The organism is Propionicimonas sp., from assembly GCF_049840635.1.
Classification (GTDB): Bacteria; Actinomycetota; Actinomycetes; order Propionibacteriales; family Propionibacteriaceae; genus Propionicimonas.
Genome location: NZ_JASGKL010000005.1, coordinates 57672 through 114405, shown reverse-complemented (window position 1 = coordinate 114405; position 56734 = coordinate 57672). Strand labels below are relative to the sequence as shown.

The following is a 56734-nucleotide window of genomic DNA, read 5'->3' as shown; positions in this document are numbered from 1 at the left end:
GTCCTGCTGGCCGAGCTGCGGCCCGCTTAGGAAAATCCCCGGCCGCGGGGATAAACTGGTCCCCGCGCGTGCGCCAGCAATGTGGCGCACACAACCAGAAAGTGGGCTAGCGCTCATGACCACTCGATGAGTACCTCGAAATGAGCACAAACAACTAACTGGTCCGCGCCTGCGCGGACCGCTGAAGGAGACTAGTGGCTGTCCGCGTCTACGAGCTCGCCAAGGAGCTCGGACTCGAGAGCAAGGAACTCTTGCAGACCCTCAAGGACATGGGGGAATTCGTACGCTCCGCCTCGTCGACCATCGAGGCGCCGGTCGTGCGCAAGGTGAAGGAAAAGGTGTCCACCCCGCCTGCAGCGGCCGCTCCGGCCCCCGCGGCGAAGCCGTCCGCACGTCCTGCGGCGACCCCTGCCGCGCCCGTGGCCAAGCCCGCGCCCAGTGCGCCGAGTGCACCCGCCGCCGAGGCGAGCGCCCCGCCCCCGGTGGCTGAGGCCCCGGCACCGCAGCAGGCGACCCCGCGTCCCCAGCCCGTCGCAGAGGCCCAGCCCGCGGCGGAGCCGGAGGCACGCGCCCCGCAGGTCGCTCCCGCGCCGCGCCCTGCCGCGCCCGGCCCGCGTCCGGCCGCCCCCCAGGCGAGGCCCCAGGCCACCCCGTCCCCGTCGGACGCGGCCCGGCCCCGGCCCGTGCCCCGTCCCGGCGGCACCGGCGGGCTGCCGGGTCAGGGTGCCCGCAAGCCCGGCGCCCCGCGCCCCGGCAACAACCCGTTCGCCTCCCGTCAGGGCATGGGCGTGCAGCGTCCCCGCCCCGAGGGCACCGGCGCTCCGCGTCCGGGCGGCGATCGTCCCTACGGTGACCGCGCCGGCGCTCCGCGTCCGGGTGGCGACCGGATGCCGCGTCCCGGCGGCGTGGCGGGCATGCCGCGTCCGAACCCGGCCATGATGCCGAAGACCGCTCCGGCCGGCCTCGGTGGCCCCAGCCGCGGTGGCGCGGGACGTCCCGGTGGCGTCGGTGCCGCGGGCCGTGGTCGTCCCGGCGGCGCTCCCGGCCGCGGTGGCATCGGTGGCGCTCCCGGCGCCGGTGGTCCTCCCGGTGGCGGCGGCCGTGGTGGCCGTGGTGGCCGTGGCGGCTCCGGCACGCAGGGCGCCTTCGGGCGTCCCGGCGGTCCGGCCAAGCGTGGTCGCAAGTCGAAGAAGCAGCGCAGGCAGGAATTCGACCAGATGGAGGCGCCGTCGATCGGTGGCGTGCGCGTCCGCCAGGGCGACGGCCAGACCGTCCGGCTGCGCCGCGGTGCGTCGCTGACCGACCTCGCGGAGAAGATCGGCGTCGAGCCGGCCGTGCTCGTGCAGGTGCTGTTCAACCTCGGCGAGATGGTCAACGCGACCCAGTCGGTGGCCGACGACACCCTCCAGGTGCTGGGTGCCGAGCTCAACTACAACATCGAGGTCGTCTCGCCCGAGGACGAGGACCGCGAGCTGCTGGAGAGCTTCGACATCGAGTTCGGCGAGAACGAGGGTGGCGAGGAGGACCTCGCCCCGCGTCCGCCGGCCGTCACCGTCATGGGCCACGTCGACCACGGCAAGACGAAGCTGCTGGACGCGCTGCGCCACTCCAACGTGGTGGCCGGCGAGGCCGGTGGCATCACGCAGGCGATCGGCGCCTACCAGGTCGCCACCGAGGTGGACGGCCAGGAGCGGAAGATCACCTTCATCGACACGCCGGGCCACGAGGCGTTCACCGCCATGCGTGCCCGCGGTGCGAAGTCGACCGACATCGCCGTCCTGGTGGTGGCTGCCGACGACGGCGTGATGCCGCAGACGATCGAGGCACTGAACCACGCGAAGGCGGCCGACGTGCCGATCGTGGTGGCGGTGAACAAGATCGACAAGGAGACCGCCGACCCGGTCAAGGTGCGTGGCCAGCTCACCGAGTACGGCCTCATCCCCGAGGAGTACGGCGGCGACACCATGTTCGTCGACGTGTCCGCGACCACCCACGTGGGTCTGGACCAGCTGCTGGAGGCGATCATCCTGACCGCCGACGCCGCTCTCGACCTGCGGGCGAACCCGGACATGCCGGCCCAGGGCGTGGCCATCGAGGCGCACCTGGACAAGGGCCGCGGTCCCGTGGCCACCGTCCTGGTGCACCGCGGCACGCTGCACACCGGCGACTCCATCGTCGCGGGTTCGGCCTACGGCCGCGTCCGCGCCCTGATCAACGACCAGGGCGAGAACGCGGACGCGGCTCCGCCGTCGATGCCGGTGCAGGTGCTCGGCCTGACCTCGGTGCCCGGTGCGGGTGACAACTTCTTGGTCGTCGAGGACGACCGGATGGCCCGCCAGATCGCCGAGAAGCGGGAGGCCCGGCAGCGGGCAGCCATGCTGGCCAAGACCACGCGGCGCAAGACGCTCGACCAGCTGTTCGAGCAGCTCGCGAAGGGCGAGACGCAGGAACTGCGGCTCATCCTCAAGGGCGACTCGGCCGGTGCGGTGGAGGCCCTGGAGGACTCGCTGCTGCAGATCGACGTCGGCGACGAGGTCGACCTGCGGGTCATCGATCGTGGTGTCGGTGCGATCACCGAGACCAACGTGTCGCTGGCCGCGGCGTCGGACGCCGTCATCATCGGCTTCAACGTCCGGGCGCAGGGCAAGGCCACCCAGCTGGCCGACGCCGAGGGTGTCGACATCCGGTACTACTCGGTGATCTACGCAGCGATCGACGATGTCGAGGCCGCTCTGAAGGGCATGCTGAAGCCGATCTACGAGGAGAAGGTGCTCGGCCAGGCGGAGATCCGCGAGATCTTCCGCTCGTCCAAGTTCGGCATCATCGCCGGCTGCATGGTGCTCGACGGGATCCTCCGCCGCAACGCCAAGGCCCGGCTGCTGCGCGACGGGGTGGTGGTCACCGAGACCTCCATCGCGTCCCTGCGCCGGGAGAAGGACGACGTCACCGAGGTCCGCGAGGGCTACGAGTGCGGCACCACGCTCGCCGGGTTCTCCGACATCCACGTCGGCGACATCATCGAGACCTTCGAGATGGTGGAGAAGCCGCGGGACTGAATCCCCGCTCACGACGCGGGTCCGGTTCCACCGGGCCCGCGTCGTCCGTCCCAGTGAGAGGAACGAATCCATGAGCAGCCCTCGTTACGCGAAGGTCGCGGAGCAGATCAAGGTGATCATCGCCCAGATGCTCGAACGCAGGATCAAGGATCCGCGGTTGGGTTTCGTGACGGTCACCGACGTGCGGATCACCGGCGACGGCAGGGAGGCGACCGTCTTCTACACGGTGCTCGGGGACGCGACCGCCCGCGCCGAGTCCGCGGCCGCGCTGGCCTCGGCGACCGGCCTGCTGCGCTCGACCGTGGGCAAGCAGCTCGGCCTGAAGTTCACCCCGACCCTGGAGTTCGTGCTGGACGCCGTCGAGGAGGACGCCGCGCAGATCGAGGACGCCCTCGCCCGCGCCAGGGCGCTGGACGCCGAGGTGGCGGCACGTGCTGTTGGTGCCAGCTACGCCGGGGACCCGGACCCCTACCGCAAGCCGGGCGAGGACGACGCCGACGGTGAGTGACGCGTCCGGCCTGGTCGTCGTCGACAAGCCGGCCGGCTGGACCTCGCACCAGGTCGTCGGGCGCTGCCGGCGCCTCTACGGCACCCGCAAGGTCGGGCACGCCGGCACGCTGGACCCGATGGCCACCGGCGTCCTGCTGGTGGGTGTCAACCGGGCCACCCGCCTGCTCGGCTTCCTCGCCGGGCACGACAAGACCTACACGGCCACGATCCGGCTCGGCGCGTCCACCGTGACCGACGACGCCGAGGGCGAGCCTGTGGAGTGGCCCGGCGCGGCCGGGATCACCGAGGCCGACGTCCGGGCCGCGCTGCCGACCTTCACCGGGGTGATCAGCCAGGTGCCGTCCGCGGTGTCGGCGATCAAGGTGGACGGAAAGCGGGCCTACGCGCGCGTCCGGGCCGGCGAGGAGGTCGAGCTGAAGCCGCGCGAGGTGACGGTGAGCCGCTTCGAGGTGACCGGCAGCCGGCCGGCGGCGGCGTTCGGCTGGATCGGCGGCGAGGCCGCACAAGGACCGCTGCTGGACGTGGACGTCGAGGTCGACTGCTCCTCGGGCACCTACATCAGGGCCCTGGCCAGGGACCTCGGGCGGATGCTCGGCTGCGGCGGACACTTGAGCGCGTTGCGTCGCACCAGGGTGGGCGCCTTCGACCTGTCCCTGGTCGCGCTGGACGCCGACAGCCTGGCCGGCGAGGCGGGGCCGCCGCTGCTCGGCCTCGCCGAGGTGGCCCGCCGCGCCTTCCCCGTGGTCGAGGTGGACGCCGCCGCGGCCCGCGACGTCGGATTCGGGCGTCCGCTCGCGATCCCCGTCCCCGCCGACCCCACCGCCGTCCTGCACGACGGCGAGCTCCTCGCGCTCTACCGCCCGACCGACGACGACGGCGACCCCGGACCCGACCACGACGGCGGCCCCGGACCCGACCACGGCGACGGCCCCGACCGGCCGCGCTCACGCCCCGTGGCCGTCCTGGCCTGACCCGGGCACAAACGCTCCCGAAACGCGCAGAAGCCACCGAAATTCCGGGAGCTTCTGCGAGTTTCGGGAGCGTTTGTGGACCGCCGCTTCCGACCCACCTGCCCAGCGAGGGGATCGCTGGCGAGTTGGTAGGGTGGTCGGCGGTCTGCCAAGGGTGGAGCGGAGAGGCGAGCGTGAGTGCAGCAACGGTGGTCATCGGCAACTTCGATGGCGTCCACCCGGGCCACAGGGAGGTGCTGGCCGAGGCAGCGCGCCGCCGGCCCGACCTGCCGCTGATCGTCGTCACGTTCTGGCCGCACCCGATGTCGGTGCTGCGACCGGAGACCGGCCCCATGCTCCTGACGTCGCTGGAGGCGCGGATCGAGCTGCTCACCGCCGCCGGTGCCGACCGGGTCGAGGTGATCGAGTTCACGCGCGAGTTCGCGTCGTGGTCGCCCTCGGACTTCGTCGAGCGCGTCCTCGTCCCGCTGGACCCGGCAGTGGTCGTGGTGGGGGAGAACTTCCGGTTCGGCCACCGGGCGTCCGGGACGGTCGCCACGCTCACCGAGCTCGCCGCGGGGCGCTTCGAGGTCGAGGCGCTGCCCCTGGTGCGGTTCGGCGACGAGGACACCTGCTCGACCCTGATCCGGCGCGCGCTCGCCGAAGGGGACGTGGCGCACGCCGCCCACCACCTCGGCCGACTGTTCAACTTCCGCGGGGTCGTCGCCCACGGCGACCGGCGCGGGCGGACGCTGGGCTTCCCGACCGCCAACCTCCCCGTCCCCGCGGACCTCGCCTGCCCGGAGGACGGCGTCTACGCGGGCTGGCTCACCCGCAGGGACGGCCTCGACGCGCACGGGGACGCCCTCCCTCCCGACGCGCCGCTGCCGCGCTGGCCCGCGGCGATCTCCGTCGGCACCAACCCGACCTTCGACGGTCTCACCCGGAGGGTCGAGTCCTACGTGCTCGACCGCGACGACCTCGAGCTGTACGACGCCCCGATCTCGGTCGAGTTCGTGGCGCGGATCCGAGGTCAGGTTCGCTTCACCGACATCGACGAACTGGTCGTGCAGATGGTCGACGACGTGGCCCGGTGCCGCGACTTGCTGGGGATCGGGCCCGCGGAGTAGGGCCGGCCCCGACTCACGGGATCTTCACAGCAAGGCCGCCGAAAGGCAGAATTGTGTCATGTTCGGGTTCGACGGGTGGCGGCGACGGTTCGCCCACGACCCCGGGCCGGCCAGGCGGAACGCGGCCGGCCTCGGCATCGCCGCGTCCGACATCGACGAGTTGACCGCGCTCGCCACGCAGGTGGCGTCCGAGTACGGGTTGTCCTCGCCCGTCGTGGTGTCGGCGACCCTGGCCCGCCTGCTGCGCCGCCAGGTGCCGGTGCGGGCCGTCCAACCTGCGCAGGGACGCTGCCTCGGCGGCCTGCAGTTCGCGGACGGCACCGTCGTGCTGGTCCGAGGACGCCATGCCGGCGACCTCGGCAAAGTGGCGGCGGGCGTCCACTTCGGCGTGGTGCGGCTGGCGGACTTCCACGCCGCGTCCGGCGCGGTCACCCTCGAACTGAGCTACGGCACCCACCGCGACGAACTGTGCGCGCTGGGCATCACCCAGCCGGTGTGAGCCCGCCGCTCGGCAGGACCCTGCCTCAGCGGGCCAGCAGCGACTTGCGGTAGATGGCGTCCCGCTGCTCGGTGGCGTTCACTTGGCCGGTCTCGTCCACCCACTCGTAGGCGGTGAGCGCGTGGTCGCCGGTCGGGGAGTAGTCGAGCCCGATGTACATCGGGATGGCGGCCTCGTTCTCCGGGTCCACCTTGAGGAACACCTCGACGAAGCCGAGTTCGCCCGCCCGCTTCTCGAGGAAGGTGGTCAGGGCCCGGGCGGCGCCGTGGCGGCGGAACTCCGGGTACACCCACAGGTTCTTCAGTTCGGGGCGCAGGCTGTTGTCGGCGCGGCAGTCCAGGACGCTCGTGCCCACGGGTTCGTCCTCGCGGAGCGCGATGGCGTAGAAGTAGTCGCCGCCGGTCTGCCGGTCGAAGTGTTTCTGGGCGAGCCGAGCCGAGGGGTGGGCCTCGCGGGCGTGCAGCGCGGGAAGGTCCTCGACGGTGCACAGGCGCACGGTGATCGACTCGTCAAGCATGCATCCTCCGGGTTCGGCGCAGGGGACTCCAGTGTTGCCGTTGGGGCACGACCAGATCTACCCGTCTTGCCTGCCGGGCGAACCCCGACGGGGTGGTCCCGCCGAGGGTTCGCCCGTGCCGGGGTCAGCCCAGCGCCTTGATGATGTCCTCGACGCGCTGCTTGGCGTCGCCGAAGAGCATCTGGGTGTTCTCCTTGAAGAACAGGGGGTTCTGGACGCCGGCGTAGCCGGTCGCCATCGAGCGCTTGAACACGATCACGTTCGCCGCGTGCCACACCTCCAGCACGGGCATCCCTGCGATGGGGGAGTTCGGGTCGTCCAGCGCCGCGGGGTTCACCGTGTCGTTCGCGCCGATCACCAGCACCACGTCGGTGTCGGCGAAGTCGTCGTTGATCTCGTCCATCTCGAGGACGATGTCGTAGGGGACGTGGGCCTCGGCCAGCAGCACGTTCATGTGCCCGGGCAGGCGTCCGGCGACCGGGTGGACGCCGAAGCGGACGTTCACCCCGTGCGCGCGGAGCTTCGCCGTGAGGTCGGCGACCGGGTACTGGGCCTTCGCCACCGCCATCCCGTAGCCGGGGGTGATGATCACCGAGCGGGCGTTCCACAGCATCTCGGCCGCGCCGGCCGCGTCGATCTCGCGGTGCTCGCCCTCGACCTCCGCGGACGCCGCGACGGTGCCGCCGTCGGAGCCGAAGCCGCCGAGGATGACCGAGATGAACGAGCGGTTCATGGCCCGGCACATGATGTAGCTCAGGATCGCACCGGAGGAGCCGACCAGCGAGCCGGTGATGATCAGCAGGTTGTTGTTCAGCATGAAGCCCGCCGCCGCGGCCGCCCAGCCGGAGTACGAGTTCAGCATCGACACCACGACCGGCATGTCGCCGCCGCCGATCGCCGCGACCATGTGGAAGCCCAGCGCGAAGCCGATGATCGCGATCACGATGATCAGCACCCACCCCAGCAGCGGGTTGGTGTCGCCGACCGCGACGAACCAGACCATCAGCGCGAGGAACACCACGAACGCACCCAGGTTGAGCAGGTTGCGTCCGGGCAGCGTGAGCGGCTTGGAGCTCATCTTCGCCGACAGCTTCAGGTAGGCGATCACCGAGCCGGTGAACGTGTACGCGCCGATCAGGACGCCGAGCGCGACCTCGACGAGGTGGACGGTGCCTCCGGTGCCCTCGGGGGCGGCGAAGGAGTTGAAGCCGACCAGCACGGCGGCCATGCCGACGAACGAGTGGAAGGCCGCGATCAGCTCGGGCATCTGGGTCATCTCGACCTTGCGGGCGACCGGGGTGCCGATCGCCGCGCCGATGGCGAGGACCGCGATGATCAGGACGAGCGTGACGACCACGGACAGGCGGTTGTCCTCCGTGGCCGACATGTACAGCGAATGGATGATCGTGGCGACCAGGGCGAGGCCCATGCCGACCATGCCGGCGATGTTGCCCATCCGGGCGGTGGTCTGCTTGGACAGACCCGCCAGCGAAAGGATGAACAGGACGCCGGCGACGATGTAGAGCCCCTGGACGAAGTACAGCAGCATGTCAGGCCTCCTTCCTGAACATGCCGAGCATTCGGTAGGAGACCAGGAAGCCGCCGAAGATGTTGATCGACGCGATCGTCGCTGCGATGAACGACATCACCAGGACAGCGACGTTGGTCGAGCCGAGCTGGAGCAGTGCGCCGACCAGGATGATCCCGGAGATCGCGTTGGTCTGCGCCATCAGCGGTGTGTGCAGCGAGTGCGAGACGCCGCTGACCACGTAGAAGCCGACCACGACCGCGAGCGCGAACACCGTGAACGCCCCGACGAAGCTGGCGGGGGAGAACGTGACCGCGAGGACCACGAGGGCGGCGGCGACCGCCGACCACACCAGCCGGTTCCGGGTTCGCGTCTTCGCCGCAGCCGCCTCCCTGGCAGCCTTCACCGCGGGGTCCTCGACGGGGACGGGGGCAGCGGCGGGAGCGGCCGCCGACACCTGTACCGGTGGTGGCGGCCACAGCAGCTCGCCGTCCTTCTCCACGGTCATGCCGCGCAGCACCACGTCGTCGAGGTCGAGGACGACCTCGCCGTCCTTGCCGGGCGTCAGCAGCTTGAACAGGTTCACCACGTTGGTGCCGTACAGCTGGGACGCCTGCGTGGGGAGCCGGCCGGCGAGGTCGGTGTAGCCGATGATCCTGACGCCGTTGGCGGTGGTGACCAGCTCGTCCGCCACGGAGCCCTCGACGTTGCCGCCGTTGGACGCGGCCATGTCGACGATCACCGAGCCCGGCTTCATCGTCGCCACCATCTCGGCCGTGATCAGCCGCGGCGCCGCACGCCCGGGGATCAGCGCGGTCGTGATGATGATGTCGACCTCCTTGCACTGTTCGGCGTACATCCGGGCCGCGGCGTCGGCGTAGTCGGCGGACGCCTCCTTGGCGTAGCCGTCGGAGGAGGTCTGCTGCTCGGCTTTGACGGCCACGAACTCGCCGCCCATGGACGCGACCTGCTCGGCGACCTCGGCGCGCAGGTCGGTGGCGCGCACGATCGCGCCGAGCGACTTCGCCGTGCCGATCGCCGCCAGCCCGGCCACACCGGCGCCGGAGACGAACACCGTGGCCGGGGGCACCTTGCCTGCCGCGGTGACCTGGCCGGTGAACAGCGAGCCGAACGCGTTGGCGGCCTCGATCACCGCGCGGTAGCCGGCGATGTTGGCCATCGAGCTGAGCACGTCGAGGGCCTGCGCGCGGGAGATGCGGGGGACGGCGTCCATCGCGAGCACCGTGAGGTTGCGCTTCGTCAGCTTCTCCAGCAGCTCGGGGCTGCGTCCCGGCGCGATCAGGGAGATCAGGATGCCGCCGTCCGGCAGCTGCGCGATCTCCTCGTCGTCGGGCGCGTTGATCTTCGCGACCACGGGGGAGGACCAGGTCGTGGCGCGGTCGGCGACCGTCGCACCGGCCGCCGCGTACTCGGCGTCCGGGTAGGACGAGAGCGCACCGGCCCCGGCCTCGACCACGACGCTGTGACCGAGCTTGACCAGTTGCCCCACCGTCTTCGGCGTGGCCGCCACCCTGGTCTCGCCCTTGAGCGTCTCCAGGGGAATACCTATCTGCATATCCCTCATGCCTTCCGTGTGGTCACGGCTGTGGAACCGACGTCGGTAGCGTAGTGCCAAGAAGTACTACTGGACGGCCACTTGGGCGCGGTCCCGTGCCTGATCAGAGGCCGATTCGCCGCAGCTGCTCCCGAGCCGGTAGAGTGGAACCGCCGTCACGACGGCCGCGGACGCCCAAGAGCTCCCGACGATCCTGCAACACCACGAATCGTGCCGCCTGGCAGGGGAGCGCCGCGCAACGGGAAACCGAGAGGAGAGCAGCCGATGGACGCTGACACCAAGAAGAAGATCATCGAGGAGTACGCGGTCACCCCGGGTGACACCGGTTCGCCGGACGTCCAGATCGCGCTGCTCACCAAGCGGATCGCCCACCTGACCGAGCACCTCAAGGAGCACAAGGGCGACCACCACAGCCGTCGTGGCCTGATGCTCCTGGTCGGCCAGAGGCGCCGCCTGCTCAACTACGTCGCCAAGCAGGACATCGAGCACTACCGTTCCCTGATCGCGCGCCTCGGCCTGCGTCGGTGACATCACACTTCTGACCAGCCGGTGACGGAGACCCCGTCACCGGCTGGTCGTGCGTACAACTCCAGATGAGCCCCACACCACCTGGTTTGGTCCTCGGTAGTGACTTTCGGGCAGCCGCACGGCGGCCTCCCGCGAGCCTCGATCGAAGACCGGGGCAGGCAGGGGCGGGGCTCCCACCCGAAAGGAACCCGAATGGAAGGTCCTGACCTTCGTTACACCGAGGCCGTGATCGACAACGGCCCGCTGGGCAAGCACGTCGTCCGGTTCGAGTCGGGGCTGCTGGCCAAGCAGGCCAACGGCTCCGCCGCCGTCTACCTCGACGGCGACACCATGCTGCTCTCGGCGACCACCGCGGCCAAGAACCCGCGCGACGCCGTCGACTTCTTCCCGCTGACCGTGGACGTGGAGGAGCGGATGTATGCCGCCGGTCGCATCCCCGGCTCGTTCTTCCGCCGTGAGGGCCGCCCGTCCGAGGGCGCGATCCTCGCCGCCCGCCTGACCGACCGTCCGCTGCGTCCCTGCTTCGTGAAGGGGCTGCGCAACGAGGTCCAGGTCGTCATCACCGTGATGGCGCTGAACCCGAACGTCCGCTACGACGTGCTGGCGATCAACGCCGGCTCGGCGTCCACCACGCTGGCCGGCCTGCCGTTCTCCGGCCCGGTCGGCGGCCTGCGGATCGCGCTGATCGGTGACCAGTGGGTGGGCTTCCCCACCGTCGAGCAGTCGGCGGACGCCACCTTCGAGATGGCCATCGCGGGCCGCGTCCTGCCGGACGGTGACGTCGCGATCATGATGGTCGAGGCCGAGTCCACCGAGGCCACCTGGGACCTGGTCCGCTCGGGCCGCACCGCTCCGACCGAGGAGGTCGTGGCGCAGGGCATCGAGGCGGCCAAGCCGTTCATCAAGGCGCTGTGCGACGCGCAGGCCGAGCTGTCGGCGATGCTGCCCAAGGCGGTGTCGCAGTTCCCGGTGTTCCTCGACTACCAGTCCGACGTGTTCGAGGCTGTCGAGCAGGCCGGCACGGAGCGGCTCCGTTCCGTGATGAGCATCGTGGGCAAGGCCGAGCGCGAGACCGCGACCGAGGAGTTGAAGGCCACGCTGCACGAGGAGCTCGACCACCTGTTCCCCGGGCGGGAGAAGGAGATCAGCGGGGCGTTCTACTCGCTGACCAAGAAGGTGGTGCGGCACAAGACGCTCACCGAGCAGGTGCGCATCGACGGCCGTGGCGTCCGCGACATCCGGACGCTGTCCGCAGAGGTTGGCGTGCTGCCGCGGGTGCACGGTTCGGCGCTGTTCCAGCGCGGCGAGACCCAGATCCTTGGCGTCTCCACGCTGAACATGCTGGACATGGAGCAGAAGCTGGACACGCTCTCCCCGGAGACGACCAAACGGTACATGCACAACTACAACTTCCCGCCGTACTCCACCGGTGAGACCGGCCGGGTCGGTTCGCCGAAGCGTCGGGAGATCGGCCACGGCGCGCTCGCAGAGCGTGCGCTGGTGCCGGTGCTGCCGAAGCGGGACGAGTTCCCGTACGCGATCCGTGAGGTGTCCGAGGCGCTGGGCTCCAACGGCTCGACGTCGATGGGTTCGGTGTGTGCGTCCACCCTCGCGTTGCTCAACGCGGGTGTGCCGCTGAAGGCTCCGGTTGCGGGCATCGCGATGGGCCTGATGAGCGAGGAGATCGACGGGGAGACCCGCTACGTCGCTCTCACCGACATCCTGGGTGCGGAGGACGCGCTGGGCGACATGGACTTCAAGGTCGCCGGCACGAAGGACTTCGTGACCGCGCTGCAGCTGGACACCAAGCTCAACGGCATCCCGTCCGAGGTGCTCGCGGGTGCGCTGCAGCAGGCCCGCGAGGCCCGGCACACGATCCTCGCCGTGATGGCCGAGGCCATCGAGGTTCCCGACGAGATGAGCCCGTACGCCCCGCGGATCATCACGGTCCGGATCCCGGTCGACAAGATCGGCGAGGTCATCGGCCCCAAGGGCAAGATGATCAACCAGATCCAGGACGACACCGGCGCGAACATCTCGATCGAGGACGACGGCACGATCTACATCGGTGCGGACAACGGCGAATCCGCCGAGGCGGCCCGGGCCCTGATCAACGCCATCGCCAACCCGACGATGCCGGAGAAGGGCGAGCGCTACCTGGGCACGGTCGTGAAGATCATGCCTTTCGGTGCGTTCATCTCGCTGCTGCCGGGCAAGGACGGCCTGCTGCACATCTCCAAGCTGCGTCCGCTCGCCGGCGGCCAGCGCGTGGAGAACGTGGAGGACGTCGTCAGCGTCGGCCAGAAGATCCAGGTCGAGATCTCCGACATCGACGAGAAGGGCAAGCTGTCCCTGATCCCCGTCGTGGAGGAGAAGGAGGCCGCTCCGGCCGAGGCCTGAGCGTCCCACTGATCGCCGGAACGGCGTCGCCCCCCGGGGCGGCGCCGTTCCGCGTTCCTGCCGCACGGGCGACCCGTCGGTCGGGGGAGGTGATGCACGCCGGACCTCGCCTTCCTGGACAGCCCCTGACCCGGTGGTCACGCGCGGAAACCGCGAGGTTCCCCGGGTTGTCGCACCGGTTACGGGGTCGTTCGGCGCGAACCGCGAGGTTTCCCGGCATATGGGGGCTCGCGGCTGCCTCGTATGCCGGGCAACTTCGCGGTCGGGCAGCGAGCGCCGTGACGGGTCCGCCACAAGCCGGGAAACGTCGCTGTCGGCCGCACCAGGAGCTGTTGCCCCGCCGTTCCTGACCGGACGCCGACGGCCCGGCCAGGGCGGCGGTTCCGGCCAGACCTGAGCTCCCCGCTGTGGAGGAGCGGCGTCGCCCCGGGGCGGCTCGGTTCTTCGCGTCCGGCTCCGGCCAGGGCAGGCCGCTCCGGCCTGACCTCAGCCCCCCGCTGTGTGGAGGAGCGGCGTCGCTCCGGGGCGGCTCGGTTCCACGCGTCCGGACCCGGCTCCGTCCTCAGGAGGTCGTGGGACCCGGGACGGACGGCGGAGCGACGTCGAGGTCGTAGGCCAGGACGATGGCGCGGGCGAGGACGACCTCCTGGGCCGCGGTCAGCACTCCGATGTCCCGTCCGAGCAGCCGGACCGGGATCGTGACCACGTTGTCCAGCGAGATCACTCCGGACCGGTCCAGCCCGTTCTCCGGACCGACCGGGACCTCGCTGCTGAGACCTTTGACGGTGGACGTGACCGGCGCGACGGTCACCTTGGTCATGGCGGCGCGCGCCGCCTCCCGCGTGAGGACCACCACCGGCCGCGTCTTGTCGAGCCGGGCCAGGCACACCTCCCGCACGTCAGTCCACCGCGTCGAGGTGGTGACCCGTCCATTCGACCAGTTCGTCGAGGTCGTCAGCCGGGCCCTGACGGCGCAGGATCGCGGCGTCCGTCACCGCGGCCTGGCGCCGGATCTCCCGCTCGAGAGCCGCCGTCACGAGCGCCGCCCTACTGCCGGCCCGTCCCTCGGCCACGCTCCGGTCGAGGAAGGCCACGATCTCGTCGGGAAGCCGGACGGCGATCTGGGTACTCACGAAGGCCATCGTACCCTCGTGCATCCCGAATCGGGATTCGTTCCTCGGCCGGGATTCCCCCCCGGGCCGGGGCCGTCGCCTCTGCCACCTCGCCTCCGCTGCCGCCTCGCCGCTCCGCGCTCTCCCCATCTCAGTCCCACCAGGCGCGGTACCACGCCCCCGTTCCGCCGTGGGCGGCGTCGACGGTCATCCACGCGTCGAGCTCGTGCGGGAACACCGTGGCGTCGTCGACGCCGAACTCCTCCCTCAGCCGGGCGTACAGCCGCTCGCACTCGCACCGGTCCAGCGCAGGGCCGTGAAGAGGGCACAACCGATACCACTCGTCCACCCGGAACAGAACCCCTTCGAGCGTGACCCGTTCGTCGCAGCGGGACGGCCCGATCACGTAACCGTGGGCGAGCACCTCCTCGGGGCGGGCGACGACAGCGCGCAGCACCGTGCCGATCGTGGGACCATCGTTCTGCCGCTCCCGGGAGAGGTAGTCCTCCGGCAGGATCGCCAGCAGCCGCGCGGCGATGTCTGCACCCACCACGGTGAGCCGGAAGTACGTGTCGTCCCCGAAGTTGTCGGTGAGCAGCGCGGGCGCGAGCGCGTCCACCACGCCCGCATCCAGCATCCAGCCGTGGCCCCGGCACCACGGCTCGTGCGACTCGCCGGGAGCCGGCGCCCGGTGGCGCTCCCTGCGCCACAGCGCGATCGGGTCCTCGCGCGAGCGCGGGCGTGGGCTGCGTGCGGTCATCGGTGGACTCCTGTCCGGTCGTCGTCACCGGTCATCTTCGGCAGCCGCGGCCAGCATCGCTCACACGATCCTCGCCCCTGTGGACAAACCCCCGGAGCCGTGGCCTTTGTCCACAACCCGCGGCCACTAGCATGGTCGGACCGACGAAAGGGAAGCAGCATGCGGGTCGCGGTCTTCGGGGCGAGGGGACGGATGGGGGCGGAGGTCTGCCGCGCGGTGGAGGCCGCCGACGACCTCGAGCTGGTGGCCGCCGTCGACGCGGGGGACGACCGCAGCGCCGTGGAATCGGCCGACGTCGTGGTCGACTTCACCGTCCCGGACGCCGTGATGGACAACATCGCCTGGTGCGTCGCCCGGGGCATCCATGTCGTCGTCGGTACGACCGGCTTCACGCCCGAGCGGCTCGACCGGGTGCGCGAACTCACGAAGGCGAAACCCGGGGTCGGCGTGATCGTCGCGTCCAACTTCTCCGTCGGCGCGGTCCTGATGATGCACTTCGCCGAGCAGGCCGCACGCTTCTTCGAGTCGGTGGAGATCGTCGAACTGCACCACCCGAACAAGGTCGATGCGCCGTCCGGGACGGCGCAGACCACGGCCGGACGGGTGGCCGCGGCGCGCAGCGCCGCCGGGCTCGGCCCCGTCCCGGACGCCACGGCCAGTGGGCTGCCCGGCGCGCGCGGCGCCGAGGTCGACGGGATCCACGTCCACGGCGTCCGGCTGCGCGGCCTGGTCGCGCACCAGGAGGTGCTGTTCGGCTCGGAGGGGGAGACCCTCACGATCCGCCACGACTCGCTCGACCGCAGCGGCTTCATGCCCGGCGTGCTCACCGCCGTGCGCGCGGTGGACGGGCTGCCCGGGCTCACCGTCGGCATCGACGGGCTGCTGGGGCTGTAGGTGCGCCGGCTGCTCACCGTCCTGCTGGTCCTGGCTGTCTTGGCCGGTGGGGCCCTGCTCGCCGACACCTGGGTACGGGGGCAGGCCGAACAGCGAGCGGCGGCCACCGTCCAGGCGCGGCTCGGGCTGGACAAGGCGCCCACGGTGTCCCTGGAGGGCTTCCCGTTCTCGCTCGCGTTCCTGACCACGAGTGTCCCGGGGGCGCACGCCAGCGCGTCCCGGGTGGCACTCGGCACCGGCACGAAGGCGGTGGTCGTCACCGACGTGCTCGTCGACGCGGACGCGATCAGCCTGGTCGGGAGCACCGTGCGGGTGTCCCGCGTCACCGGCACGGGCGTCCTCGACTACGGGTCGCTGTCGGACCTCGCCGGTGTTCCGGTGGTCTACGGCGGGGACGGACGGCTGAAGCTCACCTACACGACCACGATTGCAGGGCGGCAGCTCACCGCCGACGTCCTTGCGACTCCCGTCTTCGATTCCGGCACCGGGACGATCCGGCTGACCGACCTCGAGCTCGTCAGTGACGACACGTCGGCACTGCTGGGCAAAGCACGGGTGAAGGCGCTCGCACGGGCCATCCCGGTCTCGCTGCCCGACGGAGTGGAACTCACCGGGATCACGCCCGCCGAGGGCGGGGTGGCGGTCGCGGGCCTGGCCACCGGCCTGTCGTTCAGCGTGTCCTGAGCCGGTCCCGCAACGCGCGGGGTCCGAGAACCGTGATCTCGACGTCGGCCAGCCTGTCGATCAGCCCGCGGTCGGCCGTCGCGACGGTGACGTCGTGGCCCCCGCTCGCGAGCCGGCGGGCCTGCGCGACGATCTCGTCGTCACCCGAGCCCGGGGCATGCACCGTGGTGACCCGCTCCCGCCTGCCCTCGGCCACCCCGGCCCTGCCCCGTCCCTCCAGCACGAGGACGATGCTGTCGAAGGTCAGTTCGGCGGCGACGAGCCCCTCGTGCAGGCGGGCCGCGGCTCCGGCGCGGTCGGCCCACCAGCCGTCCGGCACGGCACCGACCACGTTCGCGCCGTCCACGACGAGGATCCTCACGCGACGATCATGCCCGGGAGGCCGGGGCTCGTGTGCGCATGATCGGGCCGGTCAGGCGATCGCGGTGTGCAGGCGGACGAGCTTGAGCCGGGGGCCGTTCTCGGCGAGGGCAACCTCGGTGTGGGCGCCGTCGGCGCCCCAACCCGCGTCGATGAGGAACTGGCGTAGTACGTCGTCAGACGCGCGGACCCACCAGGTCGCCCGGGTGAAGCCGTCGGCCCGAAGGGTGTCCACGCACGCGTGCAGCAGCCGGGAGCCGTGGCCGCGTCGCTGCGCGTCCGGATCGACCACGAACTCGGCGATCAGGCCGTCGACGCCCACCTCCGCGTCCGGGTCGTCGGACGGCCCGAGCGCGGCGAACCCCACCACGCCGTCGTCGCTCACGGCCACGAGCACGCGGAACTGGGCCAGCGGCGGACGCGTGATCGCCTGCACCCAGCTGGCCGTCATCTCCTCGAGCCCGACCGAACCGAGGACGTCGTCGGCCAGCCCTTCCGGCATCGACTGGCTCCAGCCGCGCCGTTGCAGCGCGGCGATGGCGCCGGCCTCCGAGGGCAGCGCGAGGCGTGCGGAGTCTGGGATCACGGCGCCACTGTACCCAGCCCGAGGTCCGACGATCCCGCCGCGGCGACTCCGCGGAAGCGTCACGGAGCCGGGTCGGTTAAGTTGGATGCCGTGCGAGAGAGCCTGAAGACACCGCCCAAGCTGGCCCGCGACACCCTCCGGATCACTCCGCTGGGTGGGTTGGGGGACATCGGCCGCAACATGACCTCCTTCGAGATGAACGGCGAGTTGCTGTTCGTCGACTGCGGCGTCCTGTTCCCGTCCGACGACCAGCCGGGCGTCGACCTGATCCTGCCCGGCCTCACGCTGGTCGACGACCGCCTCGACGAGGTGAAGGCACTGGTCCTCACCCACGGCCACGAGGACCACATCGGCGCCGTGCCCTACCTGCTCCGCCGGCGCAGCAACATCCCCGTGTTCGGGTCCCGGCTGACGCTGGCGCTCGTGCGGGAGAAGCTGCGCGAGCACCGCATCCGCGACGTCGACCTGCGCGAGGTCGCCGAGGGGGACCGGGTCGTGGTCGGGCAGTTCGACATGGAGTTCCTCGCCGTCAACCACTCCATCCCGGACGCGCTCGCGGTCACGCTGCGGACGAAGGCGGGCACCGTCCTGCACACCGGCGACTTCAAGATGGACCAGCTGCCCCTCGACGGCCGGCTCACCGACCTGCGCGGCTTCGCCCGCCTCGGCGAGGAGGGCCTGGACCTGTTCATGCCCGACTCGACCAACGCGGAGACCCCCGGCTTCACCACGCACGAGCGCGACATCGAGCCGGCGATGGAGCGGGTGTTCGCGAACGCGAAGCAGAAGCTGATCGTGGCCTGCTTCGCGTCCCACGTGCACCGCGTGCAGCAGGTCATGAACGCCGCCGTCCGGCACCACCGCAAGGTGGCCTACGTCGGACGCTCCATGCTGCGCAACATGACGGTGGCAAGGGAACTCGGCTACCTGCACGTGCCGGAGAACACCCTCATCGACATGAAGCAGATCGACAACTACCGCGACGACCAGGTGGTGATCATCTCCACCGGGTCGCAGGGCGAGCCGCTCAGCGCTCTGTCGCGGATCTCCAACCACGAGCATCCGGTCGTGACCGCGGGCCCCGGCGACGTCGTACTGCTCGCGTCCTCGCTCATCCCCGGCAACGAGAACTCGGTGTACCGGGTGATCAACGGCCTGTCCCGCAACGGCGTCACGGTGGTGCACAAGGGGAACGCGCTCGTGCACGTGTCCGGCCACGCCTCGGCGGGGGAGCTGCTCTACTGCTACAACCTGCTGAAGCCCCGCAACGTGCTGCCCGTCCACGGCGAGGTGCGGCACCTGATCGCGAACGCGCAGCTCGCCGTCGCCACCGGCGTCCCCGCCGACCGGGCGCTCGCCGTCGAGGACGGCGCGGTGATCGACCTCGCCAAGGGCAGGGCGAAGGTCGTCGGCCAGCTCGACTGCCCCTACATCTTCGTGGACGGGCTCACCGAGGGCGAGGTCAGCGATGCCGAGCTCACCGACCGCAAGATCCTCGGCGAGGAGGGGTTCATCTCGGTCGTCGCCGTGGTCAACTTCCACGCCAACAACCTGGTCAGCGGCCCGGACATCCACGCCCGAGGGTTCGCCGACGACGACTCGGTGTTCGACGAGATCCGTCCCGAGCTGGTCCGGGTGATCGAGCAGGCCCTCGCCGACGGGGTGGAGGACACCTTCCAGCTGCAGCAACTGGTGCGCCGCACGATCGGACGCTGGGTGAGCAACAACTTCCGCCGCCGGCCGATGATCCTTCCGATCGTCGTCGCGAGCTGACCGGCCGCCCCGGCGCCGATTGGCACCCGAACCGCTGGTTCAGGTATCGTAGGCAGGTCCCTGTCGTGGGGGCCGACGTTCACCTGCGCGCCTCGTCGTGCGGAATCGCTAGACAAACAAGGAGTACTCCGGTGGCTGCCGTCTGTGACATCTGCGCCAAGGGTCCCGGCTTCGGACACAACGTGCCGTGGTCGAAGAAGAAGACCAACCGGCGCTGGAACCCGAACATCCAGCGGGTGCGTGCGGTCGTCGACGGCACCCCCAAGCGGCTCAACGTGTGCACGTCCTGCCTGAAGGCGGGTCGCGTCACCCGCTGACGTCCCACGAGGAGACCCGCCGTCCGGCGGGTCTCTTTGCATGTCCGGAGGTTGTCGGTGGCGCCCCTTAGGCTGGGGCACCGTGGAGGCAGGGTTGAGCGGCTGGCGCACGGCGATGTACGCCGAGCTCAACGCGCCCCTGGCCACCGTGGTGGGGGAGCGGACCGCGAAGGAGTTCACCGGGCTGCGGATCGCCACCGTCGGTGACCTGCTGCGGCACATTCCGCGCCGCTACCTCTCCGGCACCGACCTCACCGACCTGTCCACGATCGTAGAGGGCGAACTCGTCGCCGTGGTGGCTCGCGTGGCCGAGATCCGCCGCCACGACAGCCACACCCTGCCCGGCCGGAAGGCGCGGCCCGGCCGCCTGGAGGTGTTGCTCAGCGACGGCCGTGGACGCCTGACCGCCACCTTCTTCGGCAAGGCCCACCTGCTGGACTGGTGGTCGAAGCAGCTCGGCCAAGGCGTGGCCGGGTTGTTCGTCGGCAAGGTGGGCAGCTTCCGCGACCAGCTCCAGATGAGCCACCCGACCTTCGCCATGATGGACGCGGGCGGCCACATCGTGTCCACGTCCGAGGAGAAGGAGCGGATCGCCGCCCTTTCCAGCGGTGGCCTCGTCGGGATGTACCCGGCGTCGGCGCGGCTGCCGACCTGGAAGGTCGCCGAGTGCGCCCGGCTCGCGCTGTCGGCGCTGTCCGGTGCGGACGACCCGTGGCCGGCCTGGCTGCGCGAGGAGGCCGGCGTGATGGACCTCGCGGACGCGTTCGCGGCCGTCCACCACCCCGCCAGCCTCGCCGAGGCTGCCCGGGGTGCCCACCGGCTCCGCTTCGACGAGGCCCTCGCCACCCAGCTCACGATGGCCTACCGCAGGGCCGACGCCGCCCACCACGCCGCGCGCCCGCGCGTCCGCGTCGCCGGGGGGCTGCTGGACGCGTTCGACGCGCGGCTGCCCTTCGCGCTGACCGCGGGGCAGGCCGAGGTGAGCGAGGCCATCCTCGGCGACCTCGGCAGGACGCACCCGATGCAGCGGCTGCTGCAGGGGGAGGTGGGCTCGGGCAAGACCGTGGTGGCGCTGCGGGCCATGCTCGCCGTCGTCGACGCGGGCGGCCAGGCCGCGCTGCTGGCGCCGACGGAGGTGCTCGCGTCGCAACACTTCCAGACGATCCGGTCCCTGTTGGGCGATCTGGGCGGCGGCCGGATGCTCGGCACCCCAGACGTCGCCACGGACGTCGTGCTGCTGACCGGCTCGATGCCCGCCGCGGCGAAGAAGTCGGCGCTGCTCCGCGCCGCGAGCGGGGAGGCCGGCATCGTGGTGGGCACCCACGCGCTGCTGGGCGACCGCGTCCAGTTCGCCGACCTCGGCCTGATCGTCGTGGACGAACAGCACCGGTTCGGCGTCGAGCAGCGGGCCGTCCTCGCCGACAAGGCGTCCGCGCGCCCGCACGTCCTCGTCCTCACCGCCACACCGATCCCTCGTTCGGTCGCGATGACGATCTTCGGCGACCTCGACGTCTCGACCCTCAGCGAACTGCCCGGCGGTCGCGCGGACGTCGCGACCGTCGTCGTCGACGCGTCCACCCGCCCGCAGTGGGTGGACCGCGCGTGGCAGCGCGTGCGCGAGGAGGTCGCGACGGGCAGGCAGGCCTTCATCGTCGTGCCGCGGATCAGCTCGTCGGCCGAGGGCACCGGTGTGGTCGAGCTCGCCGACGAGCTGCGCTCTGGTGCGCTGGCCGGGCTACGGGTCGGGGTGCTGCACGGGCAGCTGCCCTCCGACACCAAGGACGAGGTGATGGGCGCCTTCGCCGCCGGCGAGCTGGACGTCCTGGTCGCGACCACGGTGATCGAGGTCGGCGTCGACGTCCCCAACGCCTCGATGATGGTGGTCTGGGACGCGGACTCGTTCGGTATCTCGCAGCTCCACCAGTTGCGGGGACGGATCGGCCGCGGCGAGCACCCCGGTGTCTGCCTGCTGGTGACCAGGTCGCCGGCGGACGAGCCCGCCCGCGCGCGACTGGACGCGGTGGCTGCCACCAGGGACGGCTTCGAGCTGGCCGAACTCGACCTCGAGCAGCGCAGGGAGGGCGACGTCCTCGGTGCCAGCCAGGCCGGCAACAGGTCCAGCCTGCGGCTGCTGCGGGTGCTCGAGCACGCCGACCTGATCGCGCAGGCGCGCGAGCTGGCCGCCGAGTGCGTGGCGAGGGACCGCGACCTGGCCACCCCCGGTTTCGCCGACGCGATCCGCGCCACCGAGCTGCTCGCGTCCCCCGACTGGCTCGAGCGCAACTGACCCACGGGCGCGCCGTTTCGCCCACCGATTGATCGGCCCGCCCACCGGATGCTGGCCCGCCCATGTCGCCCGACCACAGACGCTCCCGAAACACGCAAACGCTCCCGAAATTCCGGTGGCTTCTGCGTGTTTCGGGAGCGTTTGTGCCGGCGTTGGGTCACCGAGGGCCTGCCTCGGTGGTCGAGGGCCTGTGTTCGCGTCGAGGGCTCGTGTCTGGACGCTGGCTCTCGACGGGAGGGGTGGCTCTCGGCGGGGAAGGGTGGCTCTCGACGGCGAGGGTGGCTCTCGGTGGGAGGGGCGCTGGCTTCGGCGCGTGAGCGGTGGCCCCGCAATCGTCGGTAGCCTGAGCCGGTGACCAGGATCATCGCGGGCAGCCGCAAGGGGCATCGCCTGCGCACTCCGGCACACGACGCCACGCGGCCGACCACCGATCGCGTCCGGGAGGCCGCCTTCTCGCTGGTCGCCGACTGGGCGGGCACCCTCGGCGAGCCCGCCGACAGCCAGCTCGCGGGGCTGGCGTTCCTCGACCTGTACGCCGGCTCGGGAGCGGTCGCACTCGAAGCAGCGAGCAGGGGGGCCGCCCCCGTGTGGGCGGTGGAGAGCGACGCCGGCACCGCCCGGATCGCCCGCGGCAACGCCACCGAGCTGCGCCTGCCGCTCACCGTCCGCGCCCAGACCGTGGAGGCCACCCTGGCCACCGAGCCTCCGCAGCGCTTCGACGTCGTGTGGGCCGATCCGCCGTACGCGCTCTCCGGCGAGAGGCTGGCGCCCGTCCTGGCCGCCGTTGCAGAGCGCTGGCTGGCCACGGACGGGCTGCTCGTCGTCGAAAGGTCCACTCGAGACCTCGCGCCCGTCTGGCCGTCCGAACTGTGCGAGCGCTGGGAACGGCGTTACGGTGAGACGACGTTGTACTTCGCCAGGAGGCCCACCGGATGATCGCCGATCTGCCCCGGGTCGTTCGACCCGGTGACCCACGGTCACCTCGACGTGATCGCGCGCGCCGCCGGCCTGTTCGACGAGGTCGTGGTCGCCGTCGGCCGCAACTCGGCCAAGAACTACCTGTTCCCGACCGAGGAACGCGTCGACCTGGTCCGGCAGACCACCAGCCACCTGGCCAACGTCAGCGTCGAGCCGTTGGACGGGCTGCTCGTCGACTTCGCGCGGGCCCACGGCGCCGGCGTACTGGTGAAGGGGATCCGGTTCGCCTCCGACTTCGACTTCGAACTCCAGATGGCCCACATCAACCAGGTCGTGGGCTCGGTGGAGACCGTCATGTTGCCCGCGTCGTCGGTTTGGTCCACGCTGTCGTCCACGATGGTTCGCGAGGTCGCCTCCTTCGGGGGCGACGTCTCGGCCTTCGTGCCGGAGGTGGTCGCGTCGGCGATCCGTCGCAGAACCGAGGGATGGGAGCAGCGCAATGGTTGAGCGGACGAGGGAGGTCCTCGCGCAACTCCGCCACCTCGTCGACGGCGCCAAGGCCGTCCCGATGTCGGCGTCCTGCATGGTCAACCGTGGCGAGGCGCTCGCCCTGATCGATGCGGCCGCGCGGGCGCTCGAGGAGGACGTCGGCGAGGCCCAGCGGGTCACGGCCACGTCGCTGGAGACGCTGGAACGCGCGCAGGACGAGGCCAAGCAGATCATCGCTTCCGCCGAGGAGAAGGCGCAGTTCCTGGCCGGCCAGACCCCGGTGATGGAGCAGGCCCGGAAGAAGGCCGCCCAGCTCGAGGCCAAGGCGCTGACGGACGCCGAGGCGCTGCGCCGCGAGGCCGACGCGTACGTGGACGCGCGGATCGCGTCCTTCGAGGCCGGCCTGCAGAAGACCATGTCGCAGGTGCGAACCATGCGCGACCGCCTCGCCAGCCGGTCCTCGCTGGACGACACGTCCACCCAGGCCCTGCCCCGCCTGAAGGCCTGATCGGCCGGCCGGAGACGGCGGTTTTGGTGACCGGCAGTCGCTCACGGTAGAGTTCTGCGTTGGTTATGACGCTGTCGAACCGTGTGCTGAAGGGATCCGTCGTGCCTCCCCGTCTGCCTGACCCTCGATCCGGGCTCGTCCTGGACACTCATGAACTGAGTCGCAGGGCCGGCGAGCAGGTGGAGGTCACCCGGGTCGCGGAGGCTCCCGCGGACCTCGGCATCGACGTAATCGGTGTGCCACCCGGCTCACCCGTCGACCTCGACCTCAGGTTGGAGTCGGTGGTGGAGGGGGTCCTGGTCACCGGTACCGCCGTGGTCCGGCTGCTGGGGAGCTGTGCGCGCTGCCTGGAGGAGGTCTCCGACACACAGGAGGTCGACATCCAGGAGCTGTTCTGCTACCCGGGCAAGGAACTCGACGACGCCGAGGCCAGGCACGTCGAGGGCGATCTGATCGACCTCGAACCCGTCCTGCGGGACGCGGTGGTGCTCGACCTGCCGTTCATGCCCTTGTGCCGTCCGGACTGCGCAGGGTTGTGCCCCGAGTGCGGGGCCAACCTCAACGCCGACCCGGAGCACGACCACGCTGATCCCGTCGATCCCCGATGGGCAAGTCTGGCGGGCTGGACGGAACCGAAGAACGAACCGAAGAACAAGGAGTAACGCCGTGGCCGTTCCCAAGCGGAGAATGTCCCGCGCCAACACGCGGGCCCGCCGTTCGCAGTGGAAGACCTCTGCGCCGACCCTCGTCACCTGCGCCAACGCGGCGTGCGGGGCGAAGCACCTTCCCCACACCGCGTGCCCGGAGTGCGGCCAGTACGGCCCGCGCGCCGCGCGGCGCCAGATCCTCGAGCCCTGACGCGCCAGGAGAACCGGGCCACGTCCGGATCCGGGGCGGCCGCCGCAGGCCGCACACCCGCACTGCTCGAGCAGCTGGGGATCGACCTCGATCCCCAGCTCTTCGAGCTTGCCCGCACGCACCGCTCGTACGCCTACGAGAACGGCGGACTGCCCCACAACGAGCGGCTCGAATTCCTGGGTGACGCCGTGCTGGGCGTGGTTGTCACCGAGTTCCTGTACCGCACCTACCCCGACCTCCCCGAGGGCAGGCTCGCGAAGCTGCGGGCCGCCGTCGTCAACTCGCACAGCCTCGCCGACGTCGCCCGCTCGCTGGACCTGGGCCAGCAGCTCCTGCTCGGCAAGGGCGAACTCAGCACCGGTGGCGAGGACAAGTCGTCGATCCTCGCCGACGCGCTCGAGGCCCTGCTCGGGGCCGTCCTGATCTCGTCGGGACGGGACGCGGCCGACCGCCTCGTCCACCACCTGTTCGACCCGCTGGTCGTCGAGGCTGCCGCGCTGGGCGCCGGCCTGGACTGGAAGACCAGCCTCCAGGAACTCGCCGCCGACGCAGAGCTCGGCACGCCGAGCTACCGGGTCGCCGAGTCCGGCCCCGACCACGACAAGCGGTTCGAGGCGGTCGCGATCGTCGCCAACCACGTGTTCGCCCCCGGCTTCGGCACCTCCAAGAAGCAGGCGGAGCAGGGCGCCGCGAAGAACGCCTTCACCGAGCTGTCCAGCGCACCGGATGCCTGAACTCCCGGAGGTCGAGGTCGTCCGCACCGGCCTCGCCGCCGCGGTCACGGGCCGCACGATCGCCGGGGCCACCGTGTTGCACCCCCGTCCCGTGCGCAGGCACGTCGGCGGTCCGGACGACTTCGCCGCCGGCCTCGTGGGACGCACGTTCGCCGAGCCCCGCCGCCGCGGGAAGTTCCTCTGGCTGCCCTTCACCGACGGGGACGCGCTGATGGCGCACCTGGGCATGAGCGGCCAGTTCCGGCTGGACGACGCGGACGCCCCGCCGCCCCCGCACTGCCGCGTCGAGCTCACCTTCACCGACGGTGGCCGCCAGCTGCGGTTCGCCGACCAGCGGATGTTCGGCGGGCTGTGGGTGAGCCCCGGCGGCGCCGAGCTCCCGGCCGAGGTCCGCCACATCGCGCGCGACCTGTTCGACCCCGAGCTCGACCTGCCCGCCCTGGTCGCCGACATCCGGCGGCGGCGCTCGGGGATCAAGCGCGTCCTGCTCAACCAGGAGATCGTCTCCGGGATCGGCAACATCTACGCCGACGAGTCGCTGTGGCGGGCCCGGCTCCACTACGACACGCCGTCCGACCGGCTCAGCAGGGCGCGGGTCACCGAACTCCTCGGCGCAGCCCGGGACGTGATGGCCGACGCCCTGGTCGCCGGCGGCACGTCCTTCGACGCGCTCTACGTGAACGTCAACGGCAGTTCCGGCTACTTCGGGCGGGACCTGGAGGTCTACGGACGCGAAGGGCTGCCGTGCAGCCGGTGTGGAAGCCCCATCCGGCGGGTCCCGTTCATGAACCGGTCATCGCACTTCTGCCCCGTCTGCCAGCCGGAGACGATGAGCCGGTGAGGCACGCCTGAAGGGCGCGTATCATGTGTTCAACCATATGATGAGCGAGGGGATGCGCGATGGCCATGACCAGTGTCGATCTGGACCCGCGGCTGATCGAACGGGCCCGGGCGTTGACCGGTGAGCGGTCGAACCGCGCCGTGATCGACCTCGCGCTGCGCCGCCTCATCGCGTCACGGCAGAAGGGCGCGATGATCAACGGCATCGCGGAACTGGTCGACCTGCCTGCCGGGCTGGACGCGCCCGTGGCGCCTCCGGGCGCGGCCGCTGCACAGATCCACGGCTCATGACCGACTACCTCGTCGACAACTCGGTGTGGGACAGGCTGGCCAGCGGCGACGTCGGTGTCACGGCCCGGCTCCGGCGTATCGAGCGCGCACCCGCGGATCTCTTCGTGACCTGTCCGCCACAGGTGCTCGAGTTCTGCCACAGCGCCCGGACGCCGCAGGAGCACCGTCGGTACAGGGAGCAGATCAGCCTCGGCTTCCCGCTGGAGCGCGCACCGGACGAGTCGCTGGTGCTCGACATCCAGGGCGCACTGTGGGACGCGGGTCTGGTCAGGTCCGCCGGCGCCGCTGACATCCTCATCGCCGGCTACGCCATCGTCAACGACGCGACGGTACTGACCGCCGACCACGACTTCGACCACATCGCGAAGGTCACAGACCTGCGACACGAGTACATCGCGCCGTCGTGATGGCGGGTGATCCTCGGATAGTCTTCACCGTTGTGACTGCACCCAGCCGGTTCGACCGCGTCCCCCAGGTGCTGCGCCAGTTCGTGAAGTTCGGACTGGTCGGCGGTGCCGGCGTCGTGGTGAACATGCTGGTGGCCGTCGTCATGAACAAGGCGCACGGCGGCACGGTGAACGCCCAGGACATCCTGTTCCCGATCCCCGGCACCCACTACAACTTCCGGTTCACCTCGCTGGTGTGGATCGTCGGGTTCCTGGTCGCCAACGTGTTCAACTTCCAGCTGAACCGCTCCTGGACCTTCCGGCACTCGGCGAAGGCGCCGTGGTTCCGCGAGTTCTGGCCGTTCCTCGCCGTCGGCAGCGCCGCCGCGTTCCTCGGGTTGTTCATCAAGATCGCGTTCACCAACCCCAAGTCGCCGGTCTACCTGCCCGAGCCGTGGTTCCACGAGAACGCCGGCCTGCAGTCCCGCGAGTACTGGGCGCAGCTGTTCACGATCCTGATCACCATGCCGGTGAACTTCGTCGTCAACAAGCTGTGGACCTTCAGCCACGTCCGCAGCAAGCACTCGGCCACCGTCGACGCCTGAGCCATGTACCTGAAGAGCCTCACGCTGCGCGGCTTCAAGTCGTTCGCATCGACGACCAACCTGGTCTTCGAGCCGGGCATCACGTGCGTGGTGGGGCCCAACGGTTCCGGCAAGTCCAACGTCGTCGACGCGCTGGCCTGGGTGATGGGCGAACAGGGCGCCAAGACCCTGCGCGGCGGCAAGATGGAGGACGTCATCTTCGCCGGCACGTCCGGACGCGCGCCGCTCGGCCGCGCGGAGGTCGTCCTGACCATCGACAACACCGACGGCGCGCTGCCGATCGACTACACCGAGGTCACGATCAGCCGCACGATGTTCCGCGCGGGTGGCTCGGAGTACGCGATCAACGGCTCGCCCGCCCGCCTGCTCGACGTGCAGGACCTGCTCAGCGACTCGGGCATCGGCAGGGAGATGCACGTCATCGTCGGCCAGGGCCAGCTGGACTCCATCCTCCAGGCCACCCCCGAGATCCGGCGTGGCTTCATCGAGGAGGCCGCGGGCGTCCTCAAGCACCGCAAGCGCAAGGAGAAGGCCCAGCGCAAGCTCGAGGCCACCGCCACCAACCTCAACCGGCTCAGCGACCTGCTCGGTGAGATCCGGCGCCAACTGAAGCCGCTGGGCCGGCAAGCGGAGGTCGCGCGCAAGGCCGCCGTCATCCAGGCCGACCTGAGGGACGCGAAGGCGCGGCTGCTGGCTGACGACCTGGTCACGCTGACCGCGGCCCACGAATCGGAACTGGCCGCCGAGGCGGAACTGAAGCAGCGCCGGCTGCGCCTGGAGGACGACCTCACGCAGGCCCGGCAGGCCGAGCAGGCCGCGGAGGCGGCGGCGAGGGACGCGCTCCCGCAGCTCACCGAAGCGCAGGAGACCTGGTACGCGCTGGCCGGACTCGCCGAACGGGTGGCCAGCACGGCCACCATTGCGGGCGAGCGGCTGCGGAACGCCCGCGACGTGGGGACGGAGGACCGTCCCGGCCGTGACCCGGAGGCGATCGAGCGCGAGGCCGCCGAGATGCGCAAGGCCGAGGCGGCGATCCAGGCCGAGGTCGCCCAGAAGGCCGAAGGGCTCGCCGCTGCCACTCAGGCCCGCACCGCGGCGGAGGCCGCGCAGGCCGACGCAGACAAGCGTTATTCGGCCCAGCAGCGCGCGATCGCCGACCGCAGGGAGGGGCTCGCCCGCCTGTCCGGCGAGGTGAACACGCTGCGCAGCAGGGCCGAGGCGGCCGGCGCAGAGATCGAGCGCCTGGCCGCTGCGCGCGCCGAGGCCGAGCAGCGGGCGGAGGCCGCCCGGCACCAGTACGCGACCGTGGAGACCCGGCTGGCAGGGCTCAGCGCCGGCGAGTCCGGGCTGGACGCGGCGTACGAGAGGGCCGAGGAGGACGCCGAAGCGGCGGCCACGGCCCTCTCCGACCTGCAGGACGCCGAGCGCGCCGCCGCGGCGGAGCGGGGGGCGGCCGCGGCCCGCGCCGAGGCGCTCGCCCTCGGCCTGGAGCGCAGGGACGGCTCCGCGGCGCTCCTGGCCGCCGGTGACCGGCTCGACGGGCTGCTCGGCTCGGTCGCCGCGCTGATCAGTGTGCCGGCCGGAGCGGAGGTGGCGATCGCCGCGGCCCTCGGCTCGGCGGCCGATGCCGTGGCCGTCACCGGGCTCGACGCGGCGGTGGCCGCCTTCGACCACCTCAAGGCTGAGGACCTCGGCCGCGCGGGCCTCCTGCTGGGCACCGACGCCGCACCCGACCGAGGTGCCTGGCCCGAACTGCCCGGCTCGGCGCGGTACGCCGCGGAACTGGTCACCTGCGAGGCGAGCCTGCGTCCATCGATCGACCGGCTGCTGTTCAAGGTGGCCGTGGTGGACGACCTCGACCACGGCCGTCGGCTCGTCGCCGCGCTCCCGGAGGTCACGGCCGTCACGACCGACGGCGACGTGCTCAGCGCCTGGTTCGCCGCCGGTGGCTCGTCGGCCAAGCCGTCGCTGCTGGAGGTCCAGGCAGCCTACGACGAGGCCAACGCGCGGCTGGCCGCCGCGCAGGGCGAGACCGAGCGGCTGCGGTTCCGGATCGCCGAGGCGCAGAACGTCCTCGCCGCCGCCCGCGAGGCGTCCGACGTCGCACTGGCGCGCCTGAACGAGTCCGACGCCGCCCACGCCGCGCTCGCGGAGGAGGCGGGCGAGCTCAACCAGGTCGTCCGCTCCGCCCAGGCCGAGGCCGGCCGGCTCGCCACCGCCGCACAGAGCGCGGCGGAGGCCAGGGAGCACGCGCTGGCGAACCTCGGGGAACTGGAAGCGCGGCTGGAACTCGCGTCCGCCCAGACCGAGGTGAGCGAGGCCGATCCCACCGAGCGGGACCGCAGCGCCGAGGCCGCCCGGACGGCGCGGTCCGCGGAGATGGACGCCCGGCTGGCGCTGCGCACGGTGGAGGAGCGCGCCCGCGCGCTCGCCGGGCGGGCGGAGAGCCTGACCAGGGCGGCCGAGGCCGAGCGGTCGGCACGCGCCAAGGCGGCCGCGCGGCGCGCGCAGCTGCGCAGGGAGGCCGAGGTGGCCGGGGCCGTGCAGGCCGCCGCCGACTGGCTGGCCGGGCGGATCGCCGCGTCGCGCGAGCAGGCCGAGGAGGAGCGGACGCGGGCCCAGCAGCGCCGCAGTGAGGCGGAGGCCGACCTCACCGCTGCCCGCCAGCGCGGACGCGAGCTCGCGAAGGCGTTCGAGAGCCTGGTCGACACCGTCCACGCCGACGAACTGGCCCGCGCGCAGCAGCAGATGAAGATCGACGCGCTCGCCGAGCGGGCGCTGGCGGAGCTCGGGCTGGAGGCCGAGGCGCTGGTGGCCGACTACGGCCCCGAGGTGCCGGTGCCGGTGCTCGTCGGGCCCGACGGGAGGCCGCTGACCGAGGACGACCCGCGTCCCGACCCCGTCCCGTACGTGCGCGGTGAGCAGGAGAAGCGGCTGCGGGCCGCCGAGCGCGACCTGGCCGTGCTGGGCAAGGTGAACCCGCTGGCGCTGGAGGAGTTCGACGCGCTGAGCGAGCGGCACACGTTCCTCGCCGAGCAGCTGGCCGACCTGCGCAAGACCCGGGACGACCTGAACGGGATCATCGCCGACGTGGACACCCGCGTCCAGGAGGTCTTCGCCGCGGCCTACGCCGACGTCGAGAAAGCGTTCGAGGAGTCGTTCTCGCGGCTGTTCCCGGGCGGCGAGGGCCGCCTCGTCCTGACCGAGCCGGGGGAGTGGCTGACCACGGGCGTCGAGGTCGAGGCGCGGCCGCCGGGCAAGAAGGTGAAGCGGCTGTCGCTGCTGTCCGGCGGCGAGCGCTCGCTGGTCGCGGTGGCGTTCCTGGTCGCCCTGTTCAAGGCCCGGCCGAGCCCCTTCTACATCCTCGACGAGGTCGAGGCGGCGCTCGACGACACCAACCTGGGCCGTTTGCTGGAGATTTACGAAGAATTGCGGGCCAACAGCCAGCTGCTGGTGATCACCCACCAGAAGCGCACGATGGAGATCGCGGACGCTCTGTACGGCGTGACGATGCGCTCCGACGGGGTCTCGGCCGTGATCAGCCAGCGCCTGAGGGAAGGCTGAGAGCACCTTCCGCACCCGGGAACGCCTGGAACCCCTCGGGCATAATGAAGGCGTTCCTTTGGCGGAAGGGTGTCGGCGTGACCTATTGGGTGATCACCGTGGCGATCGTGGCGATCGCCCTGTGCATCATCGCCGTCGTGGCCGTCGGCATGCGGGGCAGCCTCGCCGAACGCGCCCCGGAGGTCGCCAACGTGCTGGCCAACACCGCCCGCCACCTCAACGGCGACGCCGACCCGCCGCAGGGTCTGGTCGACTTCTTCGACGAGCTGCCGCGCAGCGCGTCCTCGGCCCGCAGCGCGGCGTCCGCGCGCAGTGCGTCCTCGGCCAGCGAGCCGCCCAAGCGCTGACGCCGGTGCGGGCAACCGTCCGGATTTGTCTACCATGAGCCGGTGGAGATCTTCTGGTACCTGATGGCCGCCGTGGCGGTCGTGCTCGTTGTGGCCGCCGTCACCATCGTGGTGGGGCGCCGCAGGGCGCTGACCCGGCCCCCGTCCACCCCCGAGCTGCCCGGTGTCGTGCCGACCTCTCCGGTGTCCCCGGCAACGCCGACCCCGGCCGAGGGGACGGAGGCGCCGGAGGTGGCCGCCGAGACGGCGCCGCAGGCTCCGACGGTCGAGACGCCCGAGCCCCCCTCGTCCCGGCTCGCCCGGCTGCGCCGGCGGCTGAGCGCGAGCAACAACCCGTTCGCCCGCGGCCTGCTCGGCCTGCTGTCGGCCGACCGGCTGGACGCGGAGGCCTGGGAGGACCTGGAGGCCACCCTGATCACCGCCGACCTCGGCGTCGGCCCCACCGACGAGCTGATCACCGCACTGCGCCGCGAACTGTCGATCGACGGCACGGCCGACCCGGCGAAGGCGAAGGACGTCCTGCGCAGCGAGCTCCTGCGGCTGGTCGGGACGGACGCCGACCGCAGCCTGAAGGTGACCGGCGCGGACGGGGTGCCCGGCGTCGTGCTGGTCGTCGGGGTGAACGGCACCGGCAAGACCACCACCATCGGCAAGCTCTCCCGGGTGCTGGTCGCCGAGGGGCACTCCGTCGTCCTCGCCGCGGCCGACACGTTCCGCGCGGCCGCGGCCGACCAGCTGCAGACCTGGGCGTCCCGGGTGGGCGTCCCCGTGGTGCGCGGGCCGGAGGGCGGCGACCCGGCATCGGTCGCGTTCGACGCGGTCGAGAAGGGCCTGGCCGACGGTGTCGACGTGGTCGTGGTCGACACCGCAGGGCGCCTGCACACCAAGACCGGCCTGATGGACGAACTCGGCAAGATCAAGCGGGTGATCGAGAGGAAGGCCCCGGTGACGGAGGTGCTCCTTGTGATCGACGCCACGACCGGCCAGAACGGCCTCGCGCAGGCCCGCGTGTTCGCGGAGGTCGTGGACGTGACCGGCATCGTGCTGTCGAAGCTGGACGGGTCGGCCAAGGGCGGCATCGTCGTCCCCGTGCAGCGCGAACTGGGAGTGCCCGTGAAGCTGATCGGGCTCGGCGAAGGCCCCGACGACCTCGCGCCGTTCGAGCCGGAGGGCTTCGTCGACGCGCTCCTCGCGGAGTCGTGATGCGGATCCGCGCGGCGCGTCCGGCCGACCTCCCGGCCCTGCTGGAGATCTACAACGACGCCGTCGTGCACACGACGGCCAGCTGGGACCTGCTGCCCTGGACGCCGGTCGAGCACGCCGAGTGGTACGCCACGAAGGCCGGGCACGGGCACCCGGTGATGGTCGCCGACGACGACGGGGTGGTCGTGGGCTACTCGGCCTACGGGCCGTTCCGGCCGAAGGCGGGCTACGCGGGAACGATGGAGCACAGCGTCTACGTCCACCCGAACCACCAGGGCAAGGGCATCGGCCGGGCCCTGCTGGTCGCGATCATCGAGGCTGCGCGCGCGGACGGCGTCCACGCCCTGATCGGCGGCCTGAGCGCCGACAACGAGGTGTCGCTGGCCCTGCACCGCTCGCTCGGCTTCGTCGAGGTCGGCCGCCTGCCCGAGGTCGGCCGCAAGTTCGACCGCTGGCTGGACCTCGTCCTGCTCCAGCTCTTCCTCTGACCACTCTGCCGGACGGGGCGGACGCACGGGCCGGTAGGATGTCCCGAGTTCCCGAGCGTGAGGTACCTCCTTGTTCGACACCCTCTCCGACCGCCTGTCCGCGGCGTTCCGCAACCTGCGCGGCAAGACCCGGCTGACCGACGCCGACATCGAGGCGACGACGCGGGAGATCCGCCTCGCGCTGCTCGAGGCGGACGTCAACCTCGGCGTGGTCAAGGAGTTCATCGCCGCCGTCCGGGAGCGGGCGGCCGGGGCGGAGATCCACGCCGCGCTGAACCCCGCGCAGCAGATCGTGAAGATCGTCAACGACGAGCTGGTCGCGATCCTCGGCGGCGAGGCCCGTCCGCTGCGGTTCGCGAAGCGGCCGCCGACCGTGATCATGCTGGCCGGCCTCCAGGGTTCCGGCAAGACGACGCTGGCCGGCAAGCTCGGCAAGTGGCTGAAGCAGCAGGGCCACTCCCCGCTGCTGGTCGCTGCCGACCTCCAGCGCCCGAACGCCGTCACCCAGCTGCAGGTGGTCGGCGAGCGCGCCGGCGTCCACGTCTTCGCCCCCGAGCCGGGCAACGGCGTCGGCGACCCGGTCTCGGTGGCGCGGCAGTCGATCCTCCAGGCGATGAGCAAGCTGTACGACGTCGTGATCGTCGACACCGCCGGCCGGCTGGGCGTGGACGCGGAACTCATGCAGCAGGCCGCCGACATCAGGGACGCGGTGAACCCCACCGAGATCCTGTTCGTCGTCGACGCGATGATCGGCCAGGACGCGGTGAACACCGCGCGGGCCTTCGCCGACGGCGTGGGCTTCGACGGCGTCGTGCTGTCCAAGCTGGACGGTGACGCCCGCGGCGGCGCCGCGCTGTCGATCGCGCGGGTCACCGGCAAGCCGATCATGTTCGCGTCCAACGGCGAGGGGCTGGGCGACTTCGACGCGTTCCACCCCGACCGGATGGCCAGCCGCATCCTCGGCATGGGCGACATCCTCACGCTGATCGAGCAGGCCGAGAAGACCTTCGACGCCGAGCAGTCGGCGAAGGCCGCCCAGAAGCTCATGTCGGGCAAGGGCGAGTTCGGGCTGGACGACTTCCTGCAGCAGATGCAGGCCGTCCGCCGGATGGGGCCGCTGAGCAAGATCCTCGGGATGATGCCGGGGATGGGCCAGATGAAGGACCAGATCGCAGGCATCGACGAGAGGGAGATCGACCGGATCGAGGCGATCATCTACTCGATGACCCCCGCGGAGCGGACGAACCCGAAGCTGCTGGACGGATCGCGCCGCGCGCGGATCGCCGCCGGCTCGGGCACGAAGGTGTCCGATGTGAACTCGCTGGTCAACCGCTTCTTCGAGGCCCGCAAGATGATGCAGAGCATGGCTGGTTCGATGCCGGGGATGCCCGGCGCCCGCCGTCCGGCCGCCAAGCAGCAGGCGAAGAAGAAGAAGGGCAACCACAAGGTGTCCGGCAACCCGGCCAAGCGCTCGGGGACCGCCGCGGCCGCCCCCGCCGTGCCTGCCGCCCCGTCCGCGTTCGGCCAGCCGGTACCCACCGAGGCCGACCTGGCGAAGGCGGTCGGGGAGTTCCAGTTGCCCGCCGAGCTGCAGCAGCTGTTCAACCCCAAGAACACCGGGCCGCGCTAGCCGCTCGCGATGAGCCACCACCACGCGCCGCCGGGGCTCGGGGAGCCGGAGTTCTTCGCGCACGAGCGCGCGGTGGCGTCCGTCCCCGGCGCGCCCGAGGCGGTGCCGCTGCACCTGAACGGCGTCCTGCTGCCCGACGGCGAGGTGCGTGACCTGTGGGTGGTCGACGGCCTGCTCCGCAGCGAGCCGGTGGCCGGCGCGGTGACGGTCTGCCGTGGCGCGTGGATCATGCCCGGCCTGGTGGACGCGCACTGCCACGTCGGCCTCGGCGCGCAGGGCGCGGTGCCTGTGGACGTGGCCGAGCAGCAGGCGCTCACCGACCGCGACGCGGGGACGCTGCTGATCCGCGACGCGGGCTCGCCGGTGGACACGCACTGGATCGACGACCGCGACGACCTGCCACGGATCATCCGCGCCGGCCGGCACATCGCGCGCCCGAAGCGCTACATCCGCAACTACGCCGAGGAGGTCGACCCCGACGAACTCGTCGCGGAGGTGGAGCGGCAGGCCCGCCGCGGTGACGGCTGGGTGAAGCTCGTCGGCGACTGGATCGACAGGGACGCGGGCGACCTCGCCCCGCTGTGGCCGGCGGACATCGCCGCCGCGGCGATCGAGCGGGCCCACGAGCTCGGCGCGCGCGTGACCGCCCACTGCTTCGGTGAGGAGTCCGTCCACGAGCTCGTCCGGGCGGGGATCGACGGGATCGAGCACGGCACGGGGCTGGACGACACCACGATCGCGCTGATGGCCGAGCGCGGCGTCGCGCTCGTGCCGACGCTGGTCAACCTGGAGAACTTCCCGGGCTTCGCGGACGCGGGCGAAGCGCGGTTCCCCGCCTACGCCACGCACATGCGCGCGCTGCACGCGCGCCGCCTCGCGACGATCGGGGCTGCGATCGAGGCCGGCGTCCCCGTCTTCGCCGGCACCGACGCCGGCGGCACGATCCAGCACGGCCTGGTCGGCACGGAGATCGGGCTGCTCGCCCGACTCGGGGGGACGGGGTTCGCGCTCGGCGCCGCGTCCTGGCGGGCCCGGGAGTGGCTGGGGGCACCGCCGGTGGAGGACGGCGTGTGGGCGGACCTGGTCGTCTACGCGAGCGACCCCCGCGTCGACGTGGAGGTCACGCGGCACCCGTCCCTGGTGGTCCTGCGCGGCCGCGTCGTCCACCGCTCCTGACCGATCGACCGGGATGGACCCGCGTCAGTGACCGCTGAGTGCCCAGCCGATCATGACGAGGTTGAGCGCGACGACCAGCGAGACGATCAGCCAGTTGAGGACCCGCTGGAACCGCCTGTCGACGTGGTCGCCCATCAGCGAGCGGTCGGCGGTGACCATCGCCAGTGGCGCGGCGGCCAGCGCCACCCCGAAGCTGAGCACGACCTGGCTCCAGATCAGCACCTGGGTGGGGGAGACCCCCGTCAGCAGCAGGAGCACGGCCGGTGCCACCGTGATGGCCCGGCGCAGCGTCGGGGAGACGTGCCAGACGTTGAGGTCCTTCAGGATCCGCGAGCCCGCGTGCGTCCCGACGATCGCCGAGCCCACACCGGACGCCAGCAGCCCGACGGCGAAGATCGCCGCGGCGGCAGGGCCGAGGCTGGAGGACAGGATCGCGTGCGCGGACTCGATCGTGTCCGCGCCGCTGCCGGTCAGGGCGACCGCGCCGAGCAGGAGCATCCCGATGTTCACCGAGCCCGACAGCACGAGCGCGAGCCCCACGTCCACCTTCTGCGCACGCAGCAGGGTCGGCAGCGGGCCGTCCAGGCGTCCCTTCGGGCGGTGCCGGTCGATGGCGAGCGCCGAGTGCAGGTAGATCGCGTGCGGCATCACGGTCGCGCCGAGCATCGCAGCGATCAGCGGCCAGGCGCCGCGATCGGGGACCGATGGCCACAGCCCGGCCAGCGTCTGCTCCCAGTCCGGTGGACGGAAGAACAGCGCGCCGAGGAAGCCGAGGGTGACGATGGCCAGCAGCGCGCCGATGCCGGCCTCGAACACGCGCTCGCCGTGGCTGCGCAGCACCCACAGCAGCAGGATCGCGACCACCCCGACGACGATGCTGCCCGCCCACAGCGGCAGGCCGAAGAGCAGGTACAGGCCGAGCGCGCCACCCACCACCTCGGCCAGGTCGGTGGCCAGCGCGATCACGAAGGCCTGCGCGCCGTAGGCGAGGCCGAACAGGCGGTGGTACCGGGTGCGCTGGAAGCGGTCGATCATGGCCTGTGGAAGCGTCTTCCCCGTGACCAGGCCGAACTTGGCCGACTGGTACTGGATCACCATCGCCATCAGGGACGCGGCGGCGAGCACCCAGACCAGCGTGTACCCGTAGGTCGCGCCCGCACTGACGTTGGCCGCGACGTTGCCGGGGTCCACGTAGGCGACGCTGGCGACGAAGGCGGGCCCGAGCAGGGCCAGCGTCCCCGCCACCCTCCCGCGACGGGGTGGGGTCGCTTCCGGCTCCACCATGATGGCCGCAGGCTACACGGACGTCCGCCCTGCTCCGGGCCCTGCGCGCTCGCATTGGCGCCACCGGGGGAGCCTCTGGCACAATGATCGCTGCATCTGTGCCCGTCGGTGCCCTCTCATCGCCGGTGGTCGCCGATCCACCCGAACCCGGTGGGCGTTGCCCCACAGCGAGCGCCGGCGTTCACCCGCCCGGGCCGGTGGCGTCACCGTCCCATCTTCCACAGGAGAAACCACACACGTGGCTGTCAAGATTCGTTTGAAGCGGCTCGGCAAGATCCGCTCCCCGCACTACCGCATCGTCGTGATGGACGCCCGCGCCAAGCGCGACGGCCGGGCCATCGAGGAGATCGGCCTGTACCACCCGAAGTCCGAGCCGTCGCTGATCAAGGTCGACTCCGAGCGCGCGCAGTACTGGCTCGGCGTGGGCGCCCAGCCGACGGAGGCCGTCGTCGCGCTGCTCAAGCGCACCGGTGACTGGCAGAAGTTCAGCGGCGACACCAGCCCGTCGGGCATCACGCCGCAGCCGGAGCCCAGGGACAAGGTCGCGCTGTTCAACGCCGCCCTGGCCGAGGCCGACAGCGAGCCCGCCACCGCGGCGATCTCGAAGTCGAAGAAGAAGGCTGACCAGGCCGACGCCGAGGCGGACGCTCCCGCCGAGGCCGAAGAGGCCTGAGCATGCTCGCCGACGCGCTCGAGCACCTGGTCCGTGGCCTGGTGCCCAACCCGGACGACGTCCGGGTGCGCGAGTCCGACCGGGGCCGGGTCCGCACCCTCGAGGTGCGCGTCCACCCCGAGGACATCGGCAAGGTGATCGGACGGCAGGGACGCACCGCCGGTGCGCTCCGCACGGTGATCGCCGCGCTCGCCGGTCGTGAGCAGGTCCGCGTCGACTTCGTCGACGTCGACCGCCGCCCGCGCCGTCGCTGACAGGCGGGACCGTCCCCGCCCGCCCCACGTGGCAGGGAGCGACGGTCCCCGTCCGCCGGCCACCGGCACCCAGGCAGTATCCGTCACGCCCCGTCCGCAGCAGCGGGCGGGGCGGACGCACATCACAGGAGGGCACGTGGACGACCGGGTGATCGTCGGCACGATCGGGCGCCCGCACGGGCTGCGCGGGCAGGTGACGCTGCGTCCTCGTACCGACAGCGTCGAGGAGAGGTTCGCCACGGGTGCGCGCGTCGAGGCGGGCGGGCGCACCCTCACCGTGACCTCCCACTCCTTCCAGCAGGGCCGGCTGGTCGTCGGCTTCGCCGGGGTGGCCGACCGGACCGCCGCCGAGGCCCTGCGCGGCCTGGACGTGTGGGCCCAGGGTGCCGTCGAGGCCGTTGCCGACGACGAGTTCCACGACACCGCGCTGATCGGACTGGCCGCCGTGGACCCCGCGGGGACGCGGCTGGGCGAGGTCATCGGCGTCGAGCACAACCCGGCCCACGACCTGCTGGTGGTCCGGACGCCGTCCGGCGACCGCCTCGTGCCGTTCGTGGCTGCGCTGGTGCCCGAGGTCGACCCGGCGGCGGGCCGGCTCGTGATCGCCCCGATCCCCGGACTCCTGGACGAGGCCCCCGATGCGGATTGACCTGGTCAGCATCTTCCCCGACTACTTCGCGCCGCTGCGGCTGTCGCTGGTCGGCAAGGCGGTGGACGCCGGCATCGTGAGCCTCGGCGTCCACGACCTGCGGGACTGGACGCACGACCGGCACCGCACGGTCGACGACACCCCCTACGGCGGCGGGGCCGGCATGGTGATGAAGCCCGAGCCGTGGGGCGAGGCGCTCGACGACCTGGTTCCCCCCGGTGTCACGGCCCCACTGCTGGTCGTGCCCACCCCGGCCGGCGTCCCGTTCTCCCAGCCCCTGGCCCACGACCTGGCCGGACGCGACTGGCTGCTGTTCGCCTGCGGACGCTACGAGGGCATCGACGCCCGCGTCGTCGAGCACGCGTCCAGCAGGATGGACGTCCTGGAGGTGAGCCTCGGCGACTACGTCCTGAACGGGGGAGAGGTCGCGGCCCTGGCCATCACCGAGGCGGTCGTGCGGCTGCTGCCCGGCGTCCTCGGCAACCCGGAGTCGCTGGTCGAGGAGTCGCACGGCACCGAACTGGACGGGCTGCTGGAGTACCCCGTCTACACCAAGCCCGCGTCCTGGCGGGGCCTCGACGTCCCGCCGGTACTGCTGTCCGGCCACCACGGGCAGGTCGCCCGCTGGCGTCTGGACGAGGCCCGCCGAAGGACCGCGGAGCGCCGTCCGGACCTCCTCGAGGGGTCGAATTAGGGCACGTCCGTATTGCCCAAATACGGAGAATTGGCGTCTCGTCCAGTCCCTGTCCAAATTCTGAGACCAACTCTGCCGGAAAGGCCGTCAGCGGCGGAAAAGGCCACCGATTCTCATTAGGGTGGAGCCGTGGCGACAACGACTCTTACCCCTCACCAGAGAGCGCTCAGGTCCACGGTGGCACTCAAGGCCATGATGGCCGTCACCGGTCTGCTCCTGATCGCGTTCCTGCTGGTGCACATGTACGGCAACCTCAAGATGTTCCTGGGAGCCGAGGAATACAACCATTACGCGGAGTGGCTCAAGGGCCTCAGCGAGGACGGAGGCATCCTCTTCCCGCTGATGCCGCCCGGCTGGTTCATCTGGGTCTTCCGCTTCGTGCTGCTGGCGGCCGTGGTGCTGCACATGTACTCCGCGGCGACCCTGTGGAAGCGGGCGCTGAAGGCGAACCCGTCCACCTACCAGGCCAAGCGGGACCTGGCCAGGACCTACTCCGCGCGGACCATGCGCTGGGGCGGCATCATCCTGGCCGTCGGCCTGGTCTTCCACCTGCTCCAGTTCACCGCCAAGCTGACCCTGGTCAACACGCCGGCGAACCTCGACCCGTACCAGACGGTGATCAGCGAGTTCCAGGTGTGGTGGCTGGTGCTCGGCTACGCGATCTGGGTGCTCGCGGTGTGCATGCACATCCGGCACGGCTTCTGGAGCGCCTTCGCCACGCTGGGGGCCAACACCAGCGCCAAGGCCCGCGCCGTCCTGAACGGCTGCGCCTGGGCCGTGGCCCTCATCCTCTACATCGGCTTCGTGATCATGCCGGTGTCCGTGCTCTTCGGATGGATTCACTGATGACGACGACGACCAAGCCCGCAGCGAGCGAGAAGCCGCTTCCCGGGGCCGACTACTTCATCCTCGGTGAGGAGATCCACGACACCAAGGCCCCCGACGGCCCGATCGAGCAGAAGTGGTCCACGCGCAAGTTCGAGGCCAAGCTGGTCAACCCGGCCAACCGGCGCAAGCTGAACGTGATCATCGTCGGCACCGGCCTGGCCGGTGGTGCGGCGGCGGCCAGCCTCGGTGAGGCCGGCTACAACGTCCTCAACTTCTGTTACCAGGACAGCCCCCGGCGCGCGCACTCGATCGCGGCCCAGGGCGGCATCAACGCAGCCAAGAACTACCGCAACGACAACGACTCGACGTTCCGGCTGTTCTACGACACCGTCAAGGGCGGCGACTACCGCGCCCGCGAGACCAACGTGTACCGGCTGGCCGAGGTCAGCGCGAACATCATCGACCAGTGCGTGGCGCAGGGCGTCCCGTTCGCCCGCGAGTACGGCGGCCTGCTCGACAACCGCTCCTTCGGCGGCGTCCAGGTGCAGCGCACCTTCTACGCGCGTGGCCAGACCGGCCAGCAGTTGCTGATCGGCGCCTACCAGGCGTTGGAGCGCCAGGTCGCGGCCGGGACGGTGAAGATGTACACCCGCCACGAGATGCTCGAGCTGATCGTGGTGGACGGGCGCGCCCGCGGCATCGTCACCAGGGACATGGTCACCGGTGCGATCGACAGCTGGTTCGCCGACGCGGTCGTGCTCGCCACCGGCGGCTACGGCAACGTGTTCTTCCTCTCCACGAACGCGATGGGCTGCAACGTGACCGCCGACTGGCGGGCCCACCGCAAGGGCGCCTACTTCGGCAACCCCTGCTACACGCAGATCCACCCGACCTGCATCCCCGTGCACGGCGAGACGCAGTCCAAGCTGACCCTGATGTCGGAGTCGCTCCGCAACGACGGCCGGATCTGGGTGCCGAAGAACGCCGAGGACTGCGGCAAGGACCCGCGCCAGATCCCGGAGTCGGACCGCGACTACTACCTGGAGCGGATCTACCCCGCGTTCGGCAACCTGGTGCCGCGTGACATCGCGTCCCGGCAGGCCAAGAACATGTGCGACGAGGGACGCGGCGTCGGCCCCGCGGTCAAGGAGTTCGACCACGACGGCAACGAGCGGATGGTTCGTCGCGGCGTCTACCTGGACTTCGCGGAGGCGATCGGACGCCTCGGCAAGGACGGCGTCGCCGCCCGCTACGGCAACCTCTTCGACATGTACGCGCAGATCACCGGCGAGGACCCGTACGAGACCCCGATGCGGATCTACCCGGCCGTGCACTACACGATGGGTGGCCTGTGGGTCGACTACGACCTGTCCAGCAACATCCCCGGCCTGTACGTGACCGGTGAGGCGAACTTCTCCGACCACGGCGCGAACCGCCTGGGTGCCTCGGCCCTCATGCAGGGCCTGGCCGACGGCTACTTCGTCCTGCCGAACACCATCAACGACTACCTGGCCGCGGCGCCGTTCGACAAGATCGACGCGACGCACCCCGCAGCCAGGGAGGCGCTGGACGCGGTGAAGGAGCGGATCGAGGCGCTGCTCGCCGTCAAGGGCACCCGCACCGTGGACTCCTTCCACAAGGAGCTCGGCCACATCATGTGGGAGTACTGCGGGATGGAGCGCACCGAGGCGGGCCTGAAGACCGCGATCGGCAAGATCGACGAGCTGCGCGAGGAGTTCTGGAAGGACGTCAAGGTCACCGGCGTCAACGAGGACTTCAACCAGACCCTCGAGCGGGCCGGGCGCGTCCTGGACTTCTTCGAGCTGGGCCGGCTGATGTGCGTGGACGCCCTGCACCGGCGTGAGTCGTGCGGCGGCCACTTCCGGGCCGAGAGCCAGACCGAGGACGGCGAGGCCCTGCGCCACGACGACGAGTTCTGCTACGTCGCGGCCTGGGAGTTCGCCGGCACCGGGGAGAAGCCGGTGCTGCACAAGGAACCCCTCGAGTACAAGTTCATCGAGCTGAAGCAACGGAGTTACAAGTGAACGTCACCCTGCGCGTCTGGCGCCAAGCGAACGCCTCTGCCCAGGGGCAGATGGTCACCTACCAGGTGCAGGACGTCTCCCCGGACATGTCCTTCCTGGAGATGCTCGACCTCCTCAACGAGGACCTGACGGTCAAGGGCGAGGAGCCGGTGGCCTTCGACCACGACTGCCGTGAGGGTATCTGCGGCATGTGCGGCGTCGTGATCAACGGCACCGCCCACGGTCGCGGCAGCTCCCCGGTGCCGACCACCACCTGCCAGCTCCACATGCGGTCGTTCGAGGACGGCGCCGTGATCGACGTCGAGCCGTGGCGGGCCGGTCCCTTCCCCGTGATCAAGGACCTGGTCGTCGACCGGGCGGCGTTCGACCGGATCATCCAGGCCGGCGGCTTCGTGTCGGTGAACACCGGCTCGGCGCCCGACGCCCACGCCAACGCGGTCGGCAAGCTGAAGGCCGACCGTGCCTTCGACGCGGCCACCTGCATCGGCTGTGGCGCCTGCGTGGCGGCCTGCCCGAACTCCTCGGGCATGCTGTTCACCGCGGCGAAGATCACCCATCTGGCGATGCTCCCGCAGGGCCAGCCCGAGCGTCACCTCCGGATCAAGAAGATGATCGGGCAGCACGACGCTGAGGGCTTCGGCGGCTGCACGAACATCGGCGAGTGCGCGGAGGTCTGCCCCAAGCAGATCCCGTTCGACACGATCAGCCAGCTCAACCGCGACCTGATCGCCTCGCTGTTCAAGCGGGACGGCAAGTAGCAGCACCGAGACGGGCCCCGGAGTTGTCGCTCCGGGGCCCGTCTCGCGTCAGCCCGACCAGACGCTCCCGAAACGCGTCCGCGCTCCCGAAATTCCGGGAGCGTCTGCGAATTTCGGGAGCGTTTGGGTGGGACGGTGGCAGGATCGTCGCCGCAGGGCGAGGGAAGGGGTGGACGGTGCCGTACGAGCGGCTCGACGCGGACGCGGTGCTGGCGACGGCACAGCGACTCCAGGCCCGGATCGGCGCCCGGTTCCCCGGACGCAACCTGACCAGGGTCGCAGCCCAGCTCGTCGCCGTCGCCTCGGACGTCGAGAAGGCGGCCGCGCGTACCGTCCCGATTCGTGTCCTGAGGGTGGCCGGGCTGGTCGCGATCGCCGCGCTGGTGGTGCTCACCGCCGTCTCGGTGGTCGCGTCCGTCGCGGAGCTGGCCACCAGCGGCGGCACGACGCTGACCTGGCTGTCCGCGGCGGAGACCATCGTGAACGACATCGTCTACGTCGGCATCGCCGTGGTGTTCGTGTGGCTGCTGCCCGCCCACCTGGAGCGGCGGCGCATCCTCGGCGAGCTGCACCGGCTGCGTTCGCTGGCCCACGTGATCGACATGCACCAGCTCACCAAGGACCCCGAGCGGTTCGCCTCGGCCTTCCGGCCCACGGCCCAGACTGTCGAGGTGGGGCTGAGCCCGATCGACATGGCCAGCTACCTCGACTACTGCTCGGAGCTGCTCGCGCTGGTGGCCAAGACCGCCGCGGTCTATGCAGAGCGGACCACCGATCCGGCCGTGCTGGCGACGATCTCCGACATCGAGAACCTCACCAGCGGCATGGCCCGCAAGATCTGGCAGAAGCTGGGCCTCCTGCCGCGCGTGAGCAGGGACGTGGGACTGGAGCCAGCCGACTGACCGCGATTACCGCGGCCGGGCCCGGCTGTGGCAGACTTGTCGATCGTTGTGCCGCGTCCGCTCCTGCCACAGGGGGAAGGCGACCGCGGAATCCTGATGACGTACGAGACGAAGTGTCCTGTGGCACTGGCGAGGAACCGAAGATGAACCAGCTGGTTGAGCAGATCGGCAAGGACGCCCTGCGCGACGACGTGCCCGACTTCCGTCCCGGTGACCAGGTGAAGGTTCACGTCCGGGTCATCGAGGGCAACCGCTCCCGGATCCAGGTCTTCGCCGGCGCCGTGATCGCCCGCACCGGTTCGGGGATCGCCGAGGCGTTCACCGTCCGCAAGGTCAGCTTCGGCACCGGCGTGGAGCGCACCTTCCCGCTGCACAGCCCGATCATCGAGAAGATCGAGGTCGAGCGTTTCGGCGACGTGCGACGCGCCAAGCTGTACTACCTCCGCGGTCTTCGCGGCAAGGCTGCCAAGATCAAGGAGAAGCGCGACCGCTGAGGCGCTGGGCGTCCGAGCGGCACGCCGGTGCAGGCGTCGAGGGCGTCCGGGAGAGGATGGCGGTGAGTTCATCCGACGAGAGTGGCGGTCGCCACGGTGCGTGGTGGGCAGCGGCTGGCTGGCTGCGTGAGATCGCCATCGTCGTGATCGGGGCGCTGATCGCGTCCACCCTGCTGCGGCTGTTCGTCGCCCAGATGTTCGTGATCCCGTCGGGGTCGATGGAGAACACCCTGCTGATCCGTGACCGGGTCGCCGTCCAGAAGATCGTCGGCTATCAGCGCGGCGACATCATCGTGTTCCGCGACACCCTCGGCTGGCTCGCGCCGGCCAAGGTCAGCGACGACCCGCTGCAACGTGCGCTGGTGTTCGTCGGGCTCGCGCCGGACGAGAGTTCGAACCACCTGATCAAGCGTGTCATCGGTGTGGCCGGTGACCACGTCACCTGCTGCGACGCCCGCGGCAGGGTGACGGTGAACGGCACCGCCCTGAACGAGCAGGACTACCTCTACACCGATCCGTCGACCGGCAAGCAGGTGGAGCCGTCGTCGGTGTCCTTCGACGTGGTGGTGCCCGCGGGGACCGTGTTCGTGATGGGCGACCATCGCAACGATTCGGCCGACTCCCGCTGCCACCTCAACGACGACACCAACGGGGGCCCGGAGGGCGAGAAGGCGTTCATCCCCGTGGAGAACATCGTGGGCACGGCTGTGGCCGTGGTGTATCCGTTCGACCGGATCCACGCGATCAGCAGGCCGAGGACCTTCGAGGGCGTCCCGGCAGGGGGGACGCCGCCGTCGGAGCCCGTGCTGACCGGCAACAAGGTCGTCTGCTGAGGCGGTTGCGGTGGCGGTCGTGGTGCGCCGGGACGCCGGCATCTACGCGTACGAGGCATCGCTGCGCCGGGGCGGCTTCGAGCTGATCGCCGGTGCGGACGAGGCCGGTCGCGGCGCCTGCGCGGGTCCCCTGGTGGCGGGCGCGGTGATCCTGCGTCCGGGCCGGCGGGGGGAGATCCGGGGGCTGGCGGACTCCAAGCTGCTCACGGCGGCGGCCCGCGAACGGGTCTACGCCGAGATCGTCGAGAAGGCCCTGGCCTGGGCTGTGGTGAGCGTCGAGGCCGACGAGTGTGACCGGCTCGGGATGCACCACGCCGACCTCGCGGGGCTGCGGCGGGCCCTGGTGCGGCTGCAGCCGGCGGCCGACTTCGCGCTCACCGACGGCTTCAGCGTCGACGGCCTCGGCACGCCCAGCCTGGCGATCTGGAAGGGCGACCGGGTGGCCGCGTGCGTCGCGGCCGCGTCCGTGGTGGCGAAGGTGACCAGGGACCGGATCATGGCGGGTTGGCACGAGGAACTGCCTGACTACGCTTTCGACATCCACAAGGGATATTGCACGCCGCTGCACCAGGAGCGGCTGGAGGAGCACGGGCCGAGCAGCATCCACCGGATGTGCTTCGACAACGTCCGGCGAACGGTTAAGGTGAAGGCGATATGAGCGCGGAGGACCTCGAGCAGTACGAGTCGGAACTCGAACTGCAGTTGTACAAGGAGTACAAGGACGTCGTCGGCATCTTCACGTACGCGGTGGAGACCGAGCGGCGCTTCTACCTGTGCAACGCGGTCGACCTGAAGGTCCGCACCGAGGGCGGCGACGTCTACTACGAGGTGTCCATGGGCGACGCCTGGGTGTGGGACATGTACCGTCCTGCCCGCTTCGTGAAGAGCGCCAAGGTGCTCACCTTCCGCGACGTCTCGATCGAGGAGATCGCCCACAGCGAGCTGAAGGTCCCCGACAACCTCTGACCGGCACGCCGGGGACGGTTCCTGCCGTGCCGGCGCCGTGTCTGGACCATCGAGAGCCACCCTTCAGGGTCGACAGCCACCCTCCACGTCGAGAGCCGGCGTCCGGACAAGGGCCCTCGGCGCGAACGGTGGTCCTCGGTGACGAACAGAGGCCCTCAACGGGTGGCCACTCCGTGCCGAGCGCCGTCGCGGCGGCGTCGCCGGGACCGGGTTATCCACAGGCCGGAATTTCATCCACAGGCCGGAAAATCGGGTGAGCGCTGCGAGCGCCGGCTGCCGAAGATGACCACCGGGAGGTGGTCTCAGTGGAGAGGGCCGAGGTCTGGCATGCCGGGGAGGAACTGGCGGTCGCACACCTGGAACGGCTCGGGTGGCGGATCCTGGAGCGGAACTGGCGCTGCCCGGCGGGAGAGCTCGACATCGTCGCGCTCCAGCCGGGCCGCGAGCCGGTGGTGGTCTTCTGCGAGGTGAAGTGCCGAACGGGGCTGGGCTTCGGGCCACCCCTGGAGGCGATCACCGCCCACAAGGTCGCCAAGCTCAGGGAGGTCGCGTTGCACTGGCTGCGGGCCCAACCCACTGCGGTGGGCCGGATCCGGTTCGACGGGGTCGGTGTGCTGCTCACCAGGGACGCGCCACCCGTCATCACCCACGTCCCGGGGATCGGGCGATGAACCAGGCGAGGGCGTGGTCGGTGGCGCTCCTCGGCATCGACGGGGCGATGGTCGAGGTCGAGGCGGCGATCAGCAGCGGGCTTCCCCGCACGACGATGGTCGGGCTTCCGGACACGGCGCTCTACGAGGCGCGGGACCGGTGCCGCGCAGCGATGGCCGCGGCGGGGTTCGGGTGGCCGTCCGACCCCGTCACCATCAACCTGTCTCCTGCGACTCTGCCCAAGGCGGGCTCCCACTACGACCTGGCGATTGCTGCGGCAGTGGCGGCCGCCGGTCGCAAGTTCGACCCGGCGTCGCTGGAGGGGACGGTCCTGTTCGGCGAGCTGGGGCTGGACGGACGCGTCCGCGCGATCCGGGGGCTCCTGCCCGCCATTCTGGCCGCCATCGGCAGGGGCTTCGGTCGGGTCGTCGTCCCGGCGGCCCAGATGCGTGAGGCGGCTCTCGTCGACGGCGTCTCGGTCGCGGGTGCTGCCGACCTCTCCGACCTGTTCGACGTGCTGACCGGGGGGCCCGGAGCACTGGTGCCGGCTCCCGTGGTGGCCGAGGCCGATCCTCGTCCGCCTCTCGACCTCGCCGACGTCGCCGGCCAGGTGGAGGCGAAGTGGGCGCTGGAGGTGGCGGCGGCGGGTCGCCACCACCTGTACCTGCACGGGCCGCCCGGCGTCGGCAAGACGCTGCTGGCCGAGCGGCTGCCGGGGCTGCTGCCGGACCTCGAGGTCGCCGAGGCGCTGGAGGTGTCGGCCGTGCACTCGCTGGCCGGGGTGAACCTGGACGGCGGCCTGGTCCGACGGCCGCCGTACGCCGACCCGCACCACTCGGCGTCGATGGCGAGCCTGGTCGGCGGCGGGGCGCGGATCGCCATGCCCGGCGCCGTCTCCCGGGCCCATCTCGGCGTCCTCTTCCTGGATGAGGCCCCGGAATTCAGCCCGCGGGTGATGGAGGCGCTGCGGGTGCCGCTGGAGTCCGGACGGATCGTGCTCGCCCGCGCGGCGGCGACGGCGACCTACCCGGCCCGTTTCCAGCTCGTCCTCGCCGCCAACCCGTGTCCGTGCGGCATGGCCGGAACGCCGGGCGGCAACTGCCGCTGCCCACCGATGGCCGTGCGCCGTTACGCGGCGCGGGTGTCCGGGCCGATCCTGGACCGGATCGACATCTCCCAGGAGCTCCGTCCGGTGCGGGCAGCATTCCTCGACAGCCGCTACGCGCCGGGCGAGAGCACCGCGGTCGTGGCGGCCCGGGTACTCGCGGCGAGGGACCGCCAGCGGCACCGGTTGGAGGGCACGGGGTGGCGTACGAACGGCGAGGTACCCGGTCCGGCGCTGCGGAAGCGGTTGCCCCTGCCCGAAGGGTCGGAGCTGCTTGACGTCGCGGTCGCCAGGGGGCGCCTCTCCTCCCGCGGCGTCGACCGTGTGCTGCGGCTGGCGTGGAGCGTCGCCGACCTGGCCGACGCCGATCGGCCCACCCGCGAGCACCTGCACACCGCGCTCGCGATGCGAAGAGGGGGAACCGGAATGGAGGCGGCGTGATGGACGAGAGAACGGCGCGGATGTGCCTGGCCGCCGTGGTGGAGCCCGGCCACCCTGCCACCGCCGACGCGGTGGCCGACTACGGCGCGGAGGAGGTGTGGGCAGCGCTCCTGGCCTCCGGCGATGAGCGGCCACTCGCTGCCAGGGCGCGGCGGGTCTCCCCGGCGGGGCTGGTGGCACGGACGCGCGCGGACGGGCTGCGGTTCGTCGTGCCCGGTGACCCGGAATGGCCGGCCGGGCTCGCCGACCTGGTCGGCTGTGAACCGGTGAACCAGCTCTCCGGCCCACCCTTGGGCCTGTGGCTGGCGGGGCGCGGGGAGCTGGCGGGCCTCGCCGCGACGTCGGTGGCGATCGTCGGCTCGCGGGCGTCCACGGCCTACGGCGACCTCGTGGCCGCCGACCTCGGTGCCGAGCTCTCGGAGGCGGGCCGGAGCATCGTGTCGGGCGGTGCTTACGGGATCGACGCCGCCGCGCACCGGGGATGCCTGGCCGGACGCAGCGCGACCGTCTGCGTGCTCGCCGGGGGGCTCGACGCGCCGTACCCCGGCGGGTACCGGCCGTTGTTCGAACGGATCGCGGAGAACGGTGTCCTGGTCAGCGAGCTGGCGCCCGGAGAGCGGCCCAGCCGGGTCCGGTTCCTTGCCAGGAACCGACTGATCGCCGCACTCGCCCCCGGCACGGTGCTCGTGGAAGCCGCGGCGAGGTCGGGAGCCCGCAACACCGTGACCTGGGCCAACGTGCTGGGCCGGGTGGTGATGGCGGTGCCGGGACCGGTGACCAGTGCCACCTCGGTGACGCCGCACCGCCTGGTCAGGGAGGCGGAGGCGGTCCTGGTCACCGGCTCGGCCGACGTCCTCGAGCTGCTCTCGCCCCTCGGCCGCCGCGCGGCGCCGCCGTCGAGCGAGCGGCGGGCGACGGACGAGTTGTCGACCGAGGAGCTGAGGGTCTTCGAGGCGGTCCCGGGACGCGGCGCACTTCCGGCCGGGGAGCTCGCCCTGCGGGCGGCCCTCACCGTGCCGCGGTGCCTCGCCGTGCTCGACCTCCTCGCCGAGCGGGGCTTCCTCGTGCAGGACGAGGTGGGGGAGTGGAAGCTGCCGCCGAGGGTCGGTCAGCGTGCCCGGCAGGCCTCGAGCAGCCGCAGCCACACCTCGCTCGCCGTGGGGTAGGAAGGGACGGCGTGCCACAACTGCCCCGCGGTCAGGCGACCCACGATCGCGACCGTGGCCGCATGGACGAGCTCGGCCACCTCCTGGCCGGCGAAGGTGGCACCGAGCAGCCGGTCGGTGCCGGCCTCGAACACGAGTTTGGCCTGGCCGGACGCGTCGTCCCTGAGCAGGCCGAAGCCTGCGGCGCTGGTCAGCGGCACCTGCACGCACTGCGTCGCGATGCCGCGGGCCACGGCATCGGCCTCGGTGAGCCCGACCGACGCCACCTGCGGATCGGTGAACACCACCTGCGGCACCGGGACCCCTGCGGGTGCGTCTGGGACGGGCCGGCCTTCCGCGCGCGCGGCGATCTCCTCGCCCACCAGGCGGGCGCGGTACTTGCCCCAGTGCGTGAGGGGCGCCTCTCCGCCGGCGTCACCGACGGCGTAGAGCCAGTCGGGGCGCGCGGACGGATCGCTGAACTCGGCCGCGGTCAGGCCGACGGACTCCAGGCCGATGTCCGCCGTCGCGGGCGTCCGGCCGGTAGCGACGAGGACCTCGGCGAACTCCTGGACGCGCCCGTCCACCTCCAGGCGCACCGGGCCGCCGTGGACGCGTCCCAACCCGGTGTCGGCGCCGTCGAGACGGGCCGCGGAATCGACCTGCGCGCCCAGCCGGACGTCCACCCCGAGCCGGCCGAGCCCTTCCGCGACCAGCTCCGAGGCGAACGGCTCGCAGCGACCCAGCACGCGCGGGCCGCGCACGAGCAGGGTCACCGACGCGCCGAGTGCGGCCAGCCAGGCGCAGGCCTCGACGGCGACCACCCCGCCGCCGACCACCGCGATCGAGTCCGGCACCTCCACGATGCCGGTCGCGTCCCTCGAGGTCCACGGGTGGAGATCCGCGAACAGCCGGGGGACGACCGGCCTGCTTCCCGTCGCGACCACCACGGCGTGCCGGGCGACGACGTCCCTGGCGCTGTCGGCTCCGTCGATGAACACCCTCCGCTCGCCGGTGATCCGGCCGGTGCCCCGGGCCACGTCGATGCCGGCGCCACGGGCCCACTGCGCCTGTCCGGAGTCGTCGTAGCCGGCGACCCAGCTGTCCCTGCGGGCGAGCAGGGCGGGCACGTCGAGCTCCAGCCGGTCCGGGAGGCCCTGGAGGTGCTCGGCCGCCGCCCGCACCTCCAGGGGGCGCAGCAGCGCCTTGCTCGGCATGCACGCGTAGTACGAGCACTCCCCGCCGACCAGTTCCCGCTCGACCAGCAGCGCCGATCGCGCCGACCCGCGGATCGCGTAGTCCGCCACGTTCTCCCCGGCCGGTCCCGCACCGAGCACCACCACGTCGAAGATCTCAGCCGCCATGGCTCCCAGTGTCGTACAGGTCACGATTCGGCAACAGTCGCGCCACAGGGGCCACACAGCGCAACGTCCCGCCCTCTTCGCGGCGTGGGACGGGCATGAGGAACATGCGTGCACTGGCCGCAGCGGCCATCGTCCCCACACTCGTCCTGCTCGCCGGCTGCTCCGGCTCCAGCTCAGGCGCCGCCGCGTCGCTCCCCGAGGACGTGAGGGCCGCGGACGGATCGGTCGCCGAGGACGCCGGCGGTGCCCCCGCGGACGTCCCCGCCGGCGAGCCGAACACGACCCTGACGCCGCAGCTGGCGAGAACGGCCCGGATCAGCCTGACCGTCACCGATGTCGAGGCCGCGGCCACCCGGCTGCGGGAACTCGCCGCGTCCATGGGTGGTCAGGTCACCTCCGAGAACCTGGTCAGCCGCGACGACAGCGACCCCGACCGTGAGCCCACCTCCACGATGGTGCTGCAGGTTCCCGCGGACCACCTCGACGCCACCCTCGACGAGGTGGCCAGGGTCGGGACCCTCACGAACCGGGTGATCTCCTCCGAGGACGTCAGCACGGAGGTCGCCGACGTGGACGCGCGGCTGAAGACGCTGGACGCCTCCATCGACCGGTTGCGCGAGCTGTCGAAGCGGGCCGGCACGATCCGGGAGCTCACCGAACTCGAGAGCGAACTGACCAGCCGGATCGCCGAGCGCGACTCCCTGGCCGCCCAGCAGCGCGTCCTGTCCGGACGGGTCGCGCAGTCGCCCATCACGATCACCCTCCGCACGCCCGCCCCCGCGAGCTCGCTGGAGACCACCGGCTTCCTCGGCGGCCTGCTCGCCGGCTGGAACGCACTCCTGGCCAGCAGCAGGATGCTGATGACCGCCGTCGGCGCCGTCCTCCCGTTCCTCGTTGTCGCAGGCGTGGTGGCCGTCCCGGTCCTGGTGATCCGCCGTCGACGCCGCAGGGGCCCAGCTGCCCCGTCCGCACCTGAGGATGCATCTCGGACGCCAGAGTCGGAGGAGTAGGCGCACCCCGGAGCCCAAAGTCCCCCGTCGGGGGGACAGACAGGGCACGCGCGACGTCCCTAGCATTGGGGGCAGCAGGGGGGAGCAGTCGCTAACTGTTGCGAGGCCGCAAGGCTGAGAGCGACTGACCTGAGGATTACCTGATCGCAGCACCTGAGTGGAGCGGATGACCGAACCGGTCGTCCGCTCCGCTGCTTCTCGGGCACCCACGCCCGACTTGCTAAGAGAAGCTAGCGGCGCTAAGAATAATCAGTATGAGCCTCAGCCCACGCGAGCGCGAGATCCTCGCGCTCCTGCGTGCGCAGCCCATGCTCGACGCGGCGGGGCTGGCCCGCAACCTCGGCACCACCAAGGGCGCCGTCGCTGTCGCGCTGTCCTCGCTCACCCAGAAGGGCGAGATCGTGGGGCGTGGCTACGTCCTGCGCGACGAGCCGTGGGCCGTGGTTGTGGGCGGCGCCGCGTGGGACGTGAAGGCCCGCAGCGCCGCGACGACCCGCCTGCACACCTCGAACCCCGCCACGGTCACGCGCACTCCGGGCGGCGTCGGACGCAACATCGCCGAAGGCATCGCCCGCTTGGACGGCCGCGTCCACCTCGTCTCCGCGGTCGGCGCGGACGCCGCGGGCGGTGAACTGCTCGCGCGCACCGCCGAGGCCGGCGTCTACGTCGACAAGGTGGTGTCCAGTGCCGCCCACGCCACAGCCAGCTACCTCGCCGCACTGGACGCCGACGGCGAGCTGGTGGTCGGTCTGTCCGACTTCGCCGCCACGGACGCGATGGGCGTCGACGCGCTGGCGGGCGCCCAGGAGCTGATCGGCCACGCGGCCGTCGTCGTCGTGGACGCCAACATCCCTGCCGAGGTGGCCGACTGGGTGCTCGGCGTCGCCGCGTCGCGCGGCGTCCGCGTCGTGCTGGAGCCGGTGAGCGTGGCCAAGGCGACCAGGATCGCCCCGCTCCTGCGCGCGGACCGCCCGGTGTTCGCCGTGACCCCGAACGTCGACGAACTCGCCGCGCTGTCCGGACGCGACGTGCCCGACGAGGACGCAGCGATCAGCGCCGCCGCCCAGACCCTGCACGAGCGCGGGGTGACCCACGTGTGGGTGAGCCGGGGGAGCGCGGGCAGCCTGCTCATCAGCGACGGCGTCGCCGTCCCGATCGGTGCCGTCGAGGCCGAGGTGGCCGACGTCACCGGCGCGGGTGACGCGATGACGGCGGGCTTCGTCCGCGCCCTGCTCGCCGGCGAGGACCCCGTGGCCGCGGCCCGCCAGGGGCACCTGGCCGCCGCGCTGACCGTGGCCAGCGGCCACACCGTCCGACCAGACCTGGGTGTCGCGTTCCGTGCGGCGCTCGCTGACAGTGAGAGAGCACACCGATGACCGAACCCCACCCGATGCTCGCCGTGACCGAAGAGGTGCGGGACGCGCTCGCGTCCGGGCGCCCGGTCGTCGCCCTCGAGTCGACGATCATCAGCCACGGCATGCCCTACCCGAAGAACGTGCAGACCGCGCGTGAGGTCGAGCAGATCATCCGCGAGGGCGGCGCCGTGCCGGCGACCGTCGCCATCCTGCACGGAGTACCGCGGATCGGCCTCGACGACGCCGAACTCGATCTCCTCGGCTCCGACGAGCACGTGCGCAAGGTGAGCATCCGCGACCTGCCCTGGGTGGTGGCGCGTGGGGAGCACGGCGCCACGACGGTGGCCTCCACCATGCGGCTGGCCGCGCTCGCGGGAATCCGGGTGTTCGTCACCGGGGGACTCGGCGGCGTGCACCGCGGCGCGGAGAACTCGATGGACGTCTCGGCCGACCTCACCGAGCTCAGCCTCACCGACGTCGCCGTGGTCAGCGCGGGCGTGAAGTCGCTGCTCGACATCGGCCGCACCCTGGAGGTTCTGGAGACGCTCGGCGTGCCGGTCATCTCGGTCGGGTCGGACGACTTCCCGTCGTTCTACTCCCGCTCGAGCGGCTTCCGCTCCCCGCTGCGGCTGGACGCGGCCACCGAGGTCGCGGCCACGATGCGGGCGAAGTGGGACCTCGGGATCGCCGGCGGCCTCGTCGTCGCGAACCCGATCCCCGTGGAGGACGAGATCCCCGAGGCCAAGATCGGTCGGCTGATCGACGCCGCGGTCGCGGAGGCCGGGGAGCGGGGCATCACCGGTGCGGCGATCACCCCCTTCCTGCTCGGACGCATCGTCGAGCTGTCGGACGGGGACTCGCTGCGCGCGAACATCGCCCTCGTCAAGAACAACGCGCGCCTCGGCGCCGCGGTCGCGGTCGCCTACGCCGCGCTCTGACGGCCTGGGGCGTCGTCGCTGCGGTCGCTGCCGCTGACGCGGAGATCCCGGGTCAAGCCCGGGATGACGGGGCCGAGTGGGTGGTTTGTCATCCCGGCGAAGGCCGGGATCTCGTCCGCGACGGACCGCGGTCGCCTACGCCGCGCTCTGACGGCCGGGGGCGTCGTCGATGCGGTCGCTGCCGCTGACGCACAGATCCCGGGTCAAGCCCGGGATGACAGGAGTGCGGGTGTCGCCCGCGTCGGCCGGGATTCCGGGTCGAGCCCGGGATGACGGGGCCGAGTGGGTGGTTTGTCATCCCGGCGAAGGCCGGGATCTCGTCCGCGGCGAACCGCCGGCGACGCAGGGATTCCGGGTCGAGCTCGGGATGCCGAAGAGTGCGGGTGTCGTCCGCCAGCGGGCTCAGCCGCCGCCGGTGGTGTCGGGGAAGGCCTTGGCGAGGGCGTCCGGCAGCGTCGACCCGAGCGTGATGCTGCTGCCGTTCACCGCGACCACGCCCACCAGCTCGGTGATCGCGTTGTTCTGGGCGGTCAGGAAGACCGGCTGCAGGTAGACCGTGCTGCCCCGGATCGGGAGCACCAGCATCGAGCCGAACGTGACGGTGCTCCCGGGCTGGTTCCACAGGGTCAGCTGCTGGGCGATGTCGGGGTCCTGGTTGATCCGGGCGCTGACCTGCGCCGCGCCGAGGATCACCCTGCTCTTGGGGAGCGTGTAGACGGTCTTCGCCCCGTAGCTGCCCGGCTCGGAGGACGCAGTCAGCCAACCGACGAGGTCGTCGCGGTTCGGCAGGACGTAGGGCTGGACGAGGTCGAGCCCCGTCCCCGTGCCCGCGGTGTCGAGCAGCACGTACTGCGGGCTGAGCGTGTTGCCGGAGGCGTCGCTGGGGATCCGCCAGGTGTCCTCCTGGTTGTAGAACACCGTCGGGTCGCTGACGTGGTACTTCGCGAACACCTGGGTCTGGGCGGTGAACAGCTTCATCGGGACGCGCAGGTGCGCGGCCAGCGACGCGGGGATCGTGTCATGGCTGATCACTCCGGGGAAGATCCGCTCCCAGGCGTCGCGGACAGGATCGGCGCCGACGGCGTAGAAGTGCATCTGGCCCGTCTCCGCGTCGACCGTGACCTTCACCGAGCTGCGCACGTAGTTCGTGCCGTTCGGGAACGGCGAGCTGTTCGGCAACGTCTGGGAGTAGGGGAAGTGGTCGCTGGTGGTGTAGGCGTCGACGATCCAGGTGATCCTGCCGTCCACGATCGCCGCATACGGCGTGTCGTAGGTCAGCCACGGCGCGATCTTCTGCGCGCGGGCCACCACACCGCGGTTGAGCAGGATCCTGCTGTCGTCGTGGACGTAGCCGGAGACCAGCAGGTCGATGGAGCGCAGGCGCAGCGCCCAGGCGAGCCGGTTCAGCGGCCCGCCCACGGTCACACCGTCACCGCCGGCGTAGCGGTTCCTCACGTTCTTCGTGCCACTGGGGTAGTCGAACTCGTCCATCCCCGTGTTCACCACGACCCAGTCGGACTGGTCGGGACCGTAGTACACCCGCGGCTGGGTGATCGTCAGCGACGAGGCGTCCCTCACCGTCGGGCTGACCGTGGCCGGCACGTCCCCGACCAGGAACTGGGGGAACCCCTCCTTGCTGGTCTGGCTGGCCGAGCTGATCGCCAGGCCGTAGCCGTGCGTGTAGACGAGGCGGCGGTTCACGAAGCTGCTGCCCGCCGACGGCAGATTCGACGGTGAGATCTCGCGGGCCGACACCAGCACCTGTTCGAGCTTCCCGTCGATCCGGTAGCGGTCGGTGCTGATCTTCGACAGCCGGTAGTACGGACGGATCGTCTGGAGCTGGTTGAACGCCTGCGCGACCGTCGAGGACGACCACACCGCCGCCGTCGACAGCTCGTCCCGCACCTGCGCGGTGTCGGTGGACGGGACGGTGTCGGCGCCTTCGTGGGTCTGCGAGGCGACCTGGTCGAGCTGGTAGGCGACCCGGGTCATCGCCACGTTGCGGGCCAGGTACGGCAGCTCGAGGGTGGCCTCGTTGGGACGCGTCCAGAACCGCTGGACGCCCGCGGGGACCAGCGTCGAGGTGAGCAGCGCCATCACGACCAGCCCGACGAAGGACCACACCGCCGGCGCGAAGTTGCGTTGCCCCGAGGTGATCGCCAGCACGACGGCGATCACCAGGCACACCCCGACCATCGCGACCAGCCCGGGCAGCTGGACGGTGACGTCGGTGAAGGACGCACCGACGAACGCGGTCTGTGTGGTGGAGTAGCTCAGCTGCCACACCTTGAGGACGAAGCTGGCGGCGGCCACGACCATCAACGCGGCGAGCAGCCGCCAGAAGATGCGCCGGACCCGCCACCAGTCGGCGTGGATGCGTCCGGTGTAGTCGAGCCGGCTGGAGATGAACACGATCGTGACGTGGACGGCCATCGCGAGCAGGATGAGCTGGAAGCCCCAGCCGACCAGGAGTTCGAGGGCGGGCAGGGTGAACACGAAGAAACCCACGTCGAGGCCGAACTGCGGGTCGGTGATCCCGAACGGGGACTGCGCCCACGCGAGCCGGAACACCATCCAGTTGTTCGACATGGTGACGCCCATGGCCGCGGCGACGGCGAACGCCGCGACCGCCGTGACCGCGCGGAAGCGTCCCTTCGCCCCGACGGCGGCCCACGCGCTCCGGCTGGCCAGCAGGAGCGCGACGAAGTTGAGGGCCGTGGAGGTGCCCCACACCGCCCAGATGGAGGCGTAGCGGGTCCAGAACACGGAGTCCTCACCGACGCTGGCGTACCACTCGTGGTCGGTCCAGGTCAGCAGCCAGGCGTAGCCGACCACGACCAC

At 71.4% G+C, this 56734-nt stretch carries 58 protein-coding genes (2 of these 58 only partly in view); 47 read left to right on the top strand and 11 right to left on the bottom strand.

Annotated elements, in window-relative coordinates:
• The 6 genes from QM779_RS06495 to QM779_RS06470 all read left to right on the top strand — a co-directional run.
• Positions 1–30: the 3' portion of a YlxR family protein gene (locus QM779_RS06495; protein WP_428533399.1), read on the top strand. Its footprint begins 222 nt before the window's first position; only the last 30 of its 252 coding nucleotides appear in the window; its start codon lies beyond the left edge, outside the window; the stop codon is at positions 28–30.
• 164 nt (positions 31–194) lie between these two features.
• Complete coding sequence (gene infB, locus QM779_RS06490; RefSeq protein ID WP_428533396.1) at positions 195–3056, top strand: translation initiation factor IF-2; 2862 nt, start codon at positions 195–197, stop codon at positions 3054–3056.
• Positions 3057–3126: 70 nt separating this feature from the next.
• The gene (rbfA, locus tag QM779_RS06485; RefSeq protein ID WP_428533393.1) at positions 3127–3564 is read left to right on the top strand and encodes a 30S ribosome-binding factor RbfA; all 438 of its coding nucleotides are present in this window, start codon (positions 3127–3129) and stop codon (positions 3562–3564) included.
• Positions 3557–4537, top strand: a complete 981-nt coding sequence (truB, locus tag QM779_RS06480) for a tRNA pseudouridine(55) synthase TruB (protein WP_428533391.1) — start codon at positions 3557–3559, stop codon at positions 4535–4537. The genes rbfA and truB overlap by 8 nt, the downstream gene beginning before the upstream one ends.
• A gap of 173 nt (positions 4538–4710) precedes the next feature.
• Positions 4711–5646, top strand: a complete 936-nt coding sequence (locus QM779_RS06475; RefSeq protein WP_428533388.1) for a bifunctional riboflavin kinase/FAD synthetase — start codon at positions 4711–4713, stop codon at positions 5644–5646.
• Between the two features lie 58 nt (positions 5647–5704).
• On the top strand, positions 5705–6145 hold the full coding sequence (locus QM779_RS06470; RefSeq protein WP_428533385.1) for a hypothetical protein: 441 nt from the start codon (positions 5705–5707) through the stop codon (positions 6143–6145).
• Between the two features lie 25 nt (positions 6146–6170).
• Here QM779_RS06470 and QM779_RS06465 read toward each other — a convergent pair whose 3' ends face one another.
• The 3 genes from QM779_RS06465 to QM779_RS06455 form a co-directional block, all read right to left on the bottom strand.
• On the bottom strand, positions 6171–6662 hold the full coding sequence (locus QM779_RS06465) for an N-acetyltransferase family protein (protein ID WP_428533382.1): 492 nt from the start codon (positions 6660–6662) through the stop codon (positions 6171–6173).
• Between the two features lie 124 nt (positions 6663–6786).
• Positions 6787–8211 carry a Re/Si-specific NAD(P)(+) transhydrogenase subunit beta gene (gene pntB, locus QM779_RS06460; RefSeq protein WP_428533379.1) on the bottom strand — a complete coding sequence of 475 codons (1425 nt, stop codon included), beginning with the start codon at positions 8209–8211 and terminating at the stop codon, positions 6787–6789.
• 1 nt (position 8212) lies between these two features.
• Positions 8213–9766 (bottom strand): Re/Si-specific NAD(P)(+) transhydrogenase subunit alpha, encoded by a 1554-nt coding sequence (locus QM779_RS06455; RefSeq protein WP_428533376.1) that lies wholly within the window; start codon positions 9764–9766, stop codon positions 8213–8215.
• A 264-nt stretch (positions 9767–10030) separates the two neighbouring features.
• On the opposite strand from QM779_RS06455, the gene rpsO reads away from it, so the two are divergent.
• Both rpsO and QM779_RS06445 read left to right on the top strand, forming a co-directional pair.
• Positions 10031–10294, top strand: a complete 264-nt coding sequence (rpsO, locus tag QM779_RS06450) for a 30S ribosomal protein S15 (RefSeq protein WP_428533373.1) — start codon at positions 10031–10033, stop codon at positions 10292–10294.
• Positions 10295–10486: 192 nt separating this feature from the next.
• Entirely contained in the window at positions 10487–12694 is a 2208-nt protein-coding gene (locus tag QM779_RS06445; protein ID WP_428533370.1) for a polyribonucleotide nucleotidyltransferase, read from the top strand.
• 562 nt (positions 12695–13256) lie between these two features.
• Here QM779_RS06445 and QM779_RS06440 read toward each other — a convergent pair.
• The 3 genes from QM779_RS06440 to QM779_RS06430 all read right to left on the bottom strand — a co-directional run bounded on the left by QM779_RS06440 (position 13257) and on the right by QM779_RS06430 (position 14566).
• Positions 13257–13592 carry a type II toxin-antitoxin system PemK/MazF family toxin gene (locus tag QM779_RS06440; RefSeq protein WP_428533367.1) on the bottom strand — a complete coding sequence of 112 codons (336 nt, stop codon included), beginning with the start codon at positions 13590–13592 and terminating at the stop codon, positions 13257–13259.
• A 1-nt stretch (position 13593) separates the two neighbouring features.
• On the bottom strand, positions 13594–13827 hold the full coding sequence (locus QM779_RS06435) for a YlcI/YnfO family protein (RefSeq protein ID WP_428533364.1): 234 nt from the start codon (positions 13825–13827) through the stop codon (positions 13594–13596).
• A 130-nt stretch (positions 13828–13957) separates the two neighbouring features.
• The gene (locus QM779_RS06430; protein ID WP_428533361.1) at positions 13958–14566 is read right to left on the bottom strand and encodes a hypothetical protein; all 609 of its coding nucleotides are present in this window, start codon (positions 14564–14566) and stop codon (positions 13958–13960) included.
• Positions 14567–14725: 159 nt separating this feature from the next.
• Here QM779_RS06430 and dapB point away from each other — a divergent pair, with 159 nt between their 5' ends.
• Both dapB and QM779_RS06420 read left to right on the top strand, forming a co-directional pair.
• Entirely contained in the window at positions 14726–15460 is a 735-nt protein-coding gene (gene dapB, locus QM779_RS06425) for a 4-hydroxy-tetrahydrodipicolinate reductase (protein WP_428533358.1), read from the top strand.
• On the top strand, positions 15461–16144 hold the full coding sequence (locus QM779_RS06420; RefSeq protein ID WP_428533355.1) for an LmeA family phospholipid-binding protein: 684 nt from the start codon (positions 15461–15463) through the stop codon (positions 16142–16144).
• Here the strand turns inward: QM779_RS06420 and QM779_RS06415 are convergent.
• A complete protein-coding gene (locus QM779_RS06415; RefSeq protein ID WP_428533352.1) occupies positions 16131–16505 on the bottom strand; it encodes a hypothetical protein in 375 nt (124 codons plus the stop codon). The two genes, QM779_RS06420 and QM779_RS06415, sit on opposite strands and share 14 nt — an antisense overlap.
• 51 nt (positions 16506–16556) lie before the next feature.
• Positions 16557–17090: an N-acetyltransferase family protein gene (locus tag QM779_RS06410; protein WP_428533349.1), complete on the bottom strand. Its 534-nt coding sequence runs from the start codon at positions 17088–17090 to the stop codon at positions 16557–16559.
• A gap of 90 nt (positions 17091–17180) precedes the next feature.
• Here QM779_RS06410 and QM779_RS06405 point away from each other — a divergent pair, with 90 nt between their 5' ends.
• The 19 genes from QM779_RS06405 (at position 17181) to QM779_RS06315 (ending at position 35504) form a co-directional block, all read left to right on the top strand.
• Positions 17181–18863, top strand: coding sequence for a ribonuclease J (locus QM779_RS06405; protein WP_428533346.1), 1683 nt, complete (start codon positions 17181–17183; stop codon positions 18861–18863).
• A 131-nt stretch (positions 18864–18994) separates the two neighbouring features.
• On the top strand, positions 18995–19180 hold the full coding sequence (gene rpmB, locus QM779_RS06400) for a 50S ribosomal protein L28 (protein ID WP_300146520.1): 186 nt from the start codon (positions 18995–18997) through the stop codon (positions 19178–19180).
• Positions 19181–19295: 115 nt separating this feature from the next.
• Positions 19296–21467: an ATP-dependent DNA helicase RecG gene (locus QM779_RS06395; protein ID WP_428538324.1), complete on the top strand. Its 2172-nt coding sequence runs from the start codon at positions 19296–19298 to the stop codon at positions 21465–21467.
• A 351-nt stretch (positions 21468–21818) separates the two neighbouring features.
• Entirely contained in the window at positions 21819–22403 is a 585-nt protein-coding gene (locus tag QM779_RS06390) for an RsmD family RNA methyltransferase (protein WP_428533342.1), read from the top strand.
• Between the two features lie 30 nt (positions 22404–22433).
• Positions 22434–22892, top strand: a complete 459-nt coding sequence (gene coaD / locus QM779_RS06385; RefSeq protein WP_428533339.1) for a pantetheine-phosphate adenylyltransferase — start codon at positions 22434–22436, stop codon at positions 22890–22892.
• Complete coding sequence (locus tag QM779_RS06380; protein WP_428533336.1) at positions 22885–23382, top strand: hypothetical protein; 498 nt, start codon at positions 22885–22887, stop codon at positions 23380–23382. The genes coaD and QM779_RS06380 overlap by 8 nt, the downstream gene beginning before the upstream one ends.
• 101 nt (positions 23383–23483) lie before the next feature.
• Positions 23484–24044, top strand: a complete 561-nt coding sequence (locus QM779_RS06375; RefSeq protein WP_428533333.1) for a YceD family protein — start codon at positions 23484–23486, stop codon at positions 24042–24044.
• 4 nt (positions 24045–24048) lie between these two features.
• Positions 24049–24240: a 50S ribosomal protein L32 gene (rpmF, locus tag QM779_RS06370; RefSeq protein ID WP_377105128.1), complete on the top strand. Its 192-nt coding sequence runs from the start codon at positions 24049–24051 to the stop codon at positions 24238–24240.
• 62 nt (positions 24241–24302) lie between these two features.
• Positions 24303–24974 carry a ribonuclease III gene (gene rnc, locus QM779_RS06365; RefSeq protein ID WP_428538321.1) on the top strand — a complete coding sequence of 224 codons (672 nt, stop codon included), beginning with the start codon at positions 24303–24305 and terminating at the stop codon, positions 24972–24974.
• A complete protein-coding gene (gene mutM / locus QM779_RS06360) occupies positions 24967–25815 on the top strand; it encodes a bifunctional DNA-formamidopyrimidine glycosylase/DNA-(apurinic or apyrimidinic site) lyase (RefSeq protein ID WP_428533328.1) in 849 nt (282 codons plus the stop codon). The genes rnc and mutM overlap by 8 nt, the downstream gene beginning before the upstream one ends.
• Before the next feature lie 59 nt (positions 25816–25874).
• Positions 25875–26105: a type II toxin-antitoxin system VapB family antitoxin gene (locus tag QM779_RS06355; protein WP_428533325.1), complete on the top strand. Its 231-nt coding sequence runs from the start codon at positions 25875–25877 to the stop codon at positions 26103–26105.
• Positions 26102–26512, top strand: a complete 411-nt coding sequence (locus QM779_RS06350; RefSeq protein WP_428533322.1) for a PIN domain-containing protein — start codon at positions 26102–26104, stop codon at positions 26510–26512. Before QM779_RS06355 ends, QM779_RS06350 begins: the two co-directional genes overlap by 4 nt.
• The gene (locus QM779_RS06345) at positions 26512–27096 is read left to right on the top strand and encodes a GtrA family protein (RefSeq protein ID WP_428533319.1); all 585 of its coding nucleotides are present in this window, start codon (positions 26512–26514) and stop codon (positions 27094–27096) included. Before QM779_RS06350 ends, QM779_RS06345 begins: the two co-directional genes overlap by 1 nt.
• 3 nt (positions 27097–27099) lie before the next feature.
• Complete coding sequence (gene smc, locus QM779_RS06340; RefSeq protein WP_428533316.1) at positions 27100–30660, top strand: chromosome segregation protein SMC; 3561 nt, start codon at positions 27100–27102, stop codon at positions 30658–30660.
• 77 nt (positions 30661–30737) lie between these two features.
• Positions 30738–31007 (top strand): hypothetical protein, encoded by a 270-nt coding sequence (locus QM779_RS06335; RefSeq protein ID WP_428533313.1) that lies wholly within the window; start codon positions 30738–30740, stop codon positions 31005–31007.
• A 63-nt stretch (positions 31008–31070) separates the two neighbouring features.
• Positions 31071–32210: a signal recognition particle-docking protein FtsY gene (ftsY, locus tag QM779_RS06330; protein WP_428538318.1), complete on the top strand. Its 1140-nt coding sequence runs from the start codon at positions 31071–31073 to the stop codon at positions 32208–32210.
• Positions 32210–32698: an N-acetyltransferase family protein gene (locus QM779_RS06325; protein ID WP_428533310.1), complete on the top strand. Its 489-nt coding sequence runs from the start codon at positions 32210–32212 to the stop codon at positions 32696–32698. The genes ftsY and QM779_RS06325 overlap by 1 nt, the downstream gene beginning before the upstream one ends.
• Before the next feature lie 70 nt (positions 32699–32768).
• Positions 32769–34328 (top strand): signal recognition particle protein, encoded by a 1560-nt coding sequence (gene ffh, locus QM779_RS06320; protein WP_428533307.1) that lies wholly within the window; start codon positions 32769–32771, stop codon positions 34326–34328.
• 9 nt (positions 34329–34337) lie between these two features.
• Positions 34338–35504, top strand: coding sequence for an amidohydrolase family protein (locus QM779_RS06315; protein ID WP_428533304.1), 1167 nt, complete (start codon positions 34338–34340; stop codon positions 35502–35504).
• Positions 35505–35528: 24 nt separating this feature from the next.
• Here QM779_RS06315 and QM779_RS06310 read toward each other — a convergent pair whose 3' ends face one another.
• Positions 35529–36788 (bottom strand): Nramp family divalent metal transporter, encoded by a 1260-nt coding sequence (locus tag QM779_RS06310; protein ID WP_428533301.1) that lies wholly within the window; start codon positions 36786–36788, stop codon positions 35529–35531.
• 238 nt (positions 36789–37026) lie between these two features.
• Here QM779_RS06310 and rpsP point away from each other — a divergent pair, with 238 nt between their 5' ends.
• The 15 genes from rpsP to QM779_RS06235 all read left to right on the top strand — a co-directional run bounded on the left by rpsP (position 37027) and on the right by QM779_RS06235 (position 49247).
• Positions 37027–37461, top strand: a complete 435-nt coding sequence (gene rpsP / locus QM779_RS06305) for a 30S ribosomal protein S16 (RefSeq protein ID WP_428533298.1) — start codon at positions 37027–37029, stop codon at positions 37459–37461.
• A gap of 2 nt (positions 37462–37463) precedes the next feature.
• Positions 37464–37715 (top strand): RNA-binding protein, encoded by a 252-nt coding sequence (locus QM779_RS06300; RefSeq protein ID WP_300146467.1) that lies wholly within the window; start codon positions 37464–37466, stop codon positions 37713–37715.
• A gap of 136 nt (positions 37716–37851) precedes the next feature.
• Positions 37852–38364 carry a ribosome maturation factor RimM gene (gene rimM / locus QM779_RS06295; protein WP_428533294.1) on the top strand — a complete coding sequence of 171 codons (513 nt, stop codon included), beginning with the start codon at positions 37852–37854 and terminating at the stop codon, positions 38362–38364.
• Positions 38354–39058 (top strand): tRNA (guanosine(37)-N1)-methyltransferase TrmD, encoded by a 705-nt coding sequence (gene trmD / locus QM779_RS06290; protein WP_428533291.1) that lies wholly within the window; start codon positions 38354–38356, stop codon positions 39056–39058. The genes rimM and trmD overlap by 11 nt, the downstream gene beginning before the upstream one ends.
• Before the next feature lie 177 nt (positions 39059–39235).
• Positions 39236–39904, top strand: a complete 669-nt coding sequence (locus QM779_RS06285; RefSeq protein ID WP_428533288.1) for a succinate dehydrogenase cytochrome b subunit — start codon at positions 39236–39238, stop codon at positions 39902–39904.
• Entirely contained in the window at positions 39904–41931 is a 2028-nt protein-coding gene (locus QM779_RS06280; protein ID WP_428533285.1) for a fumarate reductase/succinate dehydrogenase flavoprotein subunit, read from the top strand. Before QM779_RS06285 ends, QM779_RS06280 begins: the two co-directional genes overlap by 1 nt.
• Entirely contained in the window at positions 41928–42689 is a 762-nt protein-coding gene (locus tag QM779_RS06275; protein ID WP_428533282.1) for a succinate dehydrogenase/fumarate reductase iron-sulfur subunit, read from the top strand. The genes QM779_RS06280 and QM779_RS06275 overlap by 4 nt, the downstream gene beginning before the upstream one ends.
• A 176-nt stretch (positions 42690–42865) precedes the next feature.
• On the top strand, positions 42866–43591 hold the full coding sequence (locus tag QM779_RS06270; protein WP_428533279.1) for a hypothetical protein: 726 nt from the start codon (positions 42866–42868) through the stop codon (positions 43589–43591).
• A gap of 143 nt (positions 43592–43734) precedes the next feature.
• Complete coding sequence (gene rplS, locus QM779_RS06265) at positions 43735–44085, top strand: 50S ribosomal protein L19 (RefSeq protein WP_428533276.1); 351 nt, start codon at positions 43735–43737, stop codon at positions 44083–44085.
• Between the two features lie 62 nt (positions 44086–44147).
• Positions 44148–44918 (top strand): signal peptidase I, encoded by a 771-nt coding sequence (lepB, locus tag QM779_RS06260; protein WP_428533273.1) that lies wholly within the window; start codon positions 44148–44150, stop codon positions 44916–44918.
• Between the two features lie 10 nt (positions 44919–44928).
• Positions 44929–45576 (top strand): ribonuclease HII, encoded by a 648-nt coding sequence (locus QM779_RS06255; protein ID WP_428533270.1) that lies wholly within the window; start codon positions 44929–44931, stop codon positions 45574–45576.
• Positions 45573–45884 (top strand): DUF2469 domain-containing protein, encoded by a 312-nt coding sequence (locus QM779_RS06250; protein ID WP_331545293.1) that lies wholly within the window; start codon positions 45573–45575, stop codon positions 45882–45884. Before QM779_RS06255 ends, QM779_RS06250 begins: the two co-directional genes overlap by 4 nt.
• A gap of 305 nt (positions 45885–46189) precedes the next feature.
• Positions 46190–46555, top strand: a complete 366-nt coding sequence (locus QM779_RS06245) for a YraN family protein (protein ID WP_428533267.1) — start codon at positions 46190–46192, stop codon at positions 46553–46555.
• Entirely contained in the window at positions 46552–48081 is a 1530-nt protein-coding gene (locus tag QM779_RS06240) for a YifB family Mg chelatase-like AAA ATPase (protein WP_428533264.1), read from the top strand. Before QM779_RS06245 ends, QM779_RS06240 begins: the two co-directional genes overlap by 4 nt.
• A complete protein-coding gene (locus tag QM779_RS06235) occupies positions 48081–49247 on the top strand; it encodes a DNA-processing protein DprA (protein ID WP_428533261.1) in 1167 nt (388 codons plus the stop codon). Before QM779_RS06240 ends, QM779_RS06235 begins: the two co-directional genes overlap by 1 nt.
• Here the strand turns inward: QM779_RS06235 and QM779_RS06230 are convergent.
• Positions 49190–50590 (bottom strand): dihydrolipoyl dehydrogenase family protein, encoded by a 1401-nt coding sequence (locus QM779_RS06230; RefSeq protein WP_428533258.1) that lies wholly within the window; start codon positions 50588–50590, stop codon positions 49190–49192. The two genes, QM779_RS06235 and QM779_RS06230, sit on opposite strands and share 58 nt — an antisense overlap.
• Positions 50591–50685: 95 nt before the next feature.
• On the opposite strand from QM779_RS06230, the gene QM779_RS06225 reads away from it, so the two are divergent.
• The 3 genes from QM779_RS06225 (at position 50686) to QM779_RS06215 (ending at position 53893) form a co-directional block, all read left to right on the top strand.
• A complete protein-coding gene (locus tag QM779_RS06225; protein ID WP_428533255.1) occupies positions 50686–51600 on the top strand; it encodes a DUF4349 domain-containing protein in 915 nt (304 codons plus the stop codon).
• A gap of 254 nt (positions 51601–51854) precedes the next feature.
• Positions 51855–52976 (top strand): carbohydrate kinase family protein, encoded by a 1122-nt coding sequence (locus QM779_RS06220; RefSeq protein WP_428533252.1) that lies wholly within the window; start codon positions 51855–51857, stop codon positions 52974–52976.
• The gene (locus tag QM779_RS06215; protein ID WP_428533249.1) at positions 52973–53893 is read left to right on the top strand and encodes a pseudouridine-5'-phosphate glycosidase; all 921 of its coding nucleotides are present in this window, start codon (positions 52973–52975) and stop codon (positions 53891–53893) included. Before QM779_RS06220 ends, QM779_RS06215 begins: the two co-directional genes overlap by 4 nt.
• A 402-nt stretch (positions 53894–54295) precedes the next feature.
• Here the strand turns inward: QM779_RS06215 and QM779_RS06210 are convergent, their stop codons facing one another.
• Positions 54296–56734: the 3' portion of a UPF0182 family protein gene (locus tag QM779_RS06210; RefSeq protein ID WP_428533246.1), read on the bottom strand. Its footprint extends 144 nt past the window's final position; 2439 of the gene's 2583 nt are visible here — the last part of the coding sequence; its start codon lies off the right edge, out of view — the gene reads right to left on this strand; it ends in the stop codon at positions 54296–54298.

Excerpts from the sequence above, each read along its gene's own strand:
- rbfA (WP_428533393.1), top strand. The coding sequence starts at position 3,127 with ATGAGCAGCCCTCGTTACGCGAAGGTCGCGGAGCAGATCAAGGTGATC.
- QM779_RS06470 (WP_428533385.1), top strand. The coding sequence starts at position 5,705 with ATGTTCGGGTTCGACGGGTGGCGGCGACGGTTCGCCCACGACCCCGGG.
- QM779_RS06465 (WP_428533382.1), bottom strand. The coding sequence starts at position 6,662 with ATGCTTGACGAGTCGATCACCGTGCGCCTGTGCACCGTCGAGGACCTT.
- pntB (WP_428533379.1), bottom strand. The coding sequence starts at position 8,211 with ATGCTGCTGTACTTCGTCCAGGGGCTCTACATCGTCGCCGGCGTCCTG.
- QM779_RS06455 (WP_428533376.1), bottom strand. The coding sequence starts at position 9,766 with ATGCAGATAGGTATTCCCCTGGAGACGCTCAAGGGCGAGACCAGGGTG.
- rpsO (WP_428533373.1), top strand. The coding sequence starts at position 10,031 with ATGGACGCTGACACCAAGAAGAAGATCATCGAGGAGTACGCGGTCACC.
- QM779_RS06445 (WP_428533370.1), top strand. The coding sequence starts at position 10,487 with ATGGAAGGTCCTGACCTTCGTTACACCGAGGCCGTGATCGACAACGGC.
- QM779_RS06430 (WP_428533361.1), bottom strand. The coding sequence starts at position 14,566 with ATGACCGCACGCAGCCCACGCCCGCGCTCGCGCGAGGACCCGATCGCG.
- dapB (WP_428533358.1), top strand. The coding sequence starts at position 14,726 with ATGCGGGTCGCGGTCTTCGGGGCGAGGGGACGGATGGGGGCGGAGGTC.
- QM779_RS06395 (WP_428538324.1), top strand. The coding sequence starts at position 19,296 with ATGTACGCCGAGCTCAACGCGCCCCTGGCCACCGTGGTGGGGGAGCGG.
- QM779_RS06380 (WP_428533336.1), top strand. The coding sequence starts at position 22,885 with ATGGTTGAGCGGACGAGGGAGGTCCTCGCGCAACTCCGCCACCTCGTC.
- mutM (WP_428533328.1), top strand. The coding sequence starts at position 24,967 with ATGCCTGAACTCCCGGAGGTCGAGGTCGTCCGCACCGGCCTCGCCGCC.
- QM779_RS06355 (WP_428533325.1), top strand. The coding sequence starts at position 25,875 with ATGGCCATGACCAGTGTCGATCTGGACCCGCGGCTGATCGAACGGGCC.
- QM779_RS06350 (WP_428533322.1), top strand. The coding sequence starts at position 26,102 with ATGACCGACTACCTCGTCGACAACTCGGTGTGGGACAGGCTGGCCAGC.
- QM779_RS06345 (WP_428533319.1), top strand. The coding sequence starts at position 26,512 with ATGGCGGGTGATCCTCGGATAGTCTTCACCGTTGTGACTGCACCCAGC.
- smc (WP_428533316.1), top strand. The coding sequence starts at position 27,100 with ATGTACCTGAAGAGCCTCACGCTGCGCGGCTTCAAGTCGTTCGCATCG.
- ftsY (WP_428538318.1), top strand. The coding sequence starts at position 31,071 with ATGGCCGCCGTGGCGGTCGTGCTCGTTGTGGCCGCCGTCACCATCGTG.
- QM779_RS06325 (WP_428533310.1), top strand. The coding sequence starts at position 32,210 with ATGCGGATCCGCGCGGCGCGTCCGGCCGACCTCCCGGCCCTGCTGGAG.
- QM779_RS06315 (WP_428533304.1), top strand. The coding sequence starts at position 34,338 with ATGAGCCACCACCACGCGCCGCCGGGGCTCGGGGAGCCGGAGTTCTTC.
- QM779_RS06310 (WP_428533301.1), bottom strand. The coding sequence starts at position 36,788 with ATGGTGGAGCCGGAAGCGACCCCACCCCGTCGCGGGAGGGTGGCGGGG.
- QM779_RS06300 (WP_300146467.1), top strand. The coding sequence starts at position 37,464 with ATGCTCGCCGACGCGCTCGAGCACCTGGTCCGTGGCCTGGTGCCCAAC.
- trmD (WP_428533291.1), top strand. The coding sequence starts at position 38,354 with ATGCGGATTGACCTGGTCAGCATCTTCCCCGACTACTTCGCGCCGCTG.
- QM779_RS06280 (WP_428533285.1), top strand. The coding sequence starts at position 39,904 with ATGACGACGACGACCAAGCCCGCAGCGAGCGAGAAGCCGCTTCCCGGG.
- rplS (WP_428533276.1), top strand. The coding sequence starts at position 43,735 with ATGAACCAGCTGGTTGAGCAGATCGGCAAGGACGCCCTGCGCGACGAC.
- QM779_RS06250 (WP_331545293.1), top strand. The coding sequence starts at position 45,573 with ATGAGCGCGGAGGACCTCGAGCAGTACGAGTCGGAACTCGAACTGCAG.
- QM779_RS06240 (WP_428533264.1), top strand. The coding sequence starts at position 46,552 with ATGAACCAGGCGAGGGCGTGGTCGGTGGCGCTCCTCGGCATCGACGGG.
- QM779_RS06235 (WP_428533261.1), top strand. The coding sequence starts at position 48,081 with ATGGACGAGAGAACGGCGCGGATGTGCCTGGCCGCCGTGGTGGAGCCC.
- QM779_RS06230 (WP_428533258.1), bottom strand. The coding sequence starts at position 50,590 with ATGGCGGCTGAGATCTTCGACGTGGTGGTGCTCGGTGCGGGACCGGCC.
- QM779_RS06225 (WP_428533255.1), top strand. The coding sequence starts at position 50,686 with ATGAGGAACATGCGTGCACTGGCCGCAGCGGCCATCGTCCCCACACTC.
- QM779_RS06220 (WP_428533252.1), top strand. The coding sequence starts at position 51,855 with ATGAGCCTCAGCCCACGCGAGCGCGAGATCCTCGCGCTCCTGCGTGCG.
- QM779_RS06215 (WP_428533249.1), top strand. The coding sequence starts at position 52,973 with ATGACCGAACCCCACCCGATGCTCGCCGTGACCGAAGAGGTGCGGGAC.